General features: G+C 62.7%; 54 protein-coding genes and 1 pseudogene (2 of these 55 cut by a window edge). 41 read left to right on the top strand and 14 right to left on the bottom strand.

What is annotated here, in order from left to right; translation table 11 throughout:
• The 3 genes from PQQ96_RS01690 to PQQ96_RS01680 all read left to right on the top strand — a co-directional run.
• Nucleotides 1-278, top strand: the 3' portion of a protein-coding gene (locus PQQ96_RS01690) for a GlcG/HbpS family heme-binding protein (RefSeq protein ID WP_408287885.1). 202 nt of this gene lie to the left of the window's left edge; the window shows 278 of its 480 coding nt (coding positions 203-480); its start codon lies beyond the left edge, outside the window; its stop codon occupies nucleotides 276-278.
• A 65-nt stretch (nucleotides 279-343) separates the two neighbouring features.
• A complete protein-coding gene (locus tag PQQ96_RS01685) occupies nucleotides 344-1357 on the top strand; it encodes a 2Fe-2S iron-sulfur cluster-binding protein (protein WP_408287882.1) in 1014 nt (337 codons plus the stop codon).
• A gap of 42 nt (nucleotides 1358-1399) precedes the next feature.
• A complete protein-coding gene (locus tag PQQ96_RS01680; protein WP_408287879.1) occupies nucleotides 1400-2344 on the top strand; it encodes an ornithine cyclodeaminase family protein in 945 nt (314 codons plus the stop codon).
• Here PQQ96_RS01680 and PQQ96_RS01675 read toward each other — a convergent pair.
• From PQQ96_RS01675 to PQQ96_RS01660, 4 genes are all read right to left on the bottom strand, one after another.
• The gene (locus tag PQQ96_RS01675; protein ID WP_408287876.1) at nucleotides 2299-2565 is read right to left on the bottom strand and encodes a hypothetical protein; all 267 of its coding nucleotides are present in this window, start codon (nucleotides 2563-2565) and stop codon (nucleotides 2299-2301) included. The two genes, PQQ96_RS01680 and PQQ96_RS01675, sit on opposite strands and share 46 nt — an antisense overlap.
• Nucleotides 2566-2679: 114 nt before the next feature.
• A complete protein-coding gene (locus PQQ96_RS01670; protein WP_408287873.1) occupies nucleotides 2680-3699 on the bottom strand; it encodes a MerR family transcriptional regulator in 1020 nt (339 codons plus the stop codon).
• 134 nt (nucleotides 3700-3833) lie between these two features.
• Nucleotides 3834-4232: a CopM family metallochaperone gene (copM, locus tag PQQ96_RS01665; protein ID WP_408287870.1), complete on the bottom strand. Its 399-nt coding sequence runs from the start codon at nucleotides 4230-4232 to the stop codon at nucleotides 3834-3836.
• Between the two features lie 84 nt (nucleotides 4233-4316).
• A complete protein-coding gene (locus PQQ96_RS01660; RefSeq protein ID WP_408287868.1) occupies nucleotides 4317-4514 on the bottom strand; it encodes a heavy-metal-associated domain-containing protein in 198 nt (65 codons plus the stop codon).
• A 303-nt stretch (nucleotides 4515-4817) separates the two neighbouring features.
• On the opposite strand from PQQ96_RS01660, the gene PQQ96_RS01655 reads away from it, so the two are divergent.
• The 9 genes from PQQ96_RS01655 (at nucleotide 4818) to PQQ96_RS01615 (ending at nucleotide 12807) form a co-directional block, all read left to right on the top strand.
• Complete coding sequence (locus tag PQQ96_RS01655; protein WP_408287865.1) at nucleotides 4818-5786, top strand: O-fucosyltransferase family protein; 969 nt, start codon at nucleotides 4818-4820, stop codon at nucleotides 5784-5786.
• Nucleotides 5787-6126: 340 nt separating this feature from the next.
• The gene (gene kdpF / locus PQQ96_RS01650) at nucleotides 6127-6222 is read left to right on the top strand and encodes a K(+)-transporting ATPase subunit F (protein WP_028193906.1); all 96 of its coding nucleotides are present in this window, start codon (nucleotides 6127-6129) and stop codon (nucleotides 6220-6222) included.
• Entirely contained in the window at nucleotides 6219-8027 is a 1809-nt protein-coding gene (kdpA, locus tag PQQ96_RS01645; RefSeq protein ID WP_408287862.1) for a potassium-transporting ATPase subunit KdpA, read from the top strand. The genes kdpF and kdpA overlap by 4 nt, the downstream gene beginning before the upstream one ends.
• Nucleotides 8028-8040: 13 nt before the next feature.
• Nucleotides 8041-10176, top strand: coding sequence for a potassium-transporting ATPase subunit KdpB (gene kdpB, locus PQQ96_RS01640; protein ID WP_408287859.1), 2136 nt, complete (start codon nucleotides 8041-8043; stop codon nucleotides 10174-10176).
• Between the two features lie 18 nt (nucleotides 10177-10194).
• Complete coding sequence (gene kdpC / locus PQQ96_RS01635; protein WP_408287857.1) at nucleotides 10195-10776, top strand: potassium-transporting ATPase subunit KdpC; 582 nt, start codon at nucleotides 10195-10197, stop codon at nucleotides 10774-10776.
• A 106-nt stretch (nucleotides 10777-10882) separates the two neighbouring features.
• The gene (locus tag PQQ96_RS01630; RefSeq protein WP_408287854.1) at nucleotides 10883-11581 is read left to right on the top strand and encodes a response regulator; all 699 of its coding nucleotides are present in this window, start codon (nucleotides 10883-10885) and stop codon (nucleotides 11579-11581) included.
• 119 nt (nucleotides 11582-11700) lie between these two features.
• Entirely contained in the window at nucleotides 11701-11916 is a 216-nt protein-coding gene (locus tag PQQ96_RS01625) for a hypothetical protein (protein ID WP_408287851.1), read from the top strand.
• A 6-nt stretch (nucleotides 11917-11922) separates the two neighbouring features.
• Entirely contained in the window at nucleotides 11923-12267 is a 345-nt protein-coding gene (locus PQQ96_RS01620; RefSeq protein ID WP_408287849.1) for a hypothetical protein, read from the top strand.
• Nucleotides 12268-12390: 123 nt separating this feature from the next.
• A complete protein-coding gene (locus PQQ96_RS01615; RefSeq protein ID WP_408287847.1) occupies nucleotides 12391-12807 on the top strand; it encodes a universal stress protein in 417 nt (138 codons plus the stop codon).
• A 1-nt stretch (nucleotide 12808) separates the two neighbouring features.
• Here PQQ96_RS01615 and PQQ96_RS01610 read toward each other — a convergent pair whose 3' ends face one another.
• Both PQQ96_RS01610 and PQQ96_RS01605 read right to left on the bottom strand, forming a co-directional pair.
• Entirely contained in the window at nucleotides 12809-14782 is a 1974-nt protein-coding gene (locus PQQ96_RS01610; protein WP_408287844.1) for an APC family permease, read from the bottom strand.
• 265 nt (nucleotides 14783-15047) lie between these two features.
• Nucleotides 15048-15671: an ABC transporter ATP-binding protein gene (locus PQQ96_RS01605; protein ID WP_408287841.1), complete on the bottom strand. Its 624-nt coding sequence runs from the start codon at nucleotides 15669-15671 to the stop codon at nucleotides 15048-15050.
• A 294-nt stretch (nucleotides 15672-15965) separates the two neighbouring features.
• Here PQQ96_RS01605 and PQQ96_RS01600 point away from each other — a divergent pair, with 294 nt between their 5' ends.
• The gene (locus PQQ96_RS01600) at nucleotides 15966-17276 is read left to right on the top strand and encodes an MFS transporter (protein ID WP_408287838.1); all 1311 of its coding nucleotides are present in this window, start codon (nucleotides 15966-15968) and stop codon (nucleotides 17274-17276) included.
• Here PQQ96_RS01600 and PQQ96_RS01595 read toward each other — a convergent pair.
• Complete coding sequence (locus tag PQQ96_RS01595) at nucleotides 17200-18339, bottom strand: helix-turn-helix transcriptional regulator (RefSeq protein WP_408287836.1); 1140 nt, start codon at nucleotides 18337-18339, stop codon at nucleotides 17200-17202. The genes PQQ96_RS01600 and PQQ96_RS01595 overlap by 77 nt on opposite strands.
• A gap of 293 nt (nucleotides 18340-18632) precedes the next feature.
• On the opposite strand from PQQ96_RS01595, the gene PQQ96_RS01590 reads away from it, so the two are divergent.
• Nucleotides 18633-18917: a hypothetical protein gene (locus PQQ96_RS01590; RefSeq protein ID WP_408287834.1), complete on the top strand. Its 285-nt coding sequence runs from the start codon at nucleotides 18633-18635 to the stop codon at nucleotides 18915-18917.
• A gap of 251 nt (nucleotides 18918-19168) precedes the next feature.
• Here the strand turns inward: PQQ96_RS01590 and PQQ96_RS01585 are convergent, their stop codons facing one another.
• Nucleotides 19169-19963 carry a TSUP family transporter gene (locus PQQ96_RS01585; protein WP_408287831.1) on the bottom strand — a complete coding sequence of 265 codons (795 nt, stop codon included), beginning with the start codon at nucleotides 19961-19963 and terminating at the stop codon, nucleotides 19169-19171.
• Nucleotides 19964-20154: 191 nt separating this feature from the next.
• Nucleotides 20155-21339: an acyltransferase family protein gene (locus PQQ96_RS01580; protein WP_408287828.1), complete on the bottom strand. Its 1185-nt coding sequence runs from the start codon at nucleotides 21337-21339 to the stop codon at nucleotides 20155-20157.
• A 401-nt stretch (nucleotides 21340-21740) separates the two neighbouring features.
• Here PQQ96_RS01580 and PQQ96_RS01575 point away from each other — a divergent pair, with 401 nt between their 5' ends.
• The 9 genes from PQQ96_RS01575 to PQQ96_RS01535 all read left to right on the top strand — a co-directional run bounded on the left by PQQ96_RS01575 (nucleotide 21741) and on the right by PQQ96_RS01535 (nucleotide 31763).
• Complete coding sequence (locus PQQ96_RS01575; RefSeq protein WP_408287825.1) at nucleotides 21741-22847, top strand: OpgC domain-containing protein; 1107 nt, start codon at nucleotides 21741-21743, stop codon at nucleotides 22845-22847.
• Nucleotides 22844-24535, top strand: coding sequence for a tannase/feruloyl esterase family alpha/beta hydrolase (locus PQQ96_RS01570; RefSeq protein WP_408287822.1), 1692 nt, complete (start codon nucleotides 22844-22846; stop codon nucleotides 24533-24535). Before PQQ96_RS01575 ends, PQQ96_RS01570 begins: the two co-directional genes overlap by 4 nt.
• Nucleotides 24536-24741: 206 nt before the next feature.
• A complete protein-coding gene (locus tag PQQ96_RS01565) occupies nucleotides 24742-25668 on the top strand; it encodes an ABC transporter ATP-binding protein (RefSeq protein WP_408287819.1) in 927 nt (308 codons plus the stop codon).
• Nucleotides 25665-26426 carry an ABC transporter permease gene (locus PQQ96_RS01560; RefSeq protein ID WP_408287817.1) on the top strand — a complete coding sequence of 254 codons (762 nt, stop codon included), beginning with the start codon at nucleotides 25665-25667 and terminating at the stop codon, nucleotides 26424-26426. Before PQQ96_RS01565 ends, PQQ96_RS01560 begins: the two co-directional genes overlap by 4 nt.
• A 319-nt stretch (nucleotides 26427-26745) precedes the next feature.
• Complete coding sequence (locus PQQ96_RS01555; protein ID WP_408287814.1) at nucleotides 26746-27765, top strand: ABC transporter substrate-binding protein; 1020 nt, start codon at nucleotides 26746-26748, stop codon at nucleotides 27763-27765.
• Nucleotides 27762-28610: an ABC transporter permease gene (locus PQQ96_RS01550; RefSeq protein WP_408287812.1), complete on the top strand. Its 849-nt coding sequence runs from the start codon at nucleotides 27762-27764 to the stop codon at nucleotides 28608-28610. Before PQQ96_RS01555 ends, PQQ96_RS01550 begins: the two co-directional genes overlap by 4 nt.
• 56 nt (nucleotides 28611-28666) lie before the next feature.
• Entirely contained in the window at nucleotides 28667-29452 is a 786-nt protein-coding gene (locus PQQ96_RS01545; protein WP_408288159.1) for an ABC transporter ATP-binding protein, read from the top strand.
• A 149-nt stretch (nucleotides 29453-29601) separates the two neighbouring features.
• Nucleotides 29602-31017 (top strand): amidase, encoded by a 1416-nt coding sequence (locus PQQ96_RS01540; RefSeq protein WP_408287809.1) that lies wholly within the window; start codon nucleotides 29602-29604, stop codon nucleotides 31015-31017.
• A gap of 455 nt (nucleotides 31018-31472) precedes the next feature.
• On the top strand, nucleotides 31473-31763 hold the full coding sequence (locus PQQ96_RS01535; protein WP_408287806.1) for a hypothetical protein: 291 nt from the start codon (nucleotides 31473-31475) through the stop codon (nucleotides 31761-31763).
• A 306-nt stretch (nucleotides 31764-32069) separates the two neighbouring features.
• Here PQQ96_RS01535 and PQQ96_RS01530 read toward each other — a convergent pair whose 3' ends face one another.
• The 4 genes and pseudogenes from PQQ96_RS01530 to PQQ96_RS01515 form a co-directional block, all read right to left on the bottom strand.
• The gene (locus PQQ96_RS01530) at nucleotides 32070-32936 is read right to left on the bottom strand and encodes an SDR family NAD(P)-dependent oxidoreductase (protein WP_408287803.1); all 867 of its coding nucleotides are present in this window, start codon (nucleotides 32934-32936) and stop codon (nucleotides 32070-32072) included.
• 163 nt (nucleotides 32937-33099) lie between these two features.
• Nucleotides 33100-34170, bottom strand: a pseudogene (ribBA, locus tag PQQ96_RS01525) (bifunctional 3,4-dihydroxy-2-butanone-4-phosphate synthase/GTP cyclohydrolase II); the annotation flags it as partial.
• A gap of 67 nt (nucleotides 34171-34237) precedes the next feature.
• Nucleotides 34238-35041 (bottom strand): enoyl-CoA hydratase/isomerase family protein, encoded by an 804-nt coding sequence (locus PQQ96_RS01520; protein WP_408287800.1) that lies wholly within the window; start codon nucleotides 35039-35041, stop codon nucleotides 34238-34240.
• 20 nt (nucleotides 35042-35061) lie between these two features.
• Nucleotides 35062-36012 carry an alpha/beta hydrolase gene (locus PQQ96_RS01515; protein WP_408287797.1) on the bottom strand — a complete coding sequence of 317 codons (951 nt, stop codon included), beginning with the start codon at nucleotides 36010-36012 and terminating at the stop codon, nucleotides 35062-35064.
• A gap of 285 nt (nucleotides 36013-36297) precedes the next feature.
• On the opposite strand from PQQ96_RS01515, the gene PQQ96_RS01510 reads away from it, so the two are divergent.
• Entirely contained in the window at nucleotides 36298-37479 is a 1182-nt protein-coding gene (locus PQQ96_RS01510; RefSeq protein WP_408287794.1) for a helix-turn-helix transcriptional regulator, read from the top strand.
• Nucleotides 37480-37571: 92 nt separating this feature from the next.
• Here the strand turns inward: PQQ96_RS01510 and PQQ96_RS01505 are convergent, their stop codons facing one another.
• A complete protein-coding gene (locus PQQ96_RS01505) occupies nucleotides 37572-37922 on the bottom strand; it encodes a VOC family protein (RefSeq protein WP_408287792.1) in 351 nt (116 codons plus the stop codon).
• Nucleotides 37923-38227: 305 nt separating this feature from the next.
• Here PQQ96_RS01505 and PQQ96_RS01500 point away from each other — a divergent pair, with 305 nt between their 5' ends.
• From PQQ96_RS01500 to PQQ96_RS01420, 17 genes are all read left to right on the top strand, one after another.
• A complete protein-coding gene (locus PQQ96_RS01500; protein ID WP_408287789.1) occupies nucleotides 38228-39382 on the top strand; it encodes an LLM class flavin-dependent oxidoreductase in 1155 nt (384 codons plus the stop codon).
• Nucleotides 39383-39515: 133 nt separating this feature from the next.
• On the top strand, nucleotides 39516-40709 hold the full coding sequence (locus PQQ96_RS01495) for a flavin-dependent monooxygenase (protein ID WP_408287787.1): 1194 nt from the start codon (nucleotides 39516-39518) through the stop codon (nucleotides 40707-40709).
• A gap of 11 nt (nucleotides 40710-40720) precedes the next feature.
• A complete protein-coding gene (locus PQQ96_RS01490; RefSeq protein ID WP_408287784.1) occupies nucleotides 40721-42496 on the top strand; it encodes an FAD-dependent oxidoreductase in 1776 nt (591 codons plus the stop codon).
• A complete protein-coding gene (locus PQQ96_RS01485; RefSeq protein WP_408287782.1) occupies nucleotides 42493-43011 on the top strand; it encodes a flavin reductase family protein in 519 nt (172 codons plus the stop codon). Before PQQ96_RS01490 ends, PQQ96_RS01485 begins: the two co-directional genes overlap by 4 nt.
• A gap of 15 nt (nucleotides 43012-43026) precedes the next feature.
• Nucleotides 43027-44724: an FAD-binding protein gene (locus tag PQQ96_RS01480; RefSeq protein WP_408287779.1), complete on the top strand. Its 1698-nt coding sequence runs from the start codon at nucleotides 43027-43029 to the stop codon at nucleotides 44722-44724.
• A gap of 19 nt (nucleotides 44725-44743) precedes the next feature.
• A complete protein-coding gene (locus tag PQQ96_RS01475; protein WP_171983815.1) occupies nucleotides 44744-45508 on the top strand; it encodes a glucose 1-dehydrogenase in 765 nt (254 codons plus the stop codon).
• 11 nt (nucleotides 45509-45519) lie between these two features.
• Entirely contained in the window at nucleotides 45520-46620 is a 1101-nt protein-coding gene (locus PQQ96_RS01470; protein WP_408287776.1) for a 2Fe-2S iron-sulfur cluster-binding protein, read from the top strand.
• Between the two features lie 67 nt (nucleotides 46621-46687).
• Complete coding sequence (locus tag PQQ96_RS01465; protein ID WP_408287773.1) at nucleotides 46688-48334, top strand: FadD3 family acyl-CoA ligase; 1647 nt, start codon at nucleotides 46688-46690, stop codon at nucleotides 48332-48334.
• Between the two features lie 76 nt (nucleotides 48335-48410).
• A complete protein-coding gene (locus PQQ96_RS01460; protein WP_408287771.1) occupies nucleotides 48411-49307 on the top strand; it encodes a VOC family protein in 897 nt (298 codons plus the stop codon).
• 86 nt (nucleotides 49308-49393) lie between these two features.
• A complete protein-coding gene (locus PQQ96_RS01455) occupies nucleotides 49394-50278 on the top strand; it encodes a CoA transferase subunit A (protein ID WP_408287768.1) in 885 nt (294 codons plus the stop codon).
• Nucleotides 50279-50288: 10 nt separating this feature from the next.
• Entirely contained in the window at nucleotides 50289-51086 is a 798-nt protein-coding gene (locus PQQ96_RS01450) for a CoA-transferase subunit beta (protein WP_408287765.1), read from the top strand.
• Between the two features lie 8 nt (nucleotides 51087-51094).
• Nucleotides 51095-51997, top strand: coding sequence for an enoyl-CoA hydratase (locus PQQ96_RS01445; protein WP_408287763.1), 903 nt, complete (start codon nucleotides 51095-51097; stop codon nucleotides 51995-51997).
• Entirely contained in the window at nucleotides 51994-53076 is a 1083-nt protein-coding gene (locus PQQ96_RS01440; protein ID WP_408287760.1) for an NAD(P)H-dependent flavin oxidoreductase, read from the top strand. Before PQQ96_RS01445 ends, PQQ96_RS01440 begins: the two co-directional genes overlap by 4 nt.
• A 113-nt stretch (nucleotides 53077-53189) precedes the next feature.
• Nucleotides 53190-54008: an enoyl-CoA hydratase family protein gene (locus tag PQQ96_RS01435; RefSeq protein WP_408287758.1), complete on the top strand. Its 819-nt coding sequence runs from the start codon at nucleotides 53190-53192 to the stop codon at nucleotides 54006-54008.
• Complete coding sequence (locus PQQ96_RS01430) at nucleotides 54005-55186, top strand: acyl-CoA dehydrogenase family protein (RefSeq protein ID WP_408287755.1); 1182 nt, start codon at nucleotides 54005-54007, stop codon at nucleotides 55184-55186. The genes PQQ96_RS01435 and PQQ96_RS01430 overlap by 4 nt, the downstream gene beginning before the upstream one ends.
• A gap of 72 nt (nucleotides 55187-55258) precedes the next feature.
• Nucleotides 55259-56320, top strand: a complete 1062-nt coding sequence (locus PQQ96_RS01425; RefSeq protein ID WP_408287753.1) for an acyl-CoA dehydrogenase family protein — start codon at nucleotides 55259-55261, stop codon at nucleotides 56318-56320.
• A protein-coding gene (locus tag PQQ96_RS01420) for an acetyl-CoA C-acetyltransferase (RefSeq protein WP_408287750.1) crosses the window boundary here: on the top strand, nucleotides 56320-56917 show its 5' portion. Its footprint extends 554 nt past the window's final position; only the first 598 of its 1152 coding nucleotides appear in the window; the start codon lies at nucleotides 56320-56322; its stop codon lies off the right edge, out of view. Before PQQ96_RS01425 ends, PQQ96_RS01420 begins: the two co-directional genes overlap by 1 nt.

Genomic DNA, 56917 nt, shown 5'->3' with positions numbered 1-56917 from the left:
ATAAGCGTTCCACTCATCTGTTCACGCAGCCGCCCAACGGCCCTGCATTGCCGGGCAACGAAGCATTCGGTATCCAGTGGAGCTTCGAAGGCAAATTTGCCGCGTTCGTCGGCGGTTTTCCGGTCGTGGTCGACGGCCAGGTGATCGGCGGCATTGGCCTCAGTGGCGGCAACGGCGAGCAGGACACCCAGTGCGGCATTGCTGCGTTGCAGGCGCTGCACGAACTGCTTTCGGCCCAGGGCCATAGTGTGCTGGTGGAAGCCGACATCAAGAAGTGACGAGGCGGCCGTCGGGATAAGCCGACGGCCCGCCGTCCGGATGGTCTCGTCATGAGGTAGCGTTCATGTCTTATCAGATTCAGGTACTCGAAACGGGCGCGTGCTTCACAGCGGAGCACGACGAGTCGCTGCTGAGCGCCGCGCTGCGCGCGAATGTGGCGCTTGCCCACGATTGTCAGTTCGGCGGTTGTGGCACGTGCCGCATCAAGGTGTTGGGCGGCACGCTCGACTACGAAGAGTTTCCACTCGGACTCACGCCGGAGGAAGCCGATGCAGGTTTTGCGCTCGCCTGCCAGGCGAGGCCGCGCAGCGATATGGTGATCGGCGCGGGTCACGGCGGGGCGCCGGCCTCGGAGCCCGCGCGGCATACGGCTCGCGTCAGCGGAATACGCGCACTGGGTTGCGATGTCACTCACCTCACGTTGGCGCTACCCGCCGAGGCCACGCTGCTGCACCGCCCGGGCCAGTACATGAACGTACTGCTCGAAGATGGCAACCGCCGGAGCTTCTCGATGGCGTCGGCGGCATATGGCGGTCAGGTCGATTTTCACGTGCGCAAGATTCCCGGCGGCCACTTCACCGATCACATGATCGCCGAGCTCAAACCTGGCGACAGTCTCGAGGTGGAACTGCCGCTGGGCGCGTTCCGCTTTCATGCGGAAGACTATCGGCCGCTGCTGATGGTGGCGACCGGCACCGGTCTTGCGCCGATCAAAGCCATGCTCGAATCGTTGATGGACGATCCCGATTGCCCGCCTGTGAGTTTGTATTGGGGGGCGCGCACGGCGGCTGATCTCTATCTTCATGATGAGATCGCCCAGTGGGCCAGGCGCCTCTACGAGTTCCGCTATGTGCCGGTGCTGTCGCGGGCGGACGAGCGCTGGGCGGGCCGGCGCGGCTATGTGCAACACGCAGTGTGTGACGATCACGCCGATCTGTCGGAGCATGCGGTGTATCTGTGCGGCTCGCCGGCCATGATCGCCGATGCGAAGCAGGCCTTCGTCGCGAAGGGTGCGAGCATCGATCATCTGTACGCGGATAGTTTTACTTTCCAGCACACGCCGGCGACCGTGGAATAGCAGCATGAAGCGCGCCGCGCCGGCATCAACGAGACCCTATTCATGATTCATTTGAGCGACGCACAGATCGACGAACTGGTCCATTTCGACGAGGCCATTCCTGTGCTTGAGGACGCCTTCCGCGCGTTCGCGCAACGTCGCGCGACAGTTCAGCGCCGTGTGCGCACGGAAGCGGGTGGCGTGAAGCTGTCAACGCTCGGCGCCGTCCTGCCGGATGCCGGTGTGACGGGCGCGAAGGTGTACACGACGATCAACGGACGTTTCAGTTTTTCGATCGTGCTGTTCTCGACTGAGGACGGCAGCTTGCTCGCCACGCTGGATGCCAACGCGCTCACGCGCATCAGAACCGCGGCAACGACTGTCATCGCGGTTCGCGCGCTGGCTCGCGCCGATGCGCGAACGGTGGCCCTCTATGGGACGGGCGTGCAAGGGCAGGCTCACGCGCAGGCGCTCGCCGAACATACGGGCTTGCGGTCGTTCAGGATTGTTGGGCTCGAGGGCGTCGAGACACTGTGCGATCGGTTAAACAGCCGCTACGGGGCGAGCGGTATCGAAGCGATGCCTGCCGAGGCGGCGAATGCCGTGCGCGGCGCCGACGTGATCGTGACCGCGACCCGTGCAACCGGTGCCTTGTTCGACGGCGCAGCGCTCACGGCCGGCACGTTGATCGCGGCGATCGGTTCGAGCCTGCCGACCACGCGCGAACTCGACGATGCGACGCTCTCGCGTGCGGCTCGGATTGTTGTCGAGTTGAGCGAGCAGGCAAGGGAAGAGGCTGGAGACCTGGTGCAGGCCGCGGCAGGCACGTTCGACTGGAACGATGTCGTCGAACTGGGTGATGTGCTCGAAGGCAGGGCGGCAGGGCGCGCCCACGCACACGACATCATCGTCTACAAGGCGGTCGGCATAGGCTTGCAGGACATTGCACTTGCCGGGCTCGCCTATCGGAAGCATGTTGCGCGAAACGCGGCAGAGCGTTGCGCCTGAGCGCCGGCCAACGGGTTTTGCAGGCTCGGCGTAAATGCGCCGTTGGCGACGGCATTGTAGAAACCGAGGTACGACAAAGGGTTCAGCCAGAACAACAGGTTGTCCACCCCATGAATCTCAATGAAGCCGCCACCGTTCTCCTGCCAGCCGCTCATGATGAAGCGACGCGTCGCCATGCAGATGCCGATTTGCGCCGCCAGCCACGCGAACCGCTTCTTCATCGGAACGTCGCTGTCGTGCAGGAAGAACAATGCGGCCGCGGGGAGGCCATTGCACGGGCCTCGACATGAAGTTCGTGCGTATGACCCCCGCGGCGAATCACCAACTACACCACATCATTGCGGCTGTGTCGGCTGCAGCGCCTCGCGAAGGTAAGCGAGCATCTCCCGGTCGATTCCCGTGCCCGCCAGTATCGCGGGCTCGTTCTCGTAAGCGGCGTGGAGTTTCCGGTGAGTCTCCGGATCCGTACCGACATAGTCATTGAACAGATCCATCCAGCGCAGCGCGAGCTTTTGCACCGACGGGTCGTCAACGGTTTTGCCGCTGTCCATGGCGCGCCGGACTTCCGCGACGAGCCCCGGCCATTCAGCCACGTAACGCTCGTCTCCATTACGCATGCGCTGCAGTTCCTGTGGCGACAGATATTTCGCGTAGAGCGCGAACTTCGAATGCCGGACAGCGCGGGTCATGTAGGCCAGCATCTCAGTCGTGATGCCGCTCTGCACCTGCAACGCCGGTTCGTTGCGATGCATGGTGTCAAGCTTCGAAAGCAGGCGCGGATCGCCGCCGGTGTAATCGGCCACCATCGACATCCAGCGGCTTGCCAGTGCCTGGGCCTCTGGGCTTTCGACGGGAATGCCGCGATCCATCAGTGCGTGCACCGCCTGAATCAATGCCGGCCAATTCGCCGCCCCGGCGAGCTTGTTTGAACGAAGCTGGCTCTGCTCGTCCGGCGTAAGATATTTATCTTGCATGGTCATCAACTCCAACGTGGTTAGCCAGTCGGCAAGATCGGGCTCTTCTCCCGTCATCAACTGGCCACGCAAACGATGAAGTCTGTCGCGCAGGTCGGTTGCACGGTCGATCTGTTGAGTCAGCGCTGCTATCTGCTGCTCGATAACCGTCGAGAGGGTGGAGTCCGGTCTTGCCAGCAAGGCCCCGATGTCGGCCAATGACAAATCCAGCTGCCGCATCGCCTGGATCTGATGCAGCCTGGCGATGTCGTCGCGGTTGTAGAGCCGGTAGCCGGCATCGGAGCGGGCAGAAGGCGTGAGCAATCCGATCGCGTCGTAGTGATGAAGCGTGCGTACCGTTATGCCGGATCGCCTGGCTAGTTCACCTACTTTCAGCAGCATCGAAATCGCTCCTTTCTTCATGCCCGCATGCAGACTAGAACCTGACGTTGCGTGAGGGTCAAGCACGGCGTCAATGCCTCAAAGCCTCAAAGCCTCAAAGCCTCAAAGCCTCAAAGCGATGAGGTTGCCCCTTGTCACTTCACACCGTGCTTCGCCTGCCAGCGCTCCATGAACGCGATCTCGTCGTGTTGTGCCTTGATGATGTTTCGGGCCAGGCGTTTCAACTCGGGATCTTTGCCGTATTTCAGCTCGACCTTTGCCATTTCAACCGCGCCTTGATGATGCGGAATCATGTGGGCCACGAAGTCCTTGTCGGCATCGCCCGTATAAGCAGGCGCTTCCATGCCTTGCATCATTTTCTCGTCGGCGTCCTTGAACGCCTGCGTCGATGCGCTCGACCCGGCGTCCGTTGAGCCGGACATGTCCATGCCGGGCATCGACGCGCCCTGCTGGGCGTAGACGGGTGCAGTTGCGACAGCAAAGACAACGCCGCTGAAAAGGCAAAGGGCACGGAATGCGCGAAGGTTTTTCATATTAGGTTTTCCGTTAGGGAGAAAAGTCATGTCAGGCGAACAGGGCGCCCAGCTTAATCCACAGATCAGATTGATGCGATCTGGTTAGCCCTTGAGCGTGGGATGAAAGCCTGCCGCCTCGATGGCCTCGATGACGCGTGCCGACGGCAGCGTCGAGGCGACCGTCACGATTTTAACGGGAACATCGACATCGACCCTCGCTGCGGGGTCGAGGCCGGTCACTGCACGAGTAATCGCATTGGCGCATCCGCCGCATGACATATCCAGAATTTCGAGTTTCATTTCTTACCTCCGATGAGAAATCAGAACTCAAGCGTGGACCTTCCCATGGTGGGAAGGTCAAGCGTTTCCGTCGATGTTCACGCTGTCGCCAGCCGTAAGAACGCGATTTCGTCAATGCGGTGAATGCCTGGTCCTGGCCGTCCATCCAGGGAAAACCTTACCGGGCTTTTGTGCGATAGCTCACGAAGACAAGCCAAACTTACTTGGCCAGATTTTTTGAGGTGTTATGCTGGGCCGTCCCTTCCTTTGCAGAAAGCAGGTACGTGCCATTTCATAGAATACCTAATTAATTAGGAGTCGGGCATGTTGAGAAAGGTGGTCGATCGGGCGAAACAGATCCGACGCAGCGAGGGATTCAAGCATTCCGTGGCAACGCCGCGCCGGATTTCACTTCATGCTAAACAACGTTTAAACAGGGGAATTTTTTCCATCGAGATTCAGGAGAACTCCGGGTTTTTCTCCGTGATGCAGATGGTCCTGTTTATTCTGATGTATTGCGACGAGAAATGCCTTACCCCGTGCATTAGCGCACGCGGTGGGCTGTATGGCGACGCCGAAGGAAAACTGGACTGGTTCTCGGCTCTCTTCGAATCCGTGCACACTGCCCCGGGGCCCGCGTTCACGCATAAAGTGAGAACGTCGACAGTGCGTGACCTGGTCCAGTTGGGCTTTCGTCAGCGCTATGAAACCCGGCTTCAACTGAGAAGCGCAAGTGAACTCTTCTTCGCGCACTATCGGCCAGCCACGCACATCTACGAAGAAGTCGACGCGATCTGCCAGAAGCTCGGGCTCGGCAAGTCGACGCTGGGCGCGCATTTCAGAGGGACCGACAAGACGCTGGAAGCCGTCCCGGTTTCATGGGGAAGCTTTTGCCGGCAGGTGGAATCGACGCTTGCAGAAAACCCGCACTTAACCCGTATTTTTATCTCGAGCGACGAACAGGCGTTTATCGATTTTTTCGTCGCCTGGCCATTCAGCAAGCCGGTGAGGGTCGCACCGGCGAAACTGCTCGCCTGTGGCAGCACGCCCGTTCATTTCAGCGGCTATCCGGGACTCGAAATCGGCCGCGAGGCGCTGGTTTCCTGCTTGCTGCTGGCCAATTGCGGGTTCCTTGTGAAGACGCCGTCCTATCTGTCCGCATGGTCGAAGATCTTCAATCCCGACCTTCCAGTGAAGCTCGTATCGCCTCCGCGTCCGGACGCATTCTGGTTCCCCGATAGCCAGCTCTGGCTCGAACAGGCTGCGCAGGATAAATCGGTTCAAGCGGCATAAGCTCCGGCATAGGTCCTGGCATAAGCCCAGGCATAAGCGGGCGCATAAGCGTCAGCCGTTTTCAAACGGTAGTTCGAACGCCTGAAAATCCCCCAAGCAAGACCCTGCCGCTGCGCCGGTCCGGCGACCTCTCACACCACGTCCATCGTTTTTACGAAGCGCCGCGAAGTATTAACGCTGTGTTTACGCGGATTTTCCTAAATTTCACGGTGCAAGAGTCCCTCGTGGGAGACCAGACCATGGACCTGCTTTACCTCATCGCAATCATTGCGTTCGGCGGCCTCGTCGCGGCCTTTGTAGTTGGCTGCGACAAGCTGCACCGCGCGCCCGGAGGCCGTCCATGACCACCTGGATGACGTGGCTCGCGGCGGCCTCGACGCTGATTCTGTTCGCTTACCTCGTGTATGCCTTGCTACGCGCGGAGGCTCTCGAATGAACTTCAATAACCTGTTCCAGCCCGGCCTGTACATCGTCGTGCTGATTGCGCTCGCCATCCCGCTCAGCCGTTACATGACCGGCGTGGTGGACGGTTCGTCGGTCGTGGTTCGCCGCATCGGGCGGCCGATCGAAACTGCGTTCTACAAGCTCGCCGGGGTCGACCCCAGCGCCGAAATGTCGTGGAAGCACTACGCGATGGCCGTACTGGCGTTCAATACGCTCGGTGTGCTCGCGGTGTATGGGTTCCTGCGTTTGCAGCAATGGCTGCCCGCGAACCCACAGAGCTTCGGACCGATGACGCCAGACGCCGCCTTCAACACGGCAGTCAGCTTCGTGACCAACACGAACTGGCAGGACTACACGCCGGAATCGACCGTCAGTTACCTGACGCAGATGGCCGCACTGACGGTGCAGAACTTCTTATCGGCCGCCACCGGCATCGCTGTGGTGGTTGCGCTGATTCGCGGTTTCGCGCGCCATACGACGGCGACGATCGGCAATTTCTGGGTCGATGTGACGCGTATCACGCTGTATATCCTCGCCCCGCTCGCGACGGTTATCGCGCTCGTCTTCATCAGTCAGGGCGTGATTCAGAACTTCCAGTCATACGAAGACGTGCCGACGCTGCAGGTGACGACGTATCAAACTCCGAAGACCGATGCCCAGGGCAATCCCGTCAAGGACGCCAAGGGTAATCCGGTGATGGTGGACAACAAGGCCGACAAGCAGACGATCGCCATGGGGCCGGTCGCGTCGCAGGAAGCGATCAAGATGCTCGGTACGAACGGCGGCGGCTTTTTCAACGCCAATTCCGCGCATCCGTATGAGAACCCGACACCGTTCGCCAACTTCGTGCAGATGATCGCGATGCTCGTGATTCCGGCTGCGTTGTGCCTGGTATTTGGCCGGGTGGTGGGCGACCAGCGGCAGGGTTATGCGGTGCTCGCCGCGATGACGATCGCCTTCGTGGTGGCCTGCTGGGGCGAGATTTCGTCTGAGCAGAATGGTAATCCGCTATTTACGTCGCTGCATGTCGATCAAACCGCATCGGCTAGCCAGGCGGGCGGCAACATGGAAGGCAAGGAAACCCGCTTCGGCATTGCGCAGTCCGGCATCTTCACCGTGGCGACCACCTCCGCATCATGCGGCGCTGTTGTCAACGCGCACGATTCGCTGACACCGATGGGTGGCTTCGTTCCGCTCCTGCTGATCGAACTCGGCGAGGTGATCTTCGGCGGTGTGGGTTCGGGTCTGTACGGCATGCTCGTGTTCGCGTTGCTCGCGGTATTCGTGGCCGGCCTGATGATCGGGCGAACGCCGGAATATATCGGCAAGAAGATCGAGTCGTACGAGATGAAGATGGTGTCGATTGCCGTGCTGCTCACGCCGCTGCTCGTGCTGGTCGGTGCATCGATTGCCGTGCTGACGGCAGCCGGCGTGGCGGGCCTCGCCAACCCCGGCCCGCACGGCTTCTCCGAGATTCTCTACGCGTACAGTTCGGCCGCCAATAACAACGGCAGCGCTTTCGCAGGCCTCTCGGTCAATACGCCGTTCTACAACGGGACGCTGGCCGTCGTCATGTGGTTCGGCCGCTTCGGTTCGATTGTGCCGGTGCTGGCGATCGCCGGATCGCTCGCCGCCAAGAAACGCATCTCCGCGACCGCCGGCACGCTGCCGACGCATGGCCCACTGTTCGTCGTGCTGTTGCTCGGCACGGTGGTGCTGGTCGGTGCACTGACCTACGTGCCGGCGCTCGCGCTCGGCCCCGTCGTTGAACATCTGATCATGGTCGCGGGACATTGACTGAGAGGACAGCATGACTAACGGACTCCAACCGCCGGTTCATCAGCCTGGCAACATCGGTCAGGCACGCAACGCCGCGCGCTCGATGTTCGACCCGGCGATTGCGCGGCCGGCGCTCGTCGATTCGTTCAGGAAGCTCGCGCCACGCCATCAGTTGCGTAATCCGGTGATGTTCTGCGTATACATCGGCAGCATTCTGACGACCATTCTGTGGATCGCGGCGCTTGGCGGCCAGGCTGAAGCGCCAGCCGGCTTCATTCTCGCCATCGCGCTCTGGCTGTGGTTTACCGTGTTGTTCGCCAACTTCGCGGAGGCGCTGGCCGAGGGCCGCTCGAAGGCGCAAGCGGCTTCGCTGCGCAGCGCGAAGCACAACGTGATGGCGAAGAAACTGCAGGAGGCGCATCCCAAGTCGCCGATCCGCATCACGACCGCGACCGATCTGCGCAAGGGCGACGTCGTGCTGGTCGAAACAGGCGACGTGATCCCGGCCGACGGCGAGGTGATCGAAGGTGTCGCCTCGGTCGACGAGTCAGCGATCACGGGGGAATCCGCGCCGGTGATCCGCGAGTCGGGTGGCGATTTTTCCTCGGTGACGGGCGGCACGCGTGTGCTGTCGGACTGGATCGTCGTGCGGGTCAGCGTGAATCCGGGCGAGGCCTTTCTCGACCGGATGATCGCGATGGTGGAAGGCGCGAAGCGTCAGAAGACGCCGAATGAAATCGCCTTGACGATCCTGCTGGTCGCGCTGACGCTCGTGCTGCTGTTCGCTACCGCGACACTGCTGCCGTTCTCGATGTTCTCGGTCGAAGCCGCGAAAGCCGGCCACGTTGTCACGATTACTGCACTGGTCGCGCTGCTGGTGTGCCTGATCCCGACCACCATCGGTGGCTTGCTGTCGGCCATTGGCGTGGCGGGCATGAGCCGGATGATGCAGGCGAACGTGATCGCCACCTCCGGTCGCGCCGTGGAAGCGGCAGGCGACGTCGACGTGCTGCTGCTCGACAAGACCGGCACGATCACGCTCGGCAATCGCCAGGCATCGGCCTTTACGCCCGCGCCGGGCGTTACCGAGGAACTGCTCGCCGACGCCGCGCAATTGTCTTCACTTGCGGACGAAACACCGGAAGGGCGCAGCATCGTCGTACTCGCGAAGCAGCGCTTCAATATCCGTGAACGCGATATGCACGCGTTGCAGGCCGTCTTCCTTGCCTTTAGCGCACAGTCGCGCATGAGTGGTGTCGATCTGCCCGACCGTGAGATTCGCAAGGGTGCATCCGATGCGATCAGACACTATGTCGAGGCGCACGGTGGCCGCTTCCCCTCGGAGCTGACGACTGCAGTGACGGAAATCGCACGGCGCGGCAGCACGCCGCTGGTCGTCGCGCAACTGGTTCGTGGCGAGAGCGGCGCGCGCTGTATGGGCGTGATCGAGCTGAAGGACATCGTCAAGGGCGGCATCAAGGAGCGCTTCGCTGAACTGCGCAAGATGGGCATCAAGACCATCATGGTGACGGGCGATAACCGGCTGACCGCGGCAGCGATCGCCGCCGAAGCCGGCGTGGACGATTTCCTCGCCGAGGTGACGCCTGAGGCGAAACTCGCCACGATTCGCACGCACCAGGCAGAAGGGCGGCTCGTAGCGATGACCGGCGACGGCACCAACGACGCCCCGGCGCTCGCGCAAGCGGACGTGGCGGTGGCGATGAACACCGGCACGCAGGCGGCTAAGGAGGCCGGCAACATGGTCGACCTCGATTCGAATCCGACCAAGCTGATCGAGATCGTCGAGATCGGCAAGCAGATGCTGATGACGCGCGGCTCGCTCACCACGTTCTCGATTGCCAACGACGTCGCCAAATACTTCGCGATCATCCCGGCGGCGTTCGCCACGACCTATCCGCAACTGCGTGTGCTCGACGTGATGCATCTGAGCTCGCCGGCCTCGGCCATTCTGTCGGCGGTGATTTTCAATGCGCTGATTATCGTTGCGCTGATCCCGCTGGCGCTGAAGGGCGTGAAGTACCGGCCGCTGGGTGCGGCCTCGCTGTTGCGCCGCAATCTGCTGGTCTACGGGCTGGGCGGCATTCTGCTGCCGTTCCCGTTCATCAAGCTGATCGATATGGTGCTGAACGTGTTCGGCTGGGTCTGACCCAATAGAGTGAACATCATGAAAACGCTGCTTCGTCCGGTACTTGTCCTGTTCATCCTGATGACGGTGATCACCGGGGTAATCTATCCGATCGTTGTCACTGCAATCGGCCATACCGTCTTCGCCGCCCAGGCGAACGGCAGTCTGCTCGTGCGGAACGGCAAGCTGGCCGGCTCCGCGCTGATCGGCCAGCAGTTCGACGCGCCGTACTATTTCTGGGGCCGCCTGTCGGCCACCACGCCTCAGCCCTACAACGCGCAGAACTCGGGTGGATCGAACCTTGGCCCGACCAATCCCGCGCTTGCCGACGAAATCAAGGGCCGCCTCGATGCGCTGAAGGCGGCAGGTAACGACATGTCGCAACCGGTGCCGGTGGGTCTGGTGACGTCGTCGGGCAGCGGCCTCGACCCCGAGATCAGCCCGGCGGCGGCCGCCTATCAGGCGGCGCGTGTAGCGAAGGCGCGCGGCCTGCCGCTCGATCAGGTCACCGATCTTGTCGCGCGTAATACGTCGGGTCGGCAGTTCGGCCTCTTCGGCGAGGCACGCGTGAATGTGTTGAAGCTCAACCTCGCTTTGGACGATCTCAAGCCGATGCATTGAGCCGGTTGCCTGACCGGCGCGCATCAGGCGCGCCTGTCCAATAATCTATGGAGACCCCGCCTGGACGTTGGCCGCGCCTCAGGGGTGCTGTCGACGTGGCACATACATGAGCGATCCCACCGTAACAGTCGTTGTGATCGACGCTGACAAAGCCATCCGCCGCTTCGTTCGCACCAGCCTTGAAGCGGCCGGCATGAGTGTCTTCGAAGCGCAGACCGGCGTACAAGGCCTTGCACAGGCTGCGACGCGGCTGGCGGATCTCGTCATCACCGACCTGAGTTTGCCGGACATGGACGGCATCGAGGTGATCCGTGAGTTGCGCGGCTGGTCCGCGATGCCGGTGATCATCCTGTCGGCGCGAAGCCGCGAGGAAGACAAGGTTGCCGCGCTCGATGCCGGCGCCGACGATTACCTCACCAAACCCTTCGGCTTACCCGAGCTTAGCGCGAGGATTCGCGCGCATTTGCGCAGGCAGGCCAACGGCAACAGGGTGGGCCTGCCTCAGGTTCAGTTCGGCCTCGTCACGGTCGATCTCGGCGAGCGCAGGGTGGTGCGCGGCAGCCGGACCGTCCATCTCAGCCCCACCGAATATCGCCTGCTCTCCGCGATGATGCGCCATCCTGGGCGCGTATTGACGCATGAGCAATTGCTTGGCGAGGTATGGGGCCCCTTGCAAACCGGGAACCACCACTACCTGCGAATCTACATGGGGCATCTGCGCCACAAGCTCGAACGCGATCCGGCGCATCCTGAACACATCGTTACCGAGGCGGGCGTGGGCTACCGGCTGGTCGGCGTGCGCTGAATTTCACAGGATTTTTATATCGCCGGCGGCAATCGTTTCCCGGTCTTTATGGCGTTGTCCGTAGAGTTTGAGTCTGGCGTTCCGCCGCAAGAATAATCTGCGTTTTTGCAGGAGGTTGTATGGCGTTCAAACAGACAAAGGGCAACGTGACCGTAGAGGCTTGCGTATTCCCCGCACCGGGCAACATGTTCAAAGGCGCACTGCGCGTGACGACCACCCGGCGCGACAAGCAGATCCAGCAGGTTACCGGACGTGGCTGCGGCCGGCCGATGCGTGATTCAGGCGAAGCGCTGGCGTTGGCCGAGGTGGAAGCTCGCCGCACGCTCGGGGTTTGAGATTCCATGGCCCCCTCAAAACCCGCCATGATGTTCAGAGGGATGTGCAAGGTCGTTGCCATCGCCTTCGTCACCAATCAGGTTCTCACGACTATTTTTACGTACGCCGCGCAGCAACTCGATGCAGCGCTGCCTCATGAAACGATCTGGCTTTTCAGCTGTGTGACATGCGGACTGCTGACGCTGTGGCTGCAAACCGATGCGCGGCGCGCGTTCGGCTTCGCGCGTGAGAAGGGCTTCGTGAAGCCAGGCGGGGACAAAAAGCAGTTGCAGATTGCCGAGGACTGTCCGAAGCGGTGGCTGGTGATTTTGCATATCGAATTGAACCCCGCTGCGATACAGGCATCGTGAGGCTGCCTGGCGCTGCAGTGGAATTCGCTCTTACGACGCAAATAAATCTAGTTAAATTTTTTACGCGACTTTAACGCCGCATTGATTAAGCTAAAAGTACACAGTACCCGCTCGGAGTTCTCGATGATACGAATGCTAATCCCTGTTCTCGACCACGGCGGCGCGATAGAAGCCGCGCGCTACGCGGCGTTCATGTTTCTGGAACGCGGCGTCACCGAAGTCGAATTACTGGAAGTACTCGAGCCCGTCGATCAGGGGCGCGCCGCAGCATTCCACAGCCGAAGCGCACTGGTGCGCCATGAAAAGCAGGCCATGCTGAAGGCGTTGATCGACGTCCGCACCATTCTCGAAGAGGCCGGCGTGCCGTACCACTGGAAACGCGTATTCGGCCACCGCACGAAAGCGATCGCTGACTACGCGGCGACCACCCAGCCCGATGTGATGGTGATCGATGCCAGCCATATGGGTTTCTTCCGCAGACTAGCCATGTTCGCGTCGCTGTCAAGGCATACCGTTACGCCGGTGACGATGGTTCACTGAATCACCCAATGTTCATCGGCAGCAACACCATCTGTTTGCCCTCCTGATGGAGGCGCGTCTGGATTTCCACCGGCGTGTGATTGTGCAGCCACCGGGTCAGGATATTCACCCGTTTGAAAATCAGCTTACTGGCGAAGCAAACGCTGTTGGGAAATTCTTCCATCGTGGCCCCGGCCAGTTTGATGAACTCGTCGACTGGGTCGGTGCCGAAATCGATCCGGTATTCGGCTGCAATGCCGTGCCGGCGGCAGAACGCAACGTAATAGTCGAGCGATGCCGAAATCGTTTGCCGCAAGCGCTCCAGGTGCTCCGTGCCTTCGTAGCTTTGCGCGTCCACTTCGCCGACGGCGAGAAATATCACATTCTTGAAGTGATCGGGAAACAGCCGGTTCACCCATAGCAGCGCATGCATGCTGGCCCCACGGTGTTTGCCGACGAGCAGAATAGCGGTCGGCTGGGACGGATCGAGTTTGAGCGGCAGAGCCGCGTCGTCGAGCTCGGGTGGTGCGCCGGCAAAGAGGGCATCTTCCTTGGCAATCAATGTGCGCGTTTCGTTGTAATGCCGTTTGATGACGAAGCACAGCGCCACCACCGCGCCGGTCACCAGTACGGTTAGCCAGCCCCCCTCCGTAAATTTTTCGATCAGCGTAATCACCAGCACGGCGCTGGTGACCGATAGCCCAAGCGCGGATAGCGCGAAGTGCTGCAGCCAGTGTTCACCGTCATGGCGATGGCCCCACCAGTAAATGCACAAACCCAGCAGTGAGAGGCTGAAGGTCAGGAAGACGTTGATGCTGTACAGCACCACCAGGACCGACACGTCGCCGTGCGTCCAGATGAGGATGGCGAGGCTTGCGAGCCCCATCACGACGATGCCGTTCTGTCTGACGAGGCGCGCGGACAGATCGCGGAAATGACGCGGCACCCACGAATCCGAGGCCATGTTCGACAGCACGGCCGGCCCGTCCAGAAAGCCGGTTTGTGCGCCCACCAGCAGCAGTCCTGCCTCGAAGGCCAGCACCGCGGCAAGCAGCGCATGCCTCGCGAATGCCGAGCCCAGCCCGAGATGATCGATGACGCTGCCGAACACCACCGCATTGAGCGTTTGACCTTCCGCCGCCTGGGCATGCCACAACATGTACAGCAGGATGATGCCGCCGGCCGTGAAGGCGAGCGAGGTGGACATATAGAACATCGTTGTCCTGCCGTTCGGCACGCGCGGCTCGGCCAGCATGTTGACGTTGTTCGACACGGCTTCGAGGCCGGTATACGTGCCGCCGCCCAGCGAGAACGCTCGCATGAGCAACGCCGCTACCACGAAGGGGCCGACCGCCTGCGACATGCCGTGCGCCTCACTGATGGCGCCCGGCACGACGCCGGCCAGATGATTGCCGTGCACCGCGACGCCGTACACGATGAGACCAAGATGCAGCACCACGAAGCCGAGGAAGATCGGCAGCAGTACCATGATCGACTCGCGCATGCCGCGAAAGTTGAGACCGGTCATCAAGACGATGAGTGTGAGCTCGGTGGCGAGCTTGAATGCCTGTGCGCTCACTGGCAGCAAGCTGAAGAATGCATCCACGCCGCTCGCGAGCGACGTGGCGATGGTCAGCACGTAGTCGACCAGCAGCGCGGCGCCTGAAACCAGCCCAGGGTGCGGGCCCAGTAACGCTGTCGCGACGCGATAGCCGCCACCACCGGTGGGAAACAACTGGATGACCTGGTTATACCCGAGCGCGATGATGAAGACCGTCGCAGCGGTAGCCAGGGCGAGAAACAAGGCAAGGGCTGTGTGTTGGCCGAGCGCCAGGAAGGCTTCTTCCGGCCCATAGCATGACGACGACAACCCGTCGGCACCGAGGCCTACCCAGGCCAGCAGTGGCGTGACAGCGATCGCGTGGCGCGTGCGGGGATCGAGCGGATCCAGCGGCTTACCGACAATCAAACGCCAAAGGTTAGCGAAGACGGCCATGTCACCTCCAAGCCTGGTCAGCCGTGCCGGCGTGAGCGCCGCTTTCGAAAGTTCGACAACAATTCGACAATTCGACGGTTTGGCGCCCCAGTGGCTCGGGCCCAAGGCGAATGACAATCAGCGACCGCTGCTGCGATCATTGGCAACCGACTAGAAAAATGTAGGGCAGATTCGCGCGGTGTGCCAGTGGACGATTCCCGGGGAGGGCGCCGTCATGGAGTCGAAAGATTGTGTGTAGCGCAGGCCCGCGGCGCGCAGAAACCGCCTAGCCGCGCATCCCCAGGTCCGCAAAATCGATGGTTCTCGCCTCGCAAGCTTGCGTAAAGGCCGCGTCGTAGCTTGAGAAAAAGACCGTGCGGGTTTCGGCCAGCGTTTTAAACAGATCGATTAAAACCCCGCGCGCCGAGGCGTCGAGTCCGCCGACCGGTTCATCCGCGATCACGACGTTCGTCTCGCCGAGCACGGCCCCTGTCAGGAAGAATTTCTTGCGTGTGCCAAACGACATCTGCTCGAAGCGTTTGTCGACATGCGGTTCGAGTCCGAAGCGCCTGGCAAGGTCTAGCGTTTGGCTGCCGACCGTTGTCTTCCTCTCCGACGCCACACGTTCCAGATAATCACGACCGGTCTGGTCCGGATACGTCATACAGTCTTCGGGCACATATGTGAGCACGGATTTCGCCTCGTGCGGCGCACTGCGCAGCGAATGCCCGCCAAGCCAGACCTCGCCCGCGTCGGGCTCGATCGTGCCGGCGAGGATGCCAAGCAAGGTCGACTTGCCGCTGCCGGATTCATCGTTGAGCGCCACGCATCCTGCCGCCGTGTCGTAATGCAGTCCCTGAAAGATGATGCGTTCGCTATAGCGCTTGCTGAGGTTCTCGAATCGAAGCATGGAGTGCGGAGTGTGTCAGCCGAAGAATGTACCGCGCGACGCTCACGCAGACTGCGATCAGCACGAGGCCGGACGGTGAGGATTCTTCGGGAAGTGGGCGGTGTAGAAGTGTAGCAGCGCGCTCAGATGCGGTCCCCGCGTCCGACCATGACCCCACCCGCAGGTCATGTGCGCGACGCGAAAATCTGCGTGCGAGTGTAAAGTTGCGAATCCGCGCGCCGTTAAAGAAAGAAGCTTTACCTCCATCCTGCCAATCTCTTGAAACCATCGACGTCCCCCCGTAAAACGCAATCCATGCAAACTGCTGCTCACGAAGCGGCCCAACCGTCCCGCGTCGAACTCAGTCGTATCGTTGCGGCCATTGTTATCGGTAACGGTTTCGTGACGTACGACTTCACCGTCTACAGTTTTTCCGCGGTCATCATCGGTAATCTGTTCTTTCCATCGAGCAATCCCGCGTCGTCGCTGCTGCTCTCGCTTGCCACCTTCGGCGCGGGCTTCGTGATGCGCCCGCTCGGCGCGATCATGATCGGCCACATCGCCGACAGCCGTGGCCGCAAAGCCGGCCTCACGGTATCGCTCGCCCTGATGACCCTTGGCACATGGCTGATCGCGTGCCTGCCGGGCTATGCCTCGATCGGTCCCGCCGCGACGGTGTTGATGGTGCTCGCGCGCCTGATGCAGGGGCTCGCGGCAGGCGGGGAGATCGGGCCGGCATCGGCTTCGCTGATGGAGTCCGTCGCCTACCGGCACCGTTGTTTCATGGTGAGCTGGCGCGGCGCGAGCCAGGGCGCGGCCGCCTTCGCCGCAGCGCTGGTCGGGGCGAGCACGACGGCGCTGCTGTCGCCCGCCGCCATGCATGACTGGGGATGGCGCATTCCGTTCGTGCTGGGCGGCCTGATCGGACCGGTCGGCTGGTATTTGCGTCGCCGGATGCCCGCGGCCGCGCCGCTGCAGCGTGCGCGGCTCAGTCCGAGGCGCCTGTTCGCGGAGTACCCGCGTCCCGTGGTCTGCGGCATCCTGATGATGGCGGCGCCTTCGGTGGGCATCTACCTCACCGTCTTCTATATGCCGGCCTATCTGGTTCGTACGCTGCATCGGCCGCCGGCCATCAGCCTGTTGACGGCCTGCCTCTCAGGCCTCGTGATCCTCGTGGTGACGCCGCTCGTGGCGCGCGCAGCCGACCGTCTCGCGAGCCGCAAGACGCTGCAGTACGCGGCACTCGTGGCGTCGCTGGCGGCCGCATGGCCGGCATTCTGGGCGCTGACCCACGGCGTGGGCGACGTCGCCGCGCTTGTCATCATCACCGCGTACGTGGCGCTTGCGGTCAACAACGCCGGCCCGAGTTCCGTGCTGATGATGGAGGCGTTTCCGGCGCATCGGCGCGCGGCCGGACTGGCGGTGATTTACAGCCTCGGCGTCGTCCTGTTCGGCGGTTTTTCGCCGTTCCTCGTGACGTGGCTGATCGAGCGGACGGGCGATCCGATGATTCCGGCGTGGTATCTGATGGCCGCGACCCTGCTCACGCTTATCGCGTTGAGGGTATTTCCCGAGACAGAAGCGAGGGATGCGCGCCTTGCCAGTGCTTCGCAGCCGCCGGCTTGAACCCTGCTTCAGCGTTAGCCCAGCGCTGCCCCGCGTTGTGCTGCTGCAGGTCCAACGCGAGCACCCGCATGTCCAGCGGGCTCATGTCGAAGGCGCGGCGAAACGCACGGGTGAAATCGGACGCGCTCTGGAAACCGAGTCCGTAGGCGATTTCCGTCACCTGAAGATGGGGGAAACGGACTAGTTCGTCCGCCGCTTCCCGCAACCGGCGATTGCGAATGTAGGCGCCGAGCCCGCCCTCGTGCTCGAACCAGCGATAAACGGTGGCGCGTTTCAGTTGTAGGGCCTGAACCACGCTGGTCGGCGTGAGGTCGCCCTCGTGCAGGTTGGCGTCGACATAGCGCCGCACCTGTCCCATCACGGCGGCCTGCATCGCCGCGCGGCTCGCGCCGGTTAGACGCGACTCCTTGCGGAAAGCGGCAACCAGCAGTTGGGCGCCGGCCTGCAGTGCCTGCGCCGCGGCGGCCGGGTCGAGCGTGGGGATTTCCTTGGCGACTGCCGCCAGATGGTCCAGCACGAGGCCGGTCAATGGCGAACCCTGCTGGACGATGCGGCCGTGAATCGCCGTGCCGTCGCGCAGTTCCTCGTCTACGATCGCGGACGGTACAAACAGGGTCAGAAGCCGGCTTTTGGGCCGCTCGGCCCGAAACGGCTGGTTCATGTCGAGCGCGACGATGCCCTGCACCGAACCCGGCGCGCTGCGTTTCTTGCGCATGCCCGTCACATGGCCGATTTCACCTTCCACGAACAGATGAAAGGCGTAATCGCGCCGCGAGTCCGTGGAAACGCGCGCGACCGACCGTTCCAGCCGCATCGATTCCGCACTGCAGTCCGAAAACACTAAACCGCCGACCGCATAGAGATCGATTTCAGCCCGCAATCCCCTGGCGATCTGTTCTTTCGACGGCGGCACATCGACGACATGCCCCACGCGCTGACGCCAGGCCAGAAATTGCTCCTCCGGTGCGAGCGCGTGCGTACTGAATCGGCTCGAGGAAATGGTCGAGCGCGATTCGGCTGCGGCGGCAGCGGCCAGATGATGCGGCAAGGTGCGCTGGTTCATGGATCGGTTGCTGCGAACGAGGGGCGCGGATCCAGCGGAGGAGCAGTTGTTACTAAATATTTCATGCGGCGTGCGTCAAAACTGAGACGTATGGTAAAGCCAAACAAAAAACTTACGGTATTGTCCGATGATTAGATGCAGATCGCTTTCATCGACGGCGCAGTCAATCCACTTATAACAGGCCCCGTTCTGGAATCGCAACTGTACGTTGTAAGCGCGCCGCTCCGGCATTCGCGGCGCAATGGGTGCGAGGGTCCAAGCTTTGCCGGCGGGTAAGTCACGGGGTATCAAAGATGAGTGGCACGAACAATCAACCGACCGCCCAGCGCGGCGGGCGGCGTCCGTCCAGTCTGGTGGATAGCCAACTGGAGCATCTTGAGAACATGGTTCAGTACCTGACGCGTGGGGACGCGGTCAGCGTATTGGTCCCGCTTGACCATGAGTATTGGGAAAAACGCATTCGCGTACTGGAAGAGACTCACGAGTTGATTGCCAGCCAGCGCAAACGCGTCATCAAGCTTCTCGACCAACTCGGGAGTGAAGCGCAGATGAAACCGAGGCGGCGTACCGCTGCCTGAGTCTGAATCTGTCGAAGGGAAAGGTTGCAATAGCGGGGGTAGGTGCGGGAGAGAAGACCGGTGTTACGAGGCATCGGCATAAAAAAGTAGGACCTGAGAGTGCGGCGATGATGCGGACGGGCCCAAAGAGGCCCGCCGCTCAGCTGCATACCGTTGGGCGCCTTGCCCAATGCTACTCCAGCTTTGAATGGCTCACTCAATTCAGTTAGGTAGCCGAAGTATGTGAATTGAGTGTCTGATTCGCTTACCCCTCATAAAACCCCGGATTTCCAGACCATCTGCGCGGCGGCAGCCAGAACGAACACCAGAACCAGAACGCGAAACGCCCCGGGCGGCAATCTGTCCCGTAGCGGCCGCACTAAAAACATTCCGATTATCACCGGCACACTCGCGCAGGCCGAAATGACCAGATCGCTCAAGCTGGCATGGGCACCGCCACTAAATGTGGCAACCAGCGTGATAATCGACACCACCAGAATAATCGCGATCTGCTTCGTGAAGACTTTCCCCGTGGCGCCCGTGGCGAGCAGATACATCGCCAGCAGAGGCCCTGGCACCGAAGCGATGCTCTCCATCACTGCCGCACCGAATCCCAACACGAAACCCGCCGGCTTCGCCCATGCCGGTGAAAGTGTAAGCCGTGGCGTAAGCAACAGGAGCAGCGCGGCAACGATAAGCAATACGCCCGCGGCAGCCTGCGCGCGATGGGGCGCCAATGAGATCAACAGGCTCACGCCGACGATGTTGCCGATCACCGTCCCGATCAACGGCGCGGCAATGCGCCGGACTGTCGGCAGCATATCGCCGCCTTCCAGCGCCTGTGGAATATTACCGAGAATGATCGGCATCGACAGCAATAGAACGGCCTCCTTGATCGGCATGAACTGGCTGAGAATCGGCATCGCAACCAGCGGCACGCCGATACTGACCACGCCCTTGACCATCCCGCCCAGCAATAGCGCCGCAATGATGCCAAGCAGCGCGTAAAGGCTGAGCGACTGCAAGCTCGCGCCAAGTACGCCGCTGGCGAAACTGAAAGGAAACATTGTTTAGGTCCGCGAGCCAACCGCGCGGACCAGATGGACCGGAACTCGCGCGGGCAGTGGCTTATTTTTATCGTTCGGCCAGTTCAATGCCCGCGTGTTGCGCAAGGGTCGAAGCGGCCGGCTAAGTGAGGCCGCATGATACCGTGCCCTTACTCAAGCCGCATGAAAGCATAACGTAATGACCGATTTCTTCAAACGGCATCTGAAGCCGCGCCTTCATCTCTCAGTGCACGCTCGTTGCGAGCGGCAAATGTGGCCGGCGTTTGCGTAGCTGCGGGAATCGCGGTGTTCAGCGGCGCGCGCCGCGTCTTCAACCGAAGAATTGGGGCTTCGATCAGTCGCCAGGACAGCACGGCCATCGTCAGCGAAATCGCAAACGACGCGGCAATCCCGGCGAAGTGTGCCCACAGCGGCACGGTGCCGCCGAAGAACGCCGTCGCGTGACGATTGCGGGTCAGGTCCGGAATCAGATTGTGATAGAGATAAAAGCCGTAACTGATGCGCCCGAAGCTCACCAGCCAGCCGGTTTCAAGCAGACCGATTACGGCCGCGTTGCGGCAGCACGCAATCGAACACACAAGCGCCGCGATAGAGACGCCATACACGGCACTGACCGTCGTGTAGGCAAGCGAACTGTCCAACTGACTCCACCTTGGCTCAGTCGCGCACAACCCCACGATGCAAACACTCAACACGAACAGCGTCATGCCGTGCCCGAGCATGACGCGTAAGCGGCTCTCTTTCCCTGCGATCATCAAGCCGCCTATCCCGCCCAACGCCAGCAGCCAGAAGTTGGTCAGGGGGTGCGTATAGATCGTGATTTCCTGCCACTGTGCCGCACGCATCGCCAGCAGCGAAACCAGTCCCACCGCGACGATCGTGAGGCACACCGCGCGATGCCGCCGCGCCGCAACCAGCAGCAATAGTGGCGCAAACACGAGATAAAACTGCTCTTCAATCGCGAGACTCCAGAGATGCGAGTAACGCCCCGGCCAGTCATGGAGCACCGAGCCGATCCAGAAGTTCGACAGATAAGTGAAATGGAATGGCATGCCGCCGGCCAGTTCGGGATTCGCCATCCCGAACGCCATCAGCACACACATCACTGCCAGCATCAGGTAGTAAATCGGAAAGATGCGCAGCGTGCGGCGAAACAGGAAGCGCTTCAGTTCAGCGCCGAACCTGCTGTCGTTTCTTTCGATGCGTGTGCGTTGCGCGGACAGGATGCCGATGATCAGAAAGCCGCTCAGCGCGAAGAAGATCCACACGCCGAGGTGGCCGATCTCGCCGATGTCGCCGAATAGACGGTGCTGAAAAAATACCATTAGGACTGCAATCGCGCGCAATCCGTCGAAGCCGGCAATCCTGTTGTTCATGGGGTGGTGTTCCAGTGCGAAGGCAGCGCGTGACACGCGGGATGCGCAACGGGCCTGTACGAATCGATCCTACGATGAAAAAAAGCGAAAAAAATCGCGCATCACAACCGGCGATTTTTTTCCGCAGGCCTTACCGATTGCGCTCACGCTTGACCTATTAAAAGCCGCAAAACTTCCCGCCAATCGACGGCGCGATGACGCGAGCATTACCGCTCGCCGACATCCGAATTTCAGATTGCTGCCACTTTGCGTGCGTTTAAAGGGTGGTTGTTAGCGCGCGTCGACGGGGCGCACGGTATCGATGGGAACGTTTTATTGTTACGGAGTTCCTACTGTGTACTACGGTATCTGAGCACTTTGTACAGTGCATTGCCTGCACGCCCCATCTTGCGAGAACCTGAATGGACCCACGCCGCGGACGCTCGATCGAAGTGGATTTCTTTCGCGGTGTCGTGTTGATTGTTATCGTGCTGGACCATATTCCCGGCAGCACGCTGTCGCATCTGATGTTGCACACGTATGCCTTGTGCGACTCGGCCGAAGTGTTCGTGTTCCTTGGCGGCTATGCGTCGGCGGCAGCGTATACGGCGGTGCTCGCTGGGCGCGGCGAGAACGCGGCGAAGATGCGCTTCGTCAGGCGCTGCTGGGAGATCTATCGCGCCTATCTATTGACGGCTGTATTGACGCTGCTGTCCGGCGCCGTCCTCGCGCAATGGCATCTGAACCCGCCGATGGTCGACCTGAGCGGCTGGCAGTCGTTCGTGATCCAGCCGCTGCGCGAGGCGTTTGATATTGCCGTGCTGCGGCACCAGCCGTATCTGTCAAGCGTGCTGCCCATGTACGTCGTCTTTGCGTTATACGTGCCGTTCGTGGTGCCGCTGGCGCGCCGTTCGTCGCTCGCGGCGCTGGGCTTGAGCGTGACGATCTGGGCGCTGGCCCGGCCGCTGGCCGGACTATTCAGCATTGACGATATGGCCGACTGGGCTTTTAATCCGTTTGCATGGCAACTGATGTTCGTGCTTGGTATTCTGTGCCGGGTGCAACCCGTCAGCGAGCGCTTTCACGCTACCCGCACCGCGCACTGGCTCACACGCGCCGCGGTGGTTGCGGTGCTGGCATTCGCCATCGTCAAACTCTTTGTGCTGACGCAACCGCTGCCCGGCGTGCTTAAACAGAACCTTTCCGTGGAACGTGTGATCAACTTCATCGTCATTGCCTGGCTCGCTGCGCAGTTCGTGCGCCAGGGCCGCATTGCGTGGCTCGCACAGCGGTTGCCGGCGGTGGTGACCGTCGGCCGTACCGGGCTCGTATGCTTCGTCGCCGGCACGCTGGTGTCGTTGATCGTCGATACGGCGACACCGCATACGTTCCACGGCTTTCGCGGCACGCTGGTCGGACTTGGCGGCGATCTGGTCGCCATCGGCGCGGTGCTGATGATCGCGCGCGGCTGGCACGGCTGGAAAGGGCAGCCGTCGCGCACGGCGGTCAACGGGGCGGGTTACGGATGAGGGCGCGTGCGCGCCATCGGCGTTATTGGCGCCATGGGCGTTATACGCGAGGTTCGCGCACGGTCATCACGGTCGCCGGCGCTGTGCTATGGCTGATGGGCGCCTCAGAGGCATGGGCCGCGCCCAAGGAAGAGCCGCTCGCCATGCATTGCGCGGAATTCGCGGGCGCAGTGTTACCCCCTGAACTGATCGCGTTGCCCACTGCCGGCGTGCAGATCGAAAGCGCGGCGATGGTGGCCGCCACGGCGCAGGGCAATCAGCAGGGCGGCGAATACTGCCGTATCACCGGCCGCATCAAGGGGCTCAAAGCCAGCACGCCCGATATCCGCTTCGACCTGAATCTGCCGCGCCGCTGGAACGGCCGCGCGCTGCAGATCGGCGGCGGGGGCTATAACGGCGTGGTGGTGAGCGGCACGGGCGTGATGCCGTTCTCTCCGGATCGCGCACCGCTTGCACAAGGCTATGCCACTTTCGGCGACGACTCCGGGCATGTGGGCGATTCGTCGCTCGCGGTGTTTGGTCTGGTCGACGAAGCGGTGACGAATTTCGGCTATGCGCATCTGAAGAAAACGCACGACGCCGCGCTCGTACTCATTGCGCGTGCTTACGGCCGGCCGCCGCAACGGATGTATTTCGCCGGTGGCTCGACGGGCGGGCGCGAAGGCTACACGGTGATGCAGCGCTATCCCGACGACTACGACGGTGTGATCGCCAATTCGCCCGCGCTCAATTTTACCGGCGTGCGTTTGATGGGCGTGAGGCTTGGCCAGGCGGAATACGCAACGCCCGGCGGGTTCATTCCACCACTGTTGCTCGAGCACGTGGTTCAACGCACGCTAGCGGTTTGCGACCGGCTCGATGGGGCGGCGGACGGCATCATAAGCGACGTCGGCGGGTGCCGGGAACACGAAGCGGAAATCATCGCCTCGTTGCGCTGCGCCGGACGTGCGCCCTCGCACGACGAATGCCTGACTGACGCGCAACTCTCTACCTTGCTGGTGATGCGCGACGGCCTGTCGTTGCCGTACAAGCTGGCGTGGGGCGTCACCGGCTATCGTGGGTACAACGTCTTTCAGGGCACGCATCTGAGCGGCCTGCTTGGGCTCGCGCATCAACCCGAGCGCCTGCCGGTGCCGACCTTCTTCGCTAACGGTTACCTGTTCGCGCAGGGCGATGGCTACATCCGCTATTTCGTGACGCGGGACGCCGCGTTCGACTCGCTCAGGTTCGACCCGCTGCATCCCGGCAAATATCGCGGGCAGCTCGTCGCGCTGTCAGAGACGATTGGCGCGATGAACCCCGACCTCGCACGCTACATCGCGCGCGGCGGCAAGCTCATTACGCTGCAGGGACTCGCCGACGAAGTCATCAGCCCGAACCAGACAATCGCCTACTATGAAGCGCTGATTGATCGCTTCGGCATCGACCAGGTCAATGCGTTCATGCGGCTGTACATGGTGCCGGGGTTCCAGCATGGCAGCGGGGTGTTCATCCCCTCCGTGGATCTGCTGGGTGCGCTCGACAATTGGGTTACACGGGGTGTGGCGCCCGAAACCCTGGTCGCTACGGATATCGCGGCCGCAACCAATGGACGCTCGCGTCCGTTGTGCCATTACCCGCTGTTTCCCCGCTATAGCGGTAAGGGTAACGTGAATCTTGCCAGCAGCTTCACCTGCGCCGAACCGTGACGGAATCTGACCGTACCGGTAAAGACCACGGTCGGGGTTGAACGGCTGACACGCCGCGCCGGCGGAGCTTGATCCAGGTTATCGGTTTCTTCAAAATCTCGGGGTTGTGCTGCACGCTTTCGAACTTTCAATTACATTGCGGGTGCGGTCGCGCTTTCGCACCGCCTCCTTCCAATCTAAACCCGGTGTCTGCCATCGTCGAATCCATGCAGCCAATCGTCTCGGTCACGAACCTGTCGAAAACCTATGCCACGGGTTTTCACGCACTCAAAAACATCAACCTTTCGATTAACCGCGGAGAAATCTTCGCCTTGCTTGGGCCGAACGGGGCGGGCAAGACTACCCTCATCAGCATCATCTGCGGCATCGTCAACGCAAGCGTGGGCAGCGTGACGGTGGACGGCCGCGACATCGCGACGGACTATCGCGGCGCGCGCTCGCTGATCGGCCTCGTGCCGCAGGAGCTCACCACCGACTCGTTCGAAACGGTCTGGGCAACCGTCTCGTTCAGCCGCGGGCTGTTCGGCAAGCCGAAAAACCCCGCTTACGTGGAAAAGGTGTTACGCGATCTGTCGTTGTGGGACAAGCGCAATAGCAAGATCATTACGCTGTCGGGCGGCATGAAGCGCCGCGTGCTGATTGCCAAGGCGCTTTCGCACGAACCGCGTGTGCTGTTCCTCGACGAACCCACTGCAGGTGTCGACGTCGAGTTGCGCCGCGATATGTGGAAACTGGTGCGCTCGCTCACCGCCAGTGGCGTGACGATCATTCTCACCACGCACTACATCGACGAAGCCGAAGAGATGGCCGACCGCATCGGCGTGATCAATGCGGGCGAAATCATGCTGGTGGAAGAGAAGACGGAGTTGATGCGCAAACTCGGCAAGAAGCAGTTGACGCTGCAACTGGAGCGTCCGCTCGAGCAGGTGCCACCTGCGCTGGCCGGATATGGGCTGGATGTGTCCAAGGGCGGCAACGAGTTGATCTATACGTATGAAGGCGAGGGCGGACGCACCGACATCATTGCGCTGCTCAAAACGCTCGACGACGCCGGCATCCGCTTCAAAGACCTGCATACGACGCAAAGTTCGCTCGAAGACATCTTCGTCAGTCTGCTCCGAGGTAACCAATGAATATCTACGCAATTCGCGCGATCTATAAGTTCGAGATGGCGCGCACCTGGCGCACGCTGATGCAGAGCATCATCGCACCGGTGATTTCGACTTCGCTTTACTTCGTCGTGTTCGGCGCGGCAATCGGTTCGCGTATCAAGGAAGTGGACGGCATCAGTTACGGCGCGTTCATCGTACCGGGTTTGATCATGCTGTCGCTGCTGTCGCAAAGCATTTCGAATGCGTCGTTCGGCATTTACTTTCCGCGTTTTACCGGCACGATCTACGAGTTGCTGTCGGCGCCGGTGTCGTATCTGGAGATCGTCGTGAGCTATGTGGGCGCGGCGGCCACCAAATCGATTCTGCTCGGGTTGATCATTCTGGCTACCGCCGGCCTGTTTGTGCCGCTGCAAATGCAGCACCCGTTCTGGATGATTCTGTTTCTGGTGCTGACCGCGGTCACGTTCAGTCTGCTCGGTTTCATTATTGGCATCTGGGCGGATAGCTTCGAGAAGTTGCAACTCGTGCCGCTCCTGATCATCACGCCGCTCACGTTTCTCGGCGGCAGTTTCTATGCGGTCAATATGCTGCCGCCGTTCTGGAAGGTCGTGACGCTGTTCAATCCGATCGTGTATCTGGTCAGCGGATTTCGCTGGAGCTTTTACGGTCTCGCCGACGTGGATGTCGAAGTCAGCCTGGGGATGACCGCGCTGTTTCTGGCGGTGTTTCTCGCGATCGTCGCGTGGATCTTCAAGACCGGGTATCGGCTCAAGAGCTGACAGCCTTGGCACGACCCGGCTTGTTGCCGGTTCGCTTCCGACATACTTCAACTGACGCAGTGCGTAGCGCAGCGGCGTCGAATTCATTACGTTTTCCTCTGCATAATTAAAAGCTATGTTTAGGCAAGGAAAACAATTTTTGACCAATGATGGCGCGGCGCTACGCTTGGTGCGTCACTCATCGTTCACGCCGTGTATTACTCAGGATTCGCTGACGAAGGAATTTTGAGCGATTCACAATTCAGGTGCATGGCTGGTGCTGAGTGGTGCATCCGCACGCGGTGCGTGTGGTTTTCGATCTCCATTCAAGGAACCGCTCATGTTCAACGCACTGACACGTCGCGTCGCGGCAACGGCTGCTGGCACGCTGCTTTCAACGACGCTCGCGGCCTTCGCCGCGTTCGCTTCGCCGGCCGCCAACGCGGGAACACTCACGATTGCCCACACCACCTGGGTCGGCTACGGCACGCTGTACCTCGCGCGCGATCTCGGCTATTTCAAGCAGGAAGGGCTCGACGTCGACCTGAAGACGATCGATGACGCTTCGATCTACATGGCGGCGCAGGCGTCGGGCAAGATCGACGGTTCCGCCTCGACCGTGGATGAAGTGATGAAATTCCGCTCGCCGAATTTTTGCTTCAAGAGTGTGATTGCGCTCGACGAAAGCTTCGGCGGCGACGGCGTGTTGGTGGGCGACGGGGTGAACAGTTTCGCGGACCTGAAGAAGCAGCCGATTGCAATGAGCGAAGGTTCGGTGTCGCAATTCTGGCTTGCGTATCTGTTGAAGCAACGCGGCATGTCGATCAAAGATATGACGATCCAGAACATGAGCGCCGATGATGCCGCGAGCGCCTTTATCGCCAAACGCGTACCGGCCGCGGTGACGTGGGAACCGCATCTGACCTTCGTGCGCGAACACAAGCAGGGCAAGGTGCTGATCGACAGCTCGGCCACACCTGGCGTGATCGTCGATGTGGTGACCTTGAATTGCGACATCATCAAGAACCGCCCGAAGGACGTGCAGGCGCTGGTGGACGGCATCTACAAGGCCGTTGCTTACACCAGGGCCAACCCTGAGAAGGCCTACGCGATCATGGCGAAGGGCGTGGGCGGCTACCTGGCCGATCCGAAGGCGTTCGCCGAAGCCGCCAAAGGCGTGCGCTTCTATGATCAACCGATGAACATTGGCCTGCTCGGGACCTCGGCCAAGCCGGGGTCAGTCGAGAAGGTCATTACGCTCGGCAGCAGCATCTGGAGTGATCTGGGCAAACAGAAAATTGCCGTTGATTACAGCATGCTCGTCGATCCGACGTTCGCCAGCGCGAAGGTGCCGCAATGAGCACGACGCTGCCCAACCATACGAAAGCGCCACCTGTGGCAAGGCGGCGCGGACCTTCATTGCTCAACGTTTGCCTGACGCCTAAGGCCGACGTGCCACGACCGGTGCTGATCGCGGTCGGCGTCGCGGTGTGGCTGGTGGTGTTGGCCGGCTGGTCGCTGCTGACCTACGGGAACCTGATTCCTTCGCTGTTCCTGCCGTCGCCGGGGGCGGTGCTCGACGCCGCACAACGGCTGTATGAGGATGGCACGCTCGGCGAACACGTGTTCGCCAGTGTCCGTGTCGTACTGATCGGCTTTGCGATTTCGTCGCTGTTCGCGATTCCGATCGGCATGTTGATGGGCACGTTTCGCATTGTGCAGGGCGCACTCGAGCCGATCGTCAACTTCATGCGCTATTTGCCGGTCACGTCGTTCGTGCCGCTGTTCATCCTGTGGATCGGCATTGGGCTGGAGCAGCGTGTGACGGTAATCATCTTCGGCACGTTCTTTCAGCAACTGGTGATGGTGGCCGATGTGTCGCGAGGTGTGTCGAAGGAACTGCTCAACGCGTCTTATACGCTCGGTTCGTCGCGTCGTGATGTGCTGCTCAATGTGCTGACGCCGGCCAGCGTGCCGGGGATTCTCGACACGTTGCGCGTGACGATGGGCTGGGCATGGACCTACCTCGTGGTCGCCGAGTTGGTGGCTGCTTCGAGTGGACTTGGTTATCTGAGCATGAAAGCGATGCGTGGCTTTCAGGTCGACGTGATTTTCATGGCGATCGGCATCATTGGGCTGCTCGGTCTCGTTACCGATCAGGCGTTTCGCATCCTCAAACTGAAGGTGGCTCCATGGGCGCAATAACTGCATTGGCAATGCGGCCTGAGGCGTTCGGGCAGGTGGAACCGTTGCATAAGCCCATGCCCGAAGCGAAGTTGCGGGCGATCGATGTGGACTTGCACTACCCGAACGGACACGGCGGCACAACGATCGCGCTCGATAAGGTGTCGCTCGATGTGCCGGAGAAGGAGTTCGCTGTGATCGTCGGGCCTTCCGGTTGTGGCAAGTCCAGCTTGCTGTATCTGGCAGCGGGGCTGGCACAGCCGACAGCGGGCGAAATCGTGGTGGGTGGGCGCACGGTCACGCAACCGGGCGCGGACCGCGGCATGGTGTTTCAGTCGTACACGCTGTTTCCGTGGCTGACGGTGCGGCAGAACGTCGAGTTCGGTTTGCGACGCCGCCGCATGCCCGCAAAAGAGCGCGCGGAAATCGTCGCGCATTACATCGACGAGATCGGCCTGAGCCATTTTGTCGATGCTTATCCGAAGCAGTTGTCGGGCGGAATGATGCAGCGGGTGGCGATTGCGCGCGCGCTCGCCAACGATCCCGAGGTGCTGCTGATGGACGAGCCGTTCGGCGCGCTCGACAGTCAGACCCGAGCGCAGATGCAAAAGCTGTTGCTGCGCGTCTGGGAGCGTACGCACAAAACCGTGCTGTTCGTCACGCACGATATCGACGAGGCGATCCTGCTCGGCGACCGCGTGTACGTGATGTCGGCGCGGCCCGGGCGTATCAAGGAGCGGCTGGAAATCCCGATCGAGCGGCCACGTTCGCTCGAGATGGTGATGGACCCCGGCTTCATCGCGATCAAGCGGCGCGTGCTGAGCCTGCTGCACGACAGCGATGCTGAGGACGAAGGAGCTTGACCCAGTCGTATAGCGAGACTCCGCGCTGTTCGGTGCGTTGCATAGGAAAAAGCGAAACCAGGCCAGCGAAGAAAGTGCTGGCTTGACGACTCAAATGCACGCGACATGCGAAACTGACGGTCATCCCCACTCCGGAGCCGATAGCCACTATGTCCGTCGATTTGAGTCTCATTGAGCGAAGCGCGTGCGAGATCGTCGATCTGTTGCGCGAGGAGGCAGTCAGTCCGCATGATCTGCTCGACACGCTGGCCGCGCAGGTGGAGCGCGTCGAACCGCGGGTCAACGCGCTGCCCACGCTGTGCTTCGAGCGCGCGCATGCCCATGCCGACGCATTGTTGAAGAAGCCGGTCGGCGAGCGCGGCCTGCTATGCGGGCTGCCGGTGCCGATCAAGGATTTGACCGATGTAGCCGGCGTGCGCACCACCCGCGGTTCGCTCGTCTATCGCGATCGCATTCCGGAAGCATCCGATGCCGGCGTGACGCTGCTCGAAGCGCGTGGTGGCGTGGTCTATGCGAAATCCAACACGCCGGAGTTCGGCTCGGGCGGGCATACCTATAACAGCGTGTTCGGTATTACGCGCAATCCGTGGGACCTGTCGCGCTCGGCGGGCGGTTCGTCCGGCGGCGCAGCCGCCGCGTTGGCGTCGGGCACGGCATGGGTCGCGCAAGGCTCCGATCTGGCGGGTTCGTTACGTACGCCTTCTGCGTTTTGCGGCGTGGTCGGCCTGCGTCCGACGCCGGGGCGCGTGTTGTACGGCCCGGCCGCCGATCCGTACAACACATTGGGCATTCATGGTCCGATGGCGCGCAACGTGACGGATGCGGCGCTGTTGCTCGACGCAATGTGCGGCGACGTCGATGGCGCGCCCCTGTCGCTGAGCGAACCGGCGACTTCGTTTCTGGCGCATGCGCGCAGGCCGAAGCGTCCGTCGCGTGTTGCATTCAGTGAAGGGCTGGGTATCGCGACAGTCGAGCCCGAAATTCTCGCGATCTGCCGCCAAGCGATGGACCGGCTCGCGGCGTCGGGCGTCGGTGTCGATGAAAGCGATATCGATCTGAGTGGGGCGCGCGAGGCGTTCCACACGCTGCGCGGTATCTCGTATGCAGCGAACTATGAAGAGGTGCTCGCGCAACATCGCGACGTGCTGAACCCGAACGTGATCTGGAACATCGAGTTCGGTCTGCAGGTGGATAACCGCGCGATGCTCGCGGCGCAGCGCACGCGCGGCGCGTTGTTCCACAAGATGAACGCGCTGCTGCAAGGCTATGACGTGTTGATTTGCCCGGCTTCGATCGTGCTGCCGTTTCCGGTGGAAGCGCGCGATATCCGCGACGCAGTCGGTCAGCACTTCGATACGTATATCGATTGGCTCGCGATCACCTACGCTTTGACGCTCACCGGCATGCCGGTTATCGCGATTCCGTGTGGGATGAGCGCCAGCGGGTTGCCGGTCGGCATCCAGATCGTCGGTAAGCCGCGCGGCGAGGCTGCGCTGCTGTCCGCTGCACGCGCGATTGAAGAGATCATCGGGACGTGGTTTACCGGTAAGCCGCAAACGGCCTGACGTGTACGCTGACGCTGGTATCGCGCGATCGCATTGACGTGACGGTGTTCGCCGTCACGTCCACCGCTTCCCGCCTGGGAGTTACCCGGACAGTCCGCTCCGTCATTCCCCGAAGATATCCAGGCAGTCCCCTCTGCGATTCCTTTTTGATCCCGCAGCAGTCGCCCGGCAGTTCCCCGGCAATGTTCTCAGGGAGTGCCTCGTGCAGTCCGTCATGCATTCCCCCAGGCAACCCCTGAGGCAATCCCTGAGGCAATCCCCCAGGCGATCCGTCCGGCAATCCCCTTAGTCCATCCGGACGATGACCGCCCGCGTCGAATCGCCGTCAATGGCGGTATGAACTGAGAGCGGTGCGACAGGGCTTTCCGTCCACCGTATCGAGGCGCACAGCCGCGCGGCAGGCGTTGGGGCCGCGTATAGGGATGGAGGCAGAGCGTGATGCGGGAGGGCTGTAAATGAAATCCAGAGTTCAGCGGGACGGACTGATTGCCGGTGTACTGGTGGCGATCGGCGTGGTCGGCGTATCCGTGCGGCAACTCTACGCGTGCGCCTGGAGCGACGAGTTTCCCGGCATGGTGTGCACGGCCGGTTCGTCGCTGTCGGTGTTTCTGGGCATTACCGGGCTGGCTGCGCTGATTGGAAAAGTCTGGGCACGCCACTCCGGCGCGGACGAACAGTGCTTCACATTCCTTGGCGCGGTGGGCGGTGCAGCGCTGGTGTTTGCAATGGTGGTGACAGGCTTCTAGTTGCCGGTCCCGCAGGACCAGACAAGGCGCCGTATGGCAGCGCAAGGCAAGGCACCGTATGGCAGCGCAAGGCAAGGCACCGTATGGCAGCGCAAGGCAAGGCACCGTCTGGCAGCGCAAGGCAAGGCACCGTCTGGCAGCGCAAGACAAGGCACCGTGTGGCAGCACACGACACGGCGCCGTGCGGCAGGACAAGACAGGATGCGAAACTGCGCGGCAAGGCGGAATAGGGCAGGACAGGTCACGAACCCGCTCGCCCGGCACGGCATAGCGAACGCCGTGCCGCCCCACCTACGCCGCGCAGTATCAGGCCACAATCGCGGGATGCGCCTGTACAGGCCCGCCCAACGCCTCGCGATGCGAAGGCGGCTGTCGCCCGTCGAGCTCGGTGATACCGTATTCGCGCGCAAGCTCCGCGCCGACCAGCACCAAACCGGATTTCTGCTGACGGTGCGGGTCGCGATACAGCGCATCGATCAGACGTCCCGTGAATTGCGGCGTCTCCGCGAGTTCGCTGAAACCTGCGTACTGTTCGGGATGCGCCGCGATCACGCGTGCGGTCCGCTCGGTTTGCAGCATGCCCATCCAGATGGAAACCGCTGCAACGCCGTGCGGTTTCAGATCGACGGCCATGTCCTTGGCAAACTTGTCGACGCCCACTTTCTGCGCGCCGTACGCCGCGCCGTGCATATAGCAGCTCGCGCCGAACGAGGACGTAAAGGCAATCAGCCCGTCGCCTTGTGCGGCCATGATTCGCGCGGCATGCCAGCTCGCGACATACGCGGAGCGCAAGCCGACATTGAGAATATCCACGAGGTCCAGCGGCTTTTCCCAGAACGGTGCCGGGCGGATCAGTTCATCGTGCAGCGCGGTGGCGTTGTTGACGAGGATATCGAGGCGCCCGCTGTTCTGCCGGATGGTGTCGAACACTTGTGCCACCTGCTGGTCGTCAGCGTGATCGCAGGTGAGTGCGATACCTTTGCCGCCGAGCTTGTCGATTTCGATGGCCGTCGCGTGCACGGTGCCGGGCAAGGGCGCATCGCCTTCGCGCTGCGTGCGCCCGGTCACGTAGACCGTCGCGCCGGTCGCGGCGAGCGCGAGTGCGATACCTTTGCCTGCGCCGCGTGAGGCGCCCGTGACGAGCGCTACATAGGGTTTTTCAGGTTGACTCATCGGGGATTCACCATCAGGAGGCTTCGAGTTCGTATGACGCGGGCTGAGCGCTTGCCTGCGCCGTTGTGGGGGACCGAAACGGCGCGGACATCCGCGGCGCGCCGACCGTCGGCACAACAGAGGCGCGCTCGAACGCGTGCGGGTTATCCAGATCGGCTTCGCCAAGCGGAATGAACGCCATGATTTCGAGTTCGTGACCCGACAGCGCCGGCAGCCTGAACGGACTTGACAGCACATTCAGGCGCCGCACGCCGACGTCGCGCAGAATTTGCGAGCCAATCCCGGAGAGCCGGCCGTCCTTACGCGCCGACGTACCGTTGCCGGTGCTGCTCATCGCATCGGCCCGCATGTCGCAATCGAGCAGCACCGCTACGCCGCACCCGGCCGCGTCGATTTTTTGCAACGCTGCGTGCAACGGCCACGAATGCGCGGACGGTTCGGCGTCGAGCAGATCGAGCAGCGAAAAGCATTCGTGCACGCGTGTGAGGACCGGCACGTTGGGCAGAGGCGTGCCGCGCACCAGCGCGAGATGCGTGGATTGGCGCACGGTGTCGCGATACTGAATGGCGCGAAACGGTCCCCACGGCGTGTGCAACGGCTTCTCGCCGACACGTTCGACGAGCGACTCGTGCGTGCTGCGATAGTGAATCAGATCGGCGATGGTGCCGATCTTTAACCCGTGCAGTTCCGCGAATTCAATCAGTTGCGGCAGGCGCGACATCGTACCGTCGTCGTTCATGATTTCGCAGATCACGGCGGCTGGCGTCAGTCCGGCGAGCGCGGTCAGATCGCAGCCGGCTTCCGTGTGTCCGGCACGTACCATCACGCCGCCTTTGCGCGCCGCAATCGGAAACACATGACCTGGTTGCACCAGATGTTCGGCACGCACATCCGCGTGAATCGCGGTGCGGATCGTATGCGCGCGGTCCGCAGCGGAGATGCCGGTGGTGACGCCTTGCGCGGCCTCGATACTGACCGTGAACGCGGTACCGTATTGTGTGCCGTTCTGTTCCGCCATCGGCGGGAGCTTGAGGCGCACGCAGTGTTCGGCGCTCAGTGTCAGGCAAACGAGGCCGCGGCCAAAACGCGCCATGAAGTTGATGGCTTCTGGCGTGACGTGGTCAGCGGCAATCAGCAGATCGCCTTCGTTTTCGCGATCTTCCTCGTCGACCAGAATGATCATGCGGCCGGCTTTCAGTTCGGCGACGATTTCGTCGGTAGTGGCCAGTTTCATGGCTTTGTTCCTGTGCTACTGCTGTTGCTGTTTGCTGTCGCCGTTCATAAGAAGCGAGGACAAGCGCCTAACGTGCGCTAGAACCGAATGCGGGTGCGCGTTTGTCGAAGAAAGCGTCGATGCCTTCGCGGAAATCGTCGCCTGCCGTGCAGTGCAGAAAGCTGCGCTGCTCCGCGTACAGATGCTCGGCGAAGCTGCGCTCGGGGGCATGCTGGATCAGATTCTTGGTTTGCGCGAACGCGTCCGGCGAGAGGGCGCCCATCCGCTTTAACAGCGCGCGTGTTTGCGCGACGAGGTCATCGTCCGGTACGACCCAGTTAACGAAGCCCGCTCGCAACGCTTCGTCGGCGGTATGCCGTTCATCGAGATACATCCATTGCGCGGCCTGCTTGGTGCCGAGCGCACGTGGCAACGTGTAGGTCGCGCCGCCATCCGGTGAGGTGCCGATGCGGCTGTACGCCGAGGTGAACGTCGCGCTCTTTGCGGCAATAGCCAGATCGCAGGCTGCGACGAGGCTCAAGCCGAAGCCCGCCACGGCGCCGTTGACACTGGCGATGATCGGCTTGCGCGAACTCGTGACGGTCTCGGCCACGGTTTGCGCAAGCCGTACGAGTTTGCCGATCGAACGGTCGCGTACCACGGGCTTCGCATCGAGTGCGGCACGCATGGTCTGCAGATCGCCGCCCGCCATGAAGGCGTTGCCGGCGCCGGTCAGCACGATCGCGCGGATCTCGTCATGGTGCGCGAGGCGTGTGAGCTTGGCAGTCAGTTCGGTTGCCATCGCTTCGTTGAGGGCGTTCAGCGCCTCGGGGCGGTCGAACGTGAGCGTCGCGATGCCGTCTTCGGCCGCGAGGCGGATCAATGCAGTCATATCTTTTCTGGTCAGCGGAGTCAGGTGTTCTGGGCGTGCAGTGCATGGCGCAAGGTTTGCGCCGCCATCGTGAGTACCTGGTCGGCCGCATCGAGCGCGCCGAGCAAACTGGCGAAGCCGTGCATTTGCCCCGGCCAGCGCAGATGCGTCGTCAGCACGCCTGCTTGCGCGAGACGTGCCGCGTAGTGCTCGGCCTCGTCGCGCAACGGGTCGTATTCGGCGCTGATGATGGTGGCGCTGGCCACGCCGGTGAGATCGGTGGCGGCAAGCGGACTGGCGAGCGGATCGGCGCGATCGGTGCCTTCTGCGAAGTACTCGCTTTTGAACCAGCGCATCATGTCCGCCGTCAGTAAATAGCCGTCGCCCATCGATTCGTATGAAGGATGTTCTGTGGCGCAATCCACCACCGGATAGAACAGCACCTGATGCGCGATATTCACGCCGCTATGACGCAACTGTTGCGCGACTACCGCAGCGAGATTGCCACCTGCGCTGTCGCCGGCCACGGCAAGGGCGCCCGGCCGCACGCGTAAATCGGCGGAGTTGGCCGCGGCCCAGCGCACGGCGTCGCACGCGTCGAGCGCGGCGGCCGGAAAGCGCGCTTCCGGTGCGAGCCGGTAATCGACCGATAGCACGACCGTTCGTGCACGTTGCGCCAGACAACGGCACACGTTGGCATGCGTATCGAGCCCACACGAAACGAAGCCGCCACCGTGAAAGAAAACAGTAAGGGGCAGCAGGCCCTTGTCATCGGCGCCTTCCGTCAGCGGCCGGTAGAGGCGTGCAGCAATCGGGCCGCTGGCGGTGGGAATCATCAGATCTTCTTCCGCCGCGATCGGGTCGCCGGGCGCAAAACCGCCGCCCGCGGCGAGCATCGCGCGGTAAGCGGGCGCGGTCAGTTGCGCGAAATCGAGTGGGGGCATGCCGGCGAGAGCGGCGAGCACGGCCTGCGCCTGGGGATCGAGCGGCATCGGGTCTCCTGAGAAAACTGTCTTGAAAGCGGCTATACCGGATATAAGCGATGCGGCCGCACATAACGAGAATCGGGCCGCAAATCAGGGTGTTCAGCGCGCACGCCGCACCAATGAACGCATTGAAGCGCGGCGGCTTCAAGGGGGCATCGTCCGATTGGACGAGAGTTCGTTCGCACGCTCAGCGAAACTTTTGTCAGCTAAGTACTTCCCCCGATGCCAGCAAACAGATCGGCCCTTAAGCTTGGCGACGCGATGCAAAATCGCTTGGAGGACGGAGTGTTGATGGAGACAAAATTGGCCCCTGAAGAGGGCCAGGCCATGAGTGAACTGGCCGAGGTGAACGTGGCGCAGTTCAGCGAACTGACCGCGCGTATTTATCAGGGAGCGCTGGAAAGCACGCCGTGGGCGAGCGCGCTCGAGTTGATTCGTACCTCGCTCGGCGCGAGCTACGCCACCCTGATTCTGCGTTCGCCTTCGAGCGACCGGCGCGGTCTGATGGTGCACGCGTCCGAAATGGGGTCGGGCGTGCCGGGCGAAGCGTCGTACAACAACTACTACTATTCGCTCGACCCGTTCGTCGGTTTGCCGGCGGAGCGCGTGGTCACGGTCGACGAAGTATTCGGCGACACGGGTTGGCTCACCAGCGAACTCTACAAGCAGTTCCTGAAGCCGGCCGACATTCGCTACATCATGGGCGCCGATCTGCGCACGGAGTCCGGCGTCGAATGCCGGTTTCGCGTGTGCCGCAGTCACGCGTCGAAGCATTTTTCCGCACGCGACAAGGCGTTCTGCGCGCTGCTGCTGCCGCATTTGCGGCGCGCGGTCGAACTGCATTCGCGCCTCGATATCGTGGAGTCGGAGCGCACGCTGTATGCGAGCGCGATCGACCGGATGCTGGTGGGCACGGTGACGCTCGACGAGAGCGGCGCGATCATGCGCACCAACAGCGTGGCCGATGAGATTCTCGCGCAGGGCAACGGCCTGCGTATCGCGCACGGCAATGTCGAGGCGACCGATGCGCAGGAGAACCGCAATCTGCAGCGTCTGGTGCGCCATGCCCTGATGGGGCATTTCGGCACAGCTGCGCCGATTGTCGAAGCCATGCCGATCACGCGCGGTTGCGACAAGCCGAAACTCGGCGTGCTGGTGCGTACGATTCCGCTATCGGACTGGTCCGAGGACAACAAGCGCCGCCCGGCAACCGTGCTGTTCTTGCGCGATCCCGATCGCAAATCGCAGGGCTCGCAGGAGATCGTGCGCAAGCTGTTCGACCTCACGCCTGCGGAGACCTCGCTCGCGTTGCTGTTGACCAATGGGTTGACGCTGGAAGAAGCGGCCGACGATCTGGGTATCAGCAAGAACACCGCGCGGGCCCATCTGCGGGCAATCTTCTCGAAGACGGGCGTGACACGTCAGGCTACGCTCGTACGCATTCTGCTGGGCAGTGTGGTGCCGCTCGGTTGAAATCCGGCTCGGGCGGGGCTGAACTCGCCTGATCTGAATGAGACCACCGCGTGTGTCGCGCTTGCTACAAGCGCGGCACACGCTCCAACGCCTTAAACCGCGCGCTTTTGCGACAACACCAGCAACGCGCCGTTCTTGTCCTCCAGCACCGCGCGCAATTCGTGCGGCCCTTGCTGAACCGGCGCTCGCACTGACGCACCTGCTGCTACAACACGCGCCATCGCCGCATACAGGTCATCGTTTTCGTCCACGCGAAACACCAGCGCCGCGCGCTCGACGATCCTTTCCTCACCCGCCACCAGCGCGATAGTCAGCGCAGCGCCATCGAGCGCGCAATAGCGTTCGCCGTCACGAAACTTCACCGTCAAACCCAGCCCGTCGACAAAGAGCGGCAGCGCCGCATCGATTGTGTCGACCGGGTACAGCATCATCGAAGCCTTCATTGCATTGCACTCCCATCGTTTGAGTCGCGTTGTACAGCGGTTTGATCGTAGCGCCGCGCACAAGCGCCGCACGAGGTCCAATCGGACTACCTGAAGGCCAAAAAACGGCGAAACAGCGGGCAAAAAACGCCTCCGATCAAAGCTTCTACGCCAAAGCGCGCACCGTTAATCCAAATAGACGATGCCGGTCTGCACGCGCGAACTGAAACTTCATTCCGTGGACCGTCACGATCATCGTACGAATCGGTGGGTCGAGAGCGGACCGCCCGTTCCAGCACAGTCCAAAATTCATGGAGACGCACGCAATGAAGTTTTCTCTGATTTACGAAGCCCAAACCACGGACGCTTCGCGGGAAGGCGATCACCGGGTATTCAAGGAGACCGTCGAGCAGGCGTTGCTCGCCGAACAGATGGGTTTCGATACCGTCTGGTGCGTCGAACACACGTCGCTGACGAACTACGCGCATATGAGCGCCCCGGAAACCTTCCTCGCGTATCTGGCCGGCCGCACGACCCGCATCGGCCTCGGCCACGGCGTGATCTGCCTGCCGCCCGCGATGAATCACCCGATCAAGGTGGCTGAACGTGTGGCCATGCTCGACATTCTGTCGGGCGGCCGCGTGCATTTCGGCGTCGGCAAAGGCGGCAGCCAGCAGGAAGCGGGGGCATTCGGCTACGACCTCGCCGAGCTGCAACCGATGATCGACGAATCGATGTACCTGGTGCCGAAGATGTTCGTGCAGGACGAGATCGAGCACGACGGCAAATACATCAAGATTCCTAAACGGCCGATTCACCCGAAGCCGTTCCAGGACCCGCATCCGCCGATGTACATGGCGTGCACCAACAACGACGGCTTGCTGCGCGCCGGACAACGCGGCCTGGGCGCACTGGTGCTCGGTTTCGGCGGCCCGGATGAAGTGGCCAAGAAGAACGCGATCTACCGCGAAGCATGGGCGACCCGCAAAGCCGAGGACCAGGTCGGTTTCCGTCCGACGCAGCATCTGGCCGCCCTGTGCCCGACCGTGGTGATGAGCGATGGCCAGCAGGCCCGCAAGATCGGTATCCGCGGTCAGCGCTATTTCATGGAATCGCTGGCTTACTGGTACACCGGCGGCGAGCGTCCGAACCCGGATAGCTGGGGCGATGACCTCGTGAAGGGCAATACCGGCGAAATGGTGATCCGTTCGCGCTTCGCGTCGGAAGAGGTGGTGGTCGATTTCAGCGATCCGGCGCTTTCGATGATGAACCCGAATCACGCTTACGGCACCGTCGACGATTGCATCGGCTATGTGGGCCGCCTGATGGAAGCGGGCGTGGATGAGGTGCTGTTCCTCTGCCAGATGGGCACGGTCTCCCAGGAAGCGCAACTCGAAACAATCCGCAACATCGGCGAGCACGTGATTCCGTACTTCAATCGTCTGAAGGCCGAGAAGCAGAAGGCGCAGGTTGCCGCATAAGGTCGCTGCATAAGAGCGGGTGAGGCAGGCGTCGCTAGTCCCTTCAGACGATGCGACGCCGCAGCCGCGGCTCGAAGATGAACCCAACAAAACAGGCGCGACACCCCTCTCACGCGCCATCAAGGAGACAGCCGTGCATCGCGACAACGATTCGAAAGCCCTTGCAGCCGAACTGATCGCCCGCGCCGAAGCGCTCGCGCCGGTCCTCGCCGGGCGTGCCGCGCAGGCCGAGGCGAATGGCCGGATTCCCGCTGAAACGGTGGCCGATTTTCAGGCGGCTGGTTTTTTCAAGGTGCTTCAGCCGAAGCGTTACGGCGGCTACGAACTCGATCCGCAAACCTTCTTCGAGATTCAGATGGCCGTGGCGCGCGGCTGTATGTCGACCGCGTGGGTGTACGGCGTGGTCGGCGTGCACAACTGGCAACTGGCGCTGTTCGACGAACGCGCGCAACAGGACGTGTGGGGCAAGGATCAAAGCACGCTGATTGCGTCGACCTATATGCCGGTGGGCCGGGTGACGCCCGTTGACGGCGGCTTCCGGCTGTCCGGGCACTGGAAGTTTTCCAGCGGCAGCGAACTGTGCGAATGGATCTTTCTCGGCGCGCTGGTGCCGCCCGCGAAAGAAGGCGAACCGCCGGAATACCGCACCTTCCTGCTGCCGAAAAGCGATTACACGATCGAGCAGGATTGGGACGTGCTGGGCCTGCGCGCGACCGGCAGCCACGACATCGTGGTGAACGATGCATTCGTGCCGGACTATCGCACGCACAAAGCCATCGACGGCATGATGGGCACGAGCCCCGGCCTCGCACTCAACGATGCGCCGCTGTTCCATCTGCCGTTTGCGCAGATCTTCGTCCGCGCGGTGTGCACCGCGTGCATCGGCGCATTGCAAGGCGCGCTGGATGACTTCACGTCCTACGCGGCGACTCGCGTGAGCGCCAACAGCGGCGCGAAAACTACCGACGACACCGGCGCGCAAACCGCCTGCGCCAACGCGGCGGTTGCGCTCGACGAAATGAAGGTGCTGCTCAAGCGCAACTTCGCCGAACTGCTCGCGGCAGCCAATGGCGGCCCGGCGGTTTCGATCGAACAGCGCGTGCATTTCCGTTATCAATCCGCGCAAGTGGCCGAACGCTGCGCGCAGGCTGCTAACGCGCTGCTGCGCTACGCGGGCGGCAACGGCATTTACAACCGCAATCCGCTGGTGCGGCGCTTTCTCGATCTGCATGCGGCGCGCGCGCACTACGCAAACAACCTCGACCGTTTCGGCCAGAATCTCGGCGCCGTGATGCTTGGACGTCCGAATACCGATTTCTTCGTCTGATGGATGCCGCCATGAGCGAACAGCAAACGCAGACGCATGTGTTCGACGTCGTGGTGGTCGGCTCCGGCGCGGGCGGCATGCTGGCCGCCTGCCGCGCAGCCGATCGCGGCCTGTCCGTGGTCGTGCTCGAAAAGAGCGACGTGTACGGCGGGACCTCGGCGGTGTCGGGCGGTGGCATCTGGATTCCGTGCAACCACCATATCGCCGAACTGGGCGCCACGGATACGCGCGAGGCCGCACGAACCTACATCGACGCCTGCACCAAGGGCGTGACCGCGACCGAGCGGATCGACGCCTACCTCGACACCGCGCCGGAAATGCTGCGCTATGTTGAGGCGAAGACGCCGGTGCGTTATGAGTCGTTGCCGAAGTACGCGGACTACTTTCAGGATCTGCCGGGTTCGATGCCGGGTTACCGCGCGCTCGATCCCTTGCCGGTGGACGGCGCGTCGCTCGGCGAAGAGTTCGCGCGCTTGCGCCTGCCTTCACCGGGTACGCTGATCGGTGGGCGTGTGGCGGTGACCTCGAAAGAGGCCCACATGCTGCTGTCGAAAGCGCCGGGCTATATCGGACTCGCGCTCAAGCAGTTCGGCCGCTACTGGTTCGATCTGCGCGCGCGCAGCCGCTCGCGGCGCGATCGGCGCCTGACGCTCGGCAACGCGTTGGCAGGTGGCCTGCGCCGCGCTTTGCTCGATCGTGATGTTCCGTTGTGGCTCAACGCGCCGATGAGCGAATTGCTTGAAGCAGACGGCCGCGTAACGGGCGTCGTGGTGGAGCGCGGCGGAGAGACTGTGCGTGTGCTCGCAAAACGCGGCGTGATTCTCGCGGCGGGCGGTTTTGAACGCAATCAGGCGATGCGCGAGCGCTATCTGCCGCAGCCCACGCAGGCACAGTGGAGCGCGACGCCGCCGAACAACACGGGGGATGCAATCGCAGTCGGCCTGGAACTGGGCGCACAGACTGCGTTGATGGAACACGTGTGGGGCGCGCCGACCGTTCACGTCGATCACGAGGAGAAGCAGCGCGCGCTGTTCGTCGAACGCAATCTGCCGGGTTGCGTGGTCGTCAACGGACTCGGCAAGCGCTTCGTCAACGAGGCGGCGCCGTATTCCGAGTTCGTGCCGGCGATGTATCGCGACCATGCGGAAACTGGCGCGTGTGTGCCGGCGTGGATGGTGTTCGACGCGCAGTTCCGTCAGAAATATCCGTGCGGGCCGATCATGCCCGGCGCGATGATGCCGGACACCCGCATCCCCGCGGCGTTCCGTTCGCTGCTCTACAAGGCCGGTTCGCTCGATGCGCTGGCTGCAAAGATCGGCGTCGATGCACAAGGCTTACGCGATACCGTGGCGAAGATGAATCGCTACGCCGCGACCGGTATCGACGAAGAGTTCGCCAAAGGCGGCAACGCCTTCGACACCTACTACGGCGACCCGAGCGTCAAACCGAATCCGTGCCTCGCGCCGATTGAAACTGGGCCGTTCTACGCCGTGTGTATCGACGCGGGCGACATCGGCACCAAAGGCGGTCTCCTGACCGATGCCCTCGCACGTGTGCTGCACGCCGACGGCACGCCGATTGCCGGGCTCTATGCGATCGGCAACACCAGCGCGTCGATGATGGGGGCGAGCTATCCCGGCGCGGGGTCGACGCTTGGCCCCGCCATGACTTTCGGCTACATCGCCGCGAACCATCTCGCCGACGGTGGCGATGAGCGCGACGGCGACAGCAGTACCTCAGAACCAGCACGCGCTGCCAGCAACGAACTTCGCGGAGTCACGCCATGACCGACCTCACTTCTCACCCATTGCGCGGCGATATGCTGCTGGCGATGCGCCGTCTCGCGCGCTCGGTCGCGGTCATCAGTTGCAACGACGGCGAACGGCGCTATTCGATGTCGGCCACCGCGGTCGATTCGCTCTCGACCGAGCCGCCATCGCTGCTGATCTGCATCAATCGCACGTCGTCGATTTTTTCGCCGCTCGACAAGGGCGCGGCATTCTGCGTGAACGTGCTCTCCGCTCAGCATCAGCACATTGCGATCGATTGCAGCGGACGTCTCAAAGGCGAAGAACGCTTCACGACCGGCAACTGGCAGACATCGGATCACGGCGTGCCGTATCTGCACGATGCGCAGGCGAGTCTGATCTGCACACAGGACGGCCGCTTCGATTACGGCACGCATGCGATCTTCATCGGTCGCGTCGAGCAGGTACTGATCAGCGGCGAGGTCGATCCGCTGGTGTATGTGGACGGCGTCTATACGACCGCCGCGGCGCCCGTGCGCTGCGCAGCGGCCTGACCGGGCACGCGCGTGATGCAAAGCCCTTCGTCCGCGGAGCAGGGATCGGCCACGCCGGTTGACGCGCCGCTCGTCGTCGACGATCCCGCCTGTGTGCGTTGGGACGACGTATGCGACGTGCTGGTGGCGGGATTCGGTGCGGCGGGTGCGTGTGCCGCGCTGGAAGCGGCGGCGGCCGGCGCGAAAGTGCGGATCGTCGAGCGTTTCGAGGGCGGCGGCGCGAGCGCGAAAAGCGGCGGCGTGGTCTATGCCGGCGGCGGCACGCGCTATCAAACCGAAGCGGGGTACAGCGACACGCCTGAGGCGATGTTCGCGTATCTGCGGCAGGAAGTGGGCGACGCCGTGTCCGCTGCGACGCTCAAACGCTTTTGCGCAGGCAGCGTCGACATGCTGCGCTGGCTCGAACGCCTCGGCGTGCGCTTTGCCGCGTCGGTGCCGCCGCGCAAGACGTCGTATCCGCAGAACCAGTATTACCTGTACTACTCAGGCAATGAAGCCGTGGGTGACGGCGTGCGCGAACATGCGCCCGCACCGCGTGGGCATCGGGTGGTCGGCGACGGCATGTCGGGCCGCGTGCTGTACGACACGTTGCGGCGCGCGGTGGATGCGCACCTGTTCGTCGACACGATGTGCCATGCAAGCGTGCGCCGGTTGGTCACGGACCCCAGCGGGCGCGTGATCGGCGCTCAGGTCTGGCAAGTGGCACCGGGCCGGGCCCAGCGCGCCCACCGGCGGCTCGCGCGTTGGGCGGAACGCCTGCATAACGGCATGCCGGCGTGGGCCGATCGGCTGCGCGATGCGCTCTATCGCCTTGAACAGCGCGAGGGCCGGCTCATCACGATCAAGGCCGATGCGGTGGTGTTGAGCACCGGTGGCTTCATCTTCAACCGTTCGATGGTGGCGCACTATGCGCCGCGTTATCTGCCGAACTGGCGTCTTGGCACCACCGGTTGCGACGGCTCCGGCATCCGCCTCGGCTTGTCTGCAGGCGGCGTGGCGCAGCGGCTTGAACGGGTGTCCGCGTGGCGCTTCATTAACCCGCCTTATACGTGGGCGCAAGGTTGCGTGGTGGATCGCCGCGGCGAGCGTTTTTGCAACGAGGAAGTCTATGGCGCGGCGCTCGGCCACGCCATGTGCGAAACGCGCGACGGGCACGCGTGGCTGATTCTCGATGCGCGGCTCGTGAAGCAGGCGCTCAAGGAATGTTTGCGCGGCAAGCTGTGGGCGTTCCAGAGCCTGCCCGCGATGCTGTTGATGCTGGCAGGCCGCAAGCGTGCCTCGTCGCTGGCCGGTCTGGCCGCCCGCATCGGCAGCGATCCGGCGGTGCTCGAGCGAACCGTCAATGCCTACAACCTGGGCGCGCTTAACGGCATCGACCGCGCGTTTGGCAAATCCGCCGCCATGCTGCAGCCACTTATGTATGGACCTTACTACGCGATCGATATTTCATCGGACAGCCGCGTCTTCCCGTGCCCGTCGATCACGCTCGGCGGCTTGCAGGTCGACGAGACCAGCAACGCCGTGCTGTCGTCGGACGGCGCACCGATCGAAGGCTTGTTCGCCGCCGGCCGGGCCGCGTGCGGCCTGGCATCGAATCATTACGTGAGCGGCCTCTCGCTCGCGGACTGTATCTGGTCCGGCCGCCAGGCCGGCCGGGCCGCAGCGGGCGTGGTTCTCGCGAACACCGCCCAATCCCTGACTGAAACTGACTGACACTGAAGAGAGAATGAAGATGGGAGACAGACTCAAAGGCAAGATCGCCGTCGTGACGGGTGCTGCGAGCGGCGTCGGCAAACAGGACGCGTTGCTGTTCGCGCGTGAAGGCGCGCGTGTCGTGCTGACCGACGTCAACGAGGAAGCCGGCCGCGAAGTGGCAGCGGAGATCGGCGACGCCGCACTGTTCGTGCGTCACGACATCTCGTCGGAAACAGGCTGGAACGACGTGTTCGGCGCGGCGCAAACGACCTTCGGCACGCCGGATGTGCTGGTCAACAACGCCGCGGTGCTGTTGCTCGGCAGCATTGAAGACACCACGCTCGAACAATGGCAGCGCGTGCTGCGCATCAATGCCGAAGGCTATTTTCTCGGTTGCCGCGCGGCAGTCAAGGCGATGAAAGAGAAGGGCGGGTCGATCGTCAACATGTCGTCGGTGGCGGCGTTGGGCGGACTCGGGATGTTCTGCGCCTATTCGGCCAGCAAGGGTGCGGTGACGGCGATGACGCGTGCGATTGCCGCGCACTGCAAGCAGCAGGGCTACAAGGTCCGCTGCAACACGATTCACCCGGACGGCATTCTCACGCCGATGACCGCGCCGTTCTTCGGCACAGCCGAAGAAACCCGCGACGCGCTCACGCAATCGGTCGATCCGCACGGTCGTATGTGTCTGCCGGAAGACATCGCGAATCTGGTGCTGTTCCTTGCGTCCGATGAGTCTCGCTTTATCAATGGCAGCGAGTATCGGATCGACAATGCGCAGATGATCATGGGCATCGCCTGAGTTCGCACGCCATGGCCGATTCGCGTTTTCACCGGCTCAAAGTGGCGGACGTGATCGCGGAGAGCGCCGACGCGCGCTCTTTCGTGTTCGATCTGCCGCAAGCGCTGCACGATGCCTTCAGCTATCGCCCGGGGCAGTTTCTGACGCTCAAGGTGCCGTGCGCGGATGCCATCGTGCAGCGCTGTTATTCGCTCTCGAGCGCACCGGGTATCGACCGCGCGCCGAAGATCACCGTTAAGCGGGTGCGCGATGGGCGCGTGTCGAACTGGATGTGCGACAGCATTCAGCCCGGCGACGAACTCGACGTGATGGCGCCCGCGGGTGTGTTCACGCCGCGCTCGCTCGACGGCGACCTGCTCCTGTTCGCGGGGGGCAGCGGGATCACGCCGGTGCTGTCGATCCTCAAGTCCGCGCTGGTGAACGGGCGCGGCATGCTGACCCTGATCTACGCGAATCGGGACGCGCAGTCGGTGATTTTCAGTGAAGAACTGCGGCAACTCGGGCAGCGGCACGCGGGAAGATTGCGCGTGATCCACTGGCTCGATAGCGTGCAGGGCATTCCGCAGCAACGTCATCTGGAAGAGCTGGCGCGGCCCTGGAGCACGCAGGAATGCTTCATCTGCGGGCCGGCGCTGTTTATGGAGAGCGCGTTGGCAGCGATGCTTGCGCTGGGCTTGCCACGCGCGAAGGTGCATGTGGAGCGGTTTGCTTCGCTGCCGGATTTGCCTGCTACGCCCGGAGCGATCGGCGTGCCCGCAGCGCGCACCGCGTCCGTGGCGCCGGAACGGGCAGACGTGTCTCAGGCATCCGAAGCGCCCGAGACGGCCTCCGTCGACAACGCCGCAATCGAAACCGTGCTCGACGGCGACACCTTCGCCTTCACCTGCGAATCCGGTGAAACCCTGCTCGACGCGATGCTGCGCGCCGACGTGCCGGCGCCGAACTCGTGCCGCAGCGGTTTGTGCGGCGCCTGCATGTGCCGGGTCGAGACCGGCAGCGTGAACCTGAATGCCAACCACGTGCTCGATGCAGCCGATCTGACCGACGGCTGGACGCTTGCCTGTAGTGCGACACCCGCCAGCGCGACGCTGCGCGTGGTTTTCCCCGACTAGGTTCGCGGTTCGCACGCGCGAGCCTCGCGCGTTGCGTTTGCCGCGAACCCCATCCATCGAATTCATCATGACGCTCAACCACATCCTGACGACGCCCGCGCTGATCGCGCGCGGCGCCGCGCGCTTCGGCACGCGCATCGCGATCGAAACAGTCCAGGGCAACCTGAGCTATGCGCAACTGGACGCGGCGCGGATCGACGCGGCGCGTGCGTTGATGAGCTGCGGCATCCAGCCGGGCGAGCGTGTCGCGATCTGGGCGCCGAACATCGCGGAATGGATCGTGGCGGCGTTCGCGATTCACAGCGCGGGCGCGGCGCTGGTGCCGATCAATACCCGGATGAAGGGCCTGGAGGCCGCGGCGATTCTCGAGGACAGCGGCGCGCGGCTGCTGTTCTGTTGTGGCACCTTCCTCGGCGATTCGTATCCGGGCATGCTGGCAGCACACCGTCCTGCAACGCTTGAACGGGTGGTGGTGTTCGACGGCCCGGCAGCGGATGCAAGCGACGATCGCGACGATCGCGACGGCCGCGACGAGACCTGGGACGCATTCCTGCTGCGCGCGGCCGGCACCTCGATGGACGCGTTTCGCGACCGCGAGGCCGCGGTGCGCCCCGACACGCTGATGGACATCATGTTCACGTCCGGCACGACCGGCCGCCCAAAGGGCGTGATGACGACGCACGGCCAGAACCTGCGCGCGATTCACGATTGGGCGCAGATTGCGACGCTGCGCGAAAGCGATCGCTATCTGATCGTCAATCCGTTCTTTCATGCATTCGGCTACAAGGCCGGCTGGCTCGCGGCGTTAGCGAGCGGCGCGACCGTGTTGCCGCATCTGGTGTTCAACCCGGAGCGCGTGCTTGAACGCATCGTGCGCGACCGCGTCTCCGTATTGCCGGGTCCGCCGACGCTGTATCACGCGTTACTCGACATGCCGGACCTGGCCACGCGCGATCTGTCGTCATTGCGGGTCGCGGTGACGGGCGCTGCCGCGATCGCGCCGAGTCTGATCGAGAGAATGCGCGCGCAACTGGGTTTCGAAACCGTGCTGACCGGCTATGGCCTCACCGAGTCATGCGGGTTTGCCGCACTGTGCCGCAGCGGTGATGACGCTGAGACCATCGCTCATACGTCGGGCCGTGCGATGCCTGGTGTGGAGATCCGTATCGCCGACAGTAGCGGCGATGCAGTTGCCCTTGGCGAAACAGGGGAAGTCCTGATTCGCGGCTACAACGTGATGCAGGGCTATTTCGGCCAGCAGGAGACCACCTTCGAAACGATCGACGGCGAAGGCTGGCTGCACACGGGCGACCTCGGCACGCTCGACGAACGCGGCTATCTGCGCATCACCGACCGCATCAAGGACATGTTCATCGTCGGCGGTTTCAACTGCTATCCGGCGGAAATCGAGCGGTTGTTCAGCGCGCATCCGGCGGTGGCGCAGGTGGCGCTGGTCGGCGTACCCGATGAGCGGCTCGGCGAAGTGGGGCATGCGTACGTCGTGCTGCGTTCGGGCGAACTGGCGAGTCCGGAAGATTTGACCGACTGGGCGCGCAAGAACATGGCCAACTACAAGGTGCCGCGGCACCTCACGCTGGTCGATCAGTTGCCCGTTAGCGCGGCCGGCAAGGTGCTCAAATACCGCTTGCGCGAAGCGGTCAAGAACGGCGTCGAAAACAACGAAAAAACCGCTGAAAACACCGCCGCAAGCTAGTCCCAACAGACGATGTTGGCCGCCCCCGGGACCGCCAGAATAAGCCTGACAACAACAGGTTCTGGAGGAGTCGGAGATGATCGATGTACGGGCTTTAGGCTACGTTGTCGTGCAGTCGGCGGATGTCGGCACATGGCGCGGCTACGCGGAAAACGTGCTGGGCATGCAGGCGCAGGACGCAGCGGACGGCGCGCTGTACGTGAAGATGGACGAGCGCGATTTCCGCTACCTGATCGTGCCTGGCGACGCCGATCGCTATTTCGCATCGGGTTGGGAACTGCCTGACGCGGCCGCGTTCGACGACGCCATCCGCGCCCTTCAGCAAGCCGGCGTAGAGCCGATCCGCGCCAGCGCACAGGAAGCCGCGCTGCGCCGCGTGCAGGCGATGGTGTGGTGCACCGATCCGTCCGGCAACCGGCATGAGTTTTTCTGGGGCGTGCGCGCCGATTTCCGGCGCTTCACGTCGCCGCTGGGTGTGCCCGGTTTTGTGACCGGCGCAATGGGCCTCGGTCACGCCGTGCTGCCAGCACCGCAGTTCGACGCGACCGATGCGTTCCTGCGCGACGTGCTCGGCTTCGAACTCTCCGACATCTTCCGCGTGCGTTTCACCGACGACCCCGCCGAGCCCGAGAAACGCATCCATTTTCTGCACTGCAAAAATGCGCGTCATCACAGCCTCGCGATCATGGACCTCGCGGTGCCGTCCGGCTGCATCCACGTCATGGCCGAGGTGGACTCGATGGACGAGGTGGGCCGCGCGCTCGACCGGGTCGCGTCGCAAGGCGTGAAGCTCTCCGCCACGCTCGGCCGTCATTGCAACGACCACATGATCTCGTTCTACATGAAAACACCGGGCGGCTTCGACCTGGAGTACGGCTATGGCGGCCTGACGGTCGACTGGGCGCAGCACAGCGTCTATGAGGCGACGCGCGTGAGCCTGTGGGGCCACGACTTCAGCGTCGGATTCCGCTAGACCCTGATCAGCAAACGCGCGGAAAGCCCGCAGAGAACTCGTAGCAAACCTGCCAGAAACACGCAGGAAACACGCAGGAATAACGCATGAAACCACTCGATAAAACACTCAGCGCACGCGATGCCGTCGCGCAACTCGCCGACGGCATGACGATCGGCATCGGCGGCTGGGGTCCGCGCCGCAAGCCGATGGCACTCGTGCGCGAGATCGTCCGTTCGAATCTGAAGGACCTCACCGTGGTCGCGTATGGCGGCCCGGACGTCGGGCTGCTGTGCGCGGCTGGCAAAGTCCGCAAGCTGGTATTCGGCTTCGTGTCGCTCGACGTGATTCCGCTCGAACCGCATTTTCGCCGGGCACGTGAACAGGGCGCGCTCGACGTGTGGGAACTCGACGAAGGCCTGTTGCAACTCGGCCTGCGCGCAGCGGCGGCACGTCTGCCGTTTTTGCCGACGCGCGTCGGTCTCGGCACCGATCTGCTGAAACACGCACCGCATCTGCGTACCGTGCAATCGCCCTATGGCGGCGAGACGCTGCTGGCGATGCCGGCGCTCGAACTCGACGCCGCGCTGCTGCACGTGAATGCCGCGGACCGGATGGGCAACACGCGTATCGACGGTCCGGATCCTTTCTTCGACGCATGGTTCGCACGTGCTGCGAAGCGGTGCTTCGTCAGCAGCGAGACGCTGGTCGAAACGCTGGCGAGCGAGGACCTCGATCTCGCGCGCCGCAATACCTTCGAACGATCACTCGTGACCGGCGTGGTGCACGCACCGTGCGGCGCGCATCCCACATCGTGCGCGCCGGCTTACGGCTGGGATTTGCCGCATCTGAAGACGTATTGCGCGAGTGCGGAAGATCCGCAACAAACAGCCGCTTACCTGAGTGACGTAGTAGGCGCCGACGAACCGGGCTATCTGCAACGCGCAGGCGGCCGGTCCCATGTAGCGGCGTTGCCGTTGCCGATTCTGTAATGGAGCGCAAATGAGCGACTCTCTCGATTATTCCCTCGCCGAATTGATGATTGCCGCGGCGGCACGCGTCTGGCGTGATGACGGCGAAGTGCTGGCAACCGGTATTGGTACGGGGCCGCGTCTGGCCGCTGGTCTTGCGCGCCTCGCTTACAACGCCGGTCTGATGCTCACCGATGGCGAAGCCTATCTGGTCGAAAGCCCCGTGCCGCTCGGACCGCGTGAAGCGGGTTACCGCGTGCAGGCGTCGGGCTTGATGACCTATGAACGCGTGTTCGATTGTGTGTGGCATGGCAAGCGTCACGCGTTGGTGATGCCCACCCAGATCGACCGCTTCGGCCAGGCCAATATCTCCTGGCTGGGTGACGACTACGCCCGTCCGAAAACGCAATTGCTCGGCGCGCGCGGTTTCCCCGGCAACAGCATCAATCACGCGAACTCGTTCTTTGTCTCCGGCCATAGCAAACGTGCGTTCGTTGCCGGTGAAGTCGACATGGTGTGCAGCGTGGGCTACAACCCGGCGCGCGAAATCCCCGGCATGCGCGCGTTCACCGATCTGCGCAGCGTGATCACCGATTTGTGCGTGATGGATTTCGGCGGCGCGAATCATGCGGTCCAGGTGCGTTCGCTGCATCCTGGCGTGAGCTTTGACGAAGTGCAGGACGCGACCGGTTTCGAATTGCGTGCGCATCCTGAGATGCACGTGACGCCGCCGCCCAGCGTGGACGATCTGCGCATCGTTCGTTCACTCGATCCGCACAACCTGCGTGCGAGCGTTGTGCGCAATAACCCCGCGCCGCGTCGCGTGTGAGGGACATCATGCAAGCCACCCACGAAAGCGTCGTCGAATACAGCGTGAGCGAGGGCATCGCCACGATCACGATGAATCGCCCCGAGTATCACAACGCGCAAAACTCGAAGATGACGTATGCGCTCGACGCGGCGTTCAAGCGTGCGTCGAACGACGATGCGGTGAAGGTCATCGTCCTCGCCGGCGCGGGCAAGCATTTCTCCGCGGGCCACGACATTGGCACGCCGGGCCGCGACATCGACCAGTCGTTCGAGCGCACCTCGCTCTGGTACGACCATGTCGGCAAGGAAGGCGGCGAGTTCCTGTACGCCCGAGAACAGGAGGTGTATCTCGGTATGTGCCGTCGCTGGCGCGATCTGCCCAAGCCGACCATCGCGATGGTGCAGGGCGCGTGTGTGGCGGGCGGCCTGATGCTGGCGTGGGTGTGCGACCTGATCGTCGCCTCGGACGACGCGTTCTTTTCCGATCCGGTGGTACGTATGGGCATTCCCGGCGTCGAGTATTTCGCGCATGCCTATGAGTTGAATCCGCGCATCGCCAAGGAGTTTCTGTTTCTCGGCGAGCGCATGGATGCGGCGCGCGCGTATCAGATGGGGATGGTCAATAGGGTGGTGCCGCGCGAGCGCTTGCAGGACACCACGACGGAAATCGCCGCGAAGATCGCACGCATGCCGCGCCTCGGATTGACGCTGACCAAGCAGGCCGTGAATCACGTCGAAGAATTGCAAGGCAAGCGCGCAGCGATGGATGCGGCGTTCGCATGGCACCACTTCGCTCACGCACACAATGAACTGGTGAGTGGCGACAAGCTGGGTGGCTACGACGCCCGGAAGATGGCCGAGTCGCAGCGGCCTGGTTCCGCTATCGCCACTGCCGTTAGCGAGGCAAAGGCCGACGGAGAAGCCGCATGAGCGCGACGCTGCATACGCCCTTGTGCGATCTGCTCGGCTGTCGCTATCCGATCGTGCAGACCGCCATGGGTTGGGTTGCCGATGCGAAGCTCGTCGCGGCGACCTGCAATGCGGGCGGCTTCGGCTTTCTGGCAGGCGCGACGCTCGAAGCTGAACGTGTGGAAGCGGAGATCCTTCGTGTAAAGGAACTGACGGACAAACCGTTCGGCATCAACTTCCATATGTTCCAGCCGAACGCGGCGCAGGTGGTCGATCTGGCGATCAAGCACCGGTTGCGTGCGGTCAGCTACGGCCGTGGACCTGATGCCAAAACGATCCGCCGTTTCAAGGACGCGGGTGTGATGTGCATTCCGACGGTCGGCGCGCCGAAACACGCGGCTAAGGCCGTCGAACTTGGTGCCGATGCTGTCACCGTACAGGGCGCGGAAGGCGGCGGCCATACCGGCTCGATGCCGACTACGCTGCTGCTGCCCAAAGTGCTGGACGCCGTGAACGTGCCGGTGATCGCCGCAGGCGGTTTCTTCGACGGACGCGGTCTCGCGGCGGCGCTCGGTTACGGCGCCGCAGGCATTGCGATGGGTACGCGCTTTCTGATGGCCGAAGAGTCGCCGGTGCCGCGCTCGACACTCTCGCGCTACGTGGCGGTCAACGATCCTTCGCAAATTCGCGTGTCCGCGGCGCTGGACGGCCTGCCGCAGCGGATGATCGACAACCCTTATCTGCTGCGCCTCGAAGCATTCGGCCCGTTGCGCCGCACGCTCTTTGCATTGCGCACGGCTGAAGCGTGGCGCCGCCAGAGTGGCATGAGCCTGAGCCAGATGGCCGCGCTCGGCTTCAAGGCACTCCGCGATCACAGCTACACCGCGAGCCAGACGCTGATGGCCGCGAACGCACCGTTTCTGATCCAGCGTGCCATCGTCGACGGCAATCCGGACGAGGGCGTGTTGCCGAGCGGCCAGGTGGCCGCGGTGATCGGCGCGATCGAACCGTGCGAGACCTTGATCGCGCGCATCGTCGACGAAGCCGTGGTGCGGCTCGATGCACTGGCGGCTGTGCGCGGCGCGCCGGTTCACGCGTGAATCGACCCATGACGCCACGCACGATCCAACGTATGCGCCACTGCACGAGGCCACGTGTGACCCAGCGCGTGACTCACTAAAACAAACCCACATCATTCACCAGGGGCGGAGACATGACAGAACCCATCAATAGCGTTCGCTCGCTGCCGTTCAAAATTGAACGCGAAGGCGGCATCGGCGAACTGGTGATCGACCAGCCGCCGGTCAACGCACTCGACGCGCGCGGCTGGCAAGCGCTGGCCGATGCAATCGACGCGCTCGGCCGCGACGACAGCGTGCACGTGATCGTGCTGCGCGGCGCAGGCCGCGGCTTTTGCGCTGGCGTCGATATCAAGGAGTTGGCGGCGCATCCCGAACGGATCGTCGCGGTCAATGCCGGCAATTACGCGACCTTTCGCGCGGTGCACCGCAATCCGAAGCCGGTGATCGTCGCGGTGCATGGCTTTGTGCTAGGTGGCGGCATCGGCATCTGCGGCGCGGCGGACGTGATCGTGGCGTCCAATTGCGCGCGCTTCGGCGTGCCCGAGATCGACCGGGGCGCGATGGGTGGCGGCGCGCATCTGCAGCGCATGTTCGGTGTGCAGAAGGTACGCGCAATGTATTTCACGGGCGACATGGTCGACGCCGCTGAAGCCTATCGGCTTGGCGCGGTCGAGCGCGTGGTGCCGCGCGAACAACTTCGCGAGGCTGCGTTCGAGATCGCCCGCAAGATCGCCGCGAAGAGCCCCGCGATGCTGCAGCTCGCGAAAGAAGCGCTGAACGGTGTCGAAGACGGCGACCTTGAAGACAAATACCGCTGGGAGCAGGGCTTTACTTTGCAGGCGTATATGACGAACGATTCGGCGGAAGCTCGCTCGGCCTTCGTCGAAAAGCGCGACGCGCAGTTCAATGGCGGCAATGAGGTCGAACACAAAGCCGGAGTGCGCGCATGAAGCTCGACTACACGCCGGCGCAACGCGCGTTTCGCGCCGAGATTCGCAGCTGGCTCGCGGCCCACGTGCCGCGCGAACCGCTGCCGAGTTTCGATACCGAAGCGGGTTTTGCCGCGCACAGGGAATGGGAACGCACGCTTCATTCAGGCCGCTGGAGCATGGTGACGTGGCCGCGCGAACTGGGTGGACGCGGTTGCGATCTGATCGAGTGGCTGATCTTCGAGGAAGAGTACTGGCGCGCCGACGCACCGATGCGCGTGAATCAGAACGGCATCTTCCTACTCGGCCCGACCTTGATGGACTTCGGTACGGACGAGCAAAAAGCCCGCTTTCTGCCGGCGATGGCAGCGGGCGAACACGTATGGGCACAAGGGTGGTCTGAGCCCAACGCCGGCTCCGACATGGCCGCGATCCGCGCGAGTGCGATTCGTACCGATGAAGGCAGGGGCGGCGAATACATCCTGAACGGCCAGAAAATCTGGTCGACTCGCGCGGTGTGGGCCGACTGGCTGTTCGGCCTGTTTCGCAGCGATCCGCAATCGACCCGTCATCACGGCCTGACCTTCCTGATGGTGCCGCTTTCGACGCCGGGTATCACGGTGCGGCCGATCCGTCAGTTGAACGGTCACACCGGTTTCGCCGAGATTTTCTTCGACGAGGTGCGAGTACCGGTCGAGAACCGTCTCGCCGGTGAAGGCATGGGCTGGCAGGTCGCCATGGCAACTGCCGGGTTCGAACGCGGCCTGATGCTGCGCTCGCCCGCACGTTTTCAACGTACCGCCGAAGCGTTGCGCGCGCTTTATCTGGCGCACCGCTCGGAAGCGGACCGCGATCCGACCTTGCGCGACCGGGTGATCAGCGCGTGGATGGATGCGCAGGCCTACGCGCTCTCCACCTACGCCACCGCGAGCCGTTTGCAGAAGGGCGGCCACATCGGTGCGGAGTCGAGTACCAACAAGGTGTTCTGGTCCGAACTCGATCTGCGTATGCACCAGACCGCGCTCGATATTCTCGGCGCGCGCGCCGAGGTCGTGCCGAACACGCACGAGCAACACGCGGCGCTCGGCAATTGGCTCGACGGTTTCCTGTTCGCGCAGGCCGGGCCGATCTATGCGGGCACCAACGAGATCCAGCGCAACATCGTCGCGGAACGGATGCTGGGAATGCCGCGCTCGTGATGCCGGTGCTGCAAGCGGTATGCAACCCGCTGCAGCCCGCATTCAGACGCTTAAAGGATTGAGCGAGGAACTATGGATTTCGTATTCAACGAAGATCAGGAAGCATTGGCGAGCAGCGTCAAACGCTTTCTGATGACGGAGATGACGCCGGAGTTGATCCGTGAGTTGTGGAACACCCCCACTGGCCGCTCGGAGCGCATGTGGGACATGTTCGCATCGCAAGGGCTGACGGCCGTGTCGGTGCCGGAAAGTCACGATGGAATGGGACTCGGCGACGTGGAGTGGGCGCTGCTCGCGCAGACCTATGGGTATTTCGCGGGACCCGAACCGTTACTCGATACGGCGCTGGTGGCTGTCGGCATGCTGGAAGGTTTGCCGGAGAGCGCGCGACGCGATGCGCTGTTGCGCGATATCGCGGCGGGTTCGGCGCGTGTGGCGATTGCGCATCCGGTGAATCCGTATGTCAGCGATGCGCACGTCGCGAAGGTTCTGTTATGCGAGCGGGAGGGCGAGTTGCATTGGCTCACGCCCGACGCGTACAAATTGAATGCCGTGGAAAGCATTGACCCTTCACGCCGGCTGTTCGAACTCGACTGGCAGGCGACGCCGGGTACACGCGTGGCCACGGCCGCCGAGGCGCAATCTTTGCTGGCGCGCGCACTCGATCAAGGCGCGTTTGCTGTCGCCGCGCAATTGCTGGGCCTCACGCAACGCGTGCTCGACGTCGCAATCGATTACAGCGCGCAACGCAAGCAGTTTGGCAAACCGATCGGCTCGTATCAGGCGCTCAAGCATCTGCTCGCCGACGTCGCGATCCGTTATGAGTTCGCGCGACCGGTGGTGTACCGGGCCGCCTGCGCGATCGCGGACAACGACCCGAATCGCGCGCTTTACGTCTCCCACGCGAAACTCGCCGCTACCGCCGCTGCGCAGCTTGCCGCTCGCCATGCGATGCAGGTGCACGGCGCGATCGGCTACACGTGGGAGCTGGATTTGCAGATCTTCATGAAACGCATCTGGGCGCTCTCGGGCAGTTGGGGCGATACGACGTTTCACAAGACCCGCGTGGCCGATGCGCTGATCGAGCAATGTACCCCGATCGGCCACGCCCGTACTTTCGAACTGGAATCGTGATGAAACAGGCTTATATCGTCGATGCGTTGCGCACGCCGACCGGGCGCCGCAAAGGCGGACTCGCGCAGGTCCACGCCGCGGATCTCGGCGGCTTCGTACTCAAGGAACTGGTCGCCCGTAACGGCATTCCCGCCGATGAATACGACGACGTGGTGTTCGGCTGCGTCGATACGATCGGCCCGCTGGCGGGCAATATCGCGCGCACCTGCTGGCTCGCCGCAGGCCTGCCGCTGACCGTGCCCGGCGTCACGGTGGACCGGCAATGCGGTTCCTCGCAGCAGGCCGTGCATTTTGCCTCGCAGGCCGTAATGAGCGGCACGCAGGATGTGGTGGTCGCGGGCGGTGTGCAGACCATGACGCAGATTCCGATTTCGTCGGCGATGACGGCTGCCGAGCCGCTCGGTTTCACTGACCCGTTCTCGGGCAGCATCGGTTGGCGCGCGCGTTTCGGCGACGCGCCCGTCTCGCAGTTCCATGCAGCGCAACGGATCGCGGATCACTGGAATCTGTCGCGTGAAACGATGGAGCTGTACGCGCTGGAGAGTCACCGGCGCGCTCTGGCGGCGATCGAAGGCGGTCACTTTGCGCGGGAAATTG

This window comes from Paraburkholderia sediminicola, from assembly GCF_046027825.1.
In the GTDB taxonomy this organism is placed as follows: Bacteria; Pseudomonadota; Gammaproteobacteria; order Burkholderiales; family Burkholderiaceae; genus Paraburkholderia; species Paraburkholderia sediminicola_D.
This window is presented reverse-complemented; position numbering and strand designations above follow the sequence as displayed.

Coding starts and splice junctions, on each gene's coding strand:
- PQQ96_RS01685 (WP_408287882.1), top strand. CDS start 344: ATGTCTTATCAGATTCAGGTACTCGAAACGGGCGCGTGCTTCACAGCG.
- PQQ96_RS01680 (WP_408287879.1), top strand. CDS start 1,400: ATGATTCATTTGAGCGACGCACAGATCGACGAACTGGTCCATTTCGAC.
- PQQ96_RS01675 (WP_408287876.1), bottom strand. CDS start 2,565: ATGAAGAAGCGGTTCGCGTGGCTGGCGGCGCAAATCGGCATCTGCATG.
- PQQ96_RS01670 (WP_408287873.1), bottom strand. CDS start 3,699: ATGCTGCTGAAAGTAGGTGAACTAGCCAGGCGATCCGGCATAACGGTA.
- copM (WP_408287870.1), bottom strand. CDS start 4,232: ATGAAAAACCTTCGCGCATTCCGTGCCCTTTGCCTTTTCAGCGGCGTT.
- PQQ96_RS01660 (WP_408287868.1), bottom strand. CDS start 4,514: ATGAAACTCGAAATTCTGGATATGTCATGCGGCGGATGCGCCAATGCG.
- PQQ96_RS01655 (WP_408287865.1), top strand. CDS start 4,818: ATGTTGAGAAAGGTGGTCGATCGGGCGAAACAGATCCGACGCAGCGAG.
- kdpF (WP_028193906.1), top strand. CDS start 6,127: ATGACCACCTGGATGACGTGGCTCGCGGCGGCCTCGACGCTGATTCTG.
- kdpA (WP_408287862.1), top strand. CDS start 6,219: ATGAACTTCAATAACCTGTTCCAGCCCGGCCTGTACATCGTCGTGCTG.
- kdpB (WP_408287859.1), top strand. CDS start 8,041: ATGACTAACGGACTCCAACCGCCGGTTCATCAGCCTGGCAACATCGGT.
- kdpC (WP_408287857.1), top strand. CDS start 10,195: ATGAAAACGCTGCTTCGTCCGGTACTTGTCCTGTTCATCCTGATGACG.
- PQQ96_RS01630 (WP_408287854.1), top strand. CDS start 10,883: ATGAGCGATCCCACCGTAACAGTCGTTGTGATCGACGCTGACAAAGCC.
- PQQ96_RS01625 (WP_408287851.1), top strand. CDS start 11,701: ATGGCGTTCAAACAGACAAAGGGCAACGTGACCGTAGAGGCTTGCGTA.
- PQQ96_RS01620 (WP_408287849.1), top strand. CDS start 11,923: ATGGCCCCCTCAAAACCCGCCATGATGTTCAGAGGGATGTGCAAGGTC.
- PQQ96_RS01615 (WP_408287847.1), top strand. CDS start 12,391: ATGATACGAATGCTAATCCCTGTTCTCGACCACGGCGGCGCGATAGAA.
- PQQ96_RS01610 (WP_408287844.1), bottom strand. CDS start 14,782: ATGGCCGTCTTCGCTAACCTTTGGCGTTTGATTGTCGGTAAGCCGCTG.
- PQQ96_RS01605 (WP_408287841.1), bottom strand. CDS start 15,671: ATGCTTCGATTCGAGAACCTCAGCAAGCGCTATAGCGAACGCATCATC.
- PQQ96_RS01600 (WP_408287838.1), top strand. CDS start 15,966: ATGCAAACTGCTGCTCACGAAGCGGCCCAACCGTCCCGCGTCGAACTC.
- PQQ96_RS01595 (WP_408287836.1), bottom strand. CDS start 18,339: ATGAACCAGCGCACCTTGCCGCATCATCTGGCCGCTGCCGCCGCAGCC.
- PQQ96_RS01590 (WP_408287834.1), top strand. CDS start 18,633: ATGAGTGGCACGAACAATCAACCGACCGCCCAGCGCGGCGGGCGGCGT.
- PQQ96_RS01585 (WP_408287831.1), bottom strand. CDS start 19,963: ATGTTTCCTTTCAGTTTCGCCAGCGGCGTACTTGGCGCGAGCTTGCAG.
- PQQ96_RS01580 (WP_408287828.1), bottom strand. CDS start 21,339: ATGAACAACAGGATTGCCGGCTTCGACGGATTGCGCGCGATTGCAGTC.
- PQQ96_RS01575 (WP_408287825.1), top strand. CDS start 21,741: ATGGACCCACGCCGCGGACGCTCGATCGAAGTGGATTTCTTTCGCGGT.
- PQQ96_RS01570 (WP_408287822.1), top strand. CDS start 22,844: ATGAGGGCGCGTGCGCGCCATCGGCGTTATTGGCGCCATGGGCGTTAT.
- PQQ96_RS01565 (WP_408287819.1), top strand. CDS start 24,742: ATGCAGCCAATCGTCTCGGTCACGAACCTGTCGAAAACCTATGCCACG.
- PQQ96_RS01560 (WP_408287817.1), top strand. CDS start 25,665: ATGAATATCTACGCAATTCGCGCGATCTATAAGTTCGAGATGGCGCGC.
- PQQ96_RS01555 (WP_408287814.1), top strand. CDS start 26,746: ATGTTCAACGCACTGACACGTCGCGTCGCGGCAACGGCTGCTGGCACG.
- PQQ96_RS01550 (WP_408287812.1), top strand. CDS start 27,762: ATGAGCACGACGCTGCCCAACCATACGAAAGCGCCACCTGTGGCAAGG.
- PQQ96_RS01545 (WP_408288159.1), top strand. CDS start 28,667: ATGCCCGAAGCGAAGTTGCGGGCGATCGATGTGGACTTGCACTACCCG.
- PQQ96_RS01540 (WP_408287809.1), top strand. CDS start 29,602: ATGTCCGTCGATTTGAGTCTCATTGAGCGAAGCGCGTGCGAGATCGTC.
- PQQ96_RS01535 (WP_408287806.1), top strand. CDS start 31,473: ATGAAATCCAGAGTTCAGCGGGACGGACTGATTGCCGGTGTACTGGTG.
- PQQ96_RS01530 (WP_408287803.1), bottom strand. CDS start 32,936: ATGAGTCAACCTGAAAAACCCTATGTAGCGCTCGTCACGGGCGCCTCA.
- PQQ96_RS01520 (WP_408287800.1), bottom strand. CDS start 35,041: ATGACTGCATTGATCCGCCTCGCGGCCGAAGACGGCATCGCGACGCTC.
- PQQ96_RS01515 (WP_408287797.1), bottom strand. CDS start 36,012: ATGCCGCTCGATCCCCAGGCGCAGGCCGTGCTCGCCGCTCTCGCCGGC.
- PQQ96_RS01510 (WP_408287794.1), top strand. CDS start 36,298: ATGGAGACAAAATTGGCCCCTGAAGAGGGCCAGGCCATGAGTGAACTG.
- PQQ96_RS01505 (WP_408287792.1), bottom strand. CDS start 37,922: ATGAAGGCTTCGATGATGCTGTACCCGGTCGACACAATCGATGCGGCG.
- PQQ96_RS01500 (WP_408287789.1), top strand. CDS start 38,228: ATGAAGTTTTCTCTGATTTACGAAGCCCAAACCACGGACGCTTCGCGG.
- PQQ96_RS01490 (WP_408287784.1), top strand. CDS start 40,721: ATGAGCGAACAGCAAACGCAGACGCATGTGTTCGACGTCGTGGTGGTC.
- PQQ96_RS01485 (WP_408287782.1), top strand. CDS start 42,493: ATGACCGACCTCACTTCTCACCCATTGCGCGGCGATATGCTGCTGGCG.
- PQQ96_RS01480 (WP_408287779.1), top strand. CDS start 43,027: ATGCAAAGCCCTTCGTCCGCGGAGCAGGGATCGGCCACGCCGGTTGAC.
- PQQ96_RS01475 (WP_171983815.1), top strand. CDS start 44,744: ATGGGAGACAGACTCAAAGGCAAGATCGCCGTCGTGACGGGTGCTGCG.
- PQQ96_RS01470 (WP_408287776.1), top strand. CDS start 45,520: ATGGCCGATTCGCGTTTTCACCGGCTCAAAGTGGCGGACGTGATCGCG.
- PQQ96_RS01465 (WP_408287773.1), top strand. CDS start 46,688: ATGACGCTCAACCACATCCTGACGACGCCCGCGCTGATCGCGCGCGGC.
- PQQ96_RS01460 (WP_408287771.1), top strand. CDS start 48,411: ATGATCGATGTACGGGCTTTAGGCTACGTTGTCGTGCAGTCGGCGGAT.
- PQQ96_RS01455 (WP_408287768.1), top strand. CDS start 49,394: ATGAAACCACTCGATAAAACACTCAGCGCACGCGATGCCGTCGCGCAA.
- PQQ96_RS01450 (WP_408287765.1), top strand. CDS start 50,289: ATGAGCGACTCTCTCGATTATTCCCTCGCCGAATTGATGATTGCCGCG.
- PQQ96_RS01445 (WP_408287763.1), top strand. CDS start 51,095: ATGCAAGCCACCCACGAAAGCGTCGTCGAATACAGCGTGAGCGAGGGC.
- PQQ96_RS01440 (WP_408287760.1), top strand. CDS start 51,994: ATGAGCGCGACGCTGCATACGCCCTTGTGCGATCTGCTCGGCTGTCGC.
- PQQ96_RS01435 (WP_408287758.1), top strand. CDS start 53,190: ATGACAGAACCCATCAATAGCGTTCGCTCGCTGCCGTTCAAAATTGAA.
- PQQ96_RS01430 (WP_408287755.1), top strand. CDS start 54,005: ATGAAGCTCGACTACACGCCGGCGCAACGCGCGTTTCGCGCCGAGATT.
- PQQ96_RS01425 (WP_408287753.1), top strand. CDS start 55,259: ATGGATTTCGTATTCAACGAAGATCAGGAAGCATTGGCGAGCAGCGTC.